Below are 56,514 nucleotides of genomic sequence, written 5' to 3' on the forward strand. Positions count from 1 at the left end.
CGGCAAAAACACGCACCCATCCCACCCGGCTGCATACAACGCCACAGGCCGCTTTTATTAGCATTGCGCTCCTGCTCTCAATAGGCTGACCTCGATTCGAGTGCAAGTGACGCTTAAGTCTGTTGCCCACAGGATCGGCCCGGACAAAGCTCCCAGCCGATACACCCCCTTCAATTGGATATCTTATCCACTGCCTGTCGCGCCCACAGACCGACGCATCGATTGCACGACATCAAGTTGAAAACTTAGTATTTGGGGAACAAGCAAGGCGCAAAGGAGCGTCCAGTGTGGCCTCGATAATTCGTTAACTTAGTTTATGCACAGGGCAGCCTTCAAGTTTGCGCAGGACTTATCTTATCCACAGCGCCTAAACACTCCCTCGACGTCCATGGCTGATGGCTTGCTCGAGCAACATCCGGCCGAGCATTGAGTGACTGTAATGACCTCACCCACGCACCCAACCCTCGCAACCACTAGACAATAAAAAAGCCGGCAATGCCGGCTTTTTCAATGAAGCAGTGCTGATGCAGTATCAGAACTTGTAAGCGACACGTGCCACAGCGAAGTTCACGCCGCCGTTGGGCTGCTTGATGCCACCGTTGGAGAAGTGCTGCAGGCGGATGCCCAGGTCCAGGCCATTGCTGAACACATAGCCGGCACCGACGTGGTCGCCGAACTGGAAAGCGGTGGACAGGACCTTGTCGTTATTGCGATACAGCTTGGAGAACAGGTGCACGCCGATACCTGCTTCGCCGTAGAAACCCTTGCCATCATCACGCTGGAAGCGCAGCACCGGGGTCAGGCCCAGGTCGACCAGATTGCCGCTGTCGTTGGTGTTGTTGTAGTGGTTCATGCGCCAGTTGGCCAGCGACAGATCCCAGTAGCCACCGATATGGGTGCCGTTCGATTGCCAGAAATTCCAGTTCGGGCCCCAGTTGAACTGTGCGCCCAGGCGCACCAGTTGCGTGTTGTTGCCGGTACCGTATTCAACCGACACGCCGTCGATGGCGTAGCTCGGGGACTGGATGGCGAAAGCGGCGACGCCGGCAAATGCGATCTTGGCAACCAGGCTCTTCAGTTTAGTCATGGATATTCTTTCAGCGCGTAAATAGTTTTGAAGGTTCTTTGCGAGGATTCAGCGCAGACCGTGCAGTCCGCGATAACGCGCTATTCTCTCATAATCATCACAAAAGCATACTCGTGTGTCTGTTTTTGGCGCCTCTACGCCACATCCGCGCGCGGCCTCAGGGGCGATAGCTGTATTCCAGCCGTCCCGGCACGGCAACCCGGATCGCCAGCACGTGGCCGGAGAACGGGTACTGCGCCAGCTCTGCCTCGCTACGCCCATTGCGCCCGGTGGTAATGAACAGCGTGCGCAGATCAGGGCCGCCCAGGGCCACCATGGTCGGGCAACGTGCGGGCAGGCGAATTTCCTGCAATATCTCGCCCTGCGGCGACAGCCTCAATACCCGTCCGCCCTCGAACATCGCGCACCAGTACGCTCCTTCGCTATCCACTGCAGCGCCGTCCGGACGGCCGCCGTAATCGGGCACGGTCTTGTCGCTGTCGAACTGGCGAAGCAGGCGGCAGTTGCTGGTCTGCCCGGTGGCCAGGTCGTAGTCGTAGACATTGATCCGATGCGCCGGCGTGTTGGAGTGATACATCAGGCGTTGGTCCGGACTGAAAGCCACGCCATTGGACGTCGTCACGGCATGATGGGCATCGCGCAGGGCGTTGCGTTCGAAACAGTAGAGCGTGCCGGCCTCCCGATCGCGGGGCTCGTAAATCGTCCCGCACCAGAAACGACCAGCTGCGTCACAGCGACCATCGTTGAAGCGAATCCGACCGGTGTCATACGGAGCAGCCAGCATGGCCAACAAGGCGCCATTGCCGGTATTGAGATGAAACATGCCAGTACGCAGAGCCACCACCAGGCCGCCCTGAGCGTGTTTGACGATGCTGCCGGGTTCTTCCGGCATGTCCCAGCGCTGGTGTTGCTGGGTATCGAGCACCAGTCGGTGAACCGACTTGCCAGGGATATCGATCCAGTACAGCGCACCTTCCTCCGCATGCCATAAGGGCGATTCTCCCAGCAACATGGGCTCGGGTGAAATCGCGGTAATGCTGTCGGCAGAGAAATTGAAGGGCACTGGAGGCATGGGCGTACTAGTTCACAGGAATAAGGGAGGCCTCATTATGCCCCTGTGCTGCGGTTTGATAAACCTGATCAGCAAACCTCCTCTGTCACTCGCCCTGGAAAGCAGAACGGCATGCTTTACGCATGCCGCTATCCATTCGCCGTCCGTTGCCCGCCAATGGCACCGGGGGTCTGAAGAAAAAGTACTTCAGGCCCCCGGCCTCATTTATCGCGAGTGAATCAGTTGGACCAGCCACCATCTATCATGTGGATCGAGCCGGTCGTGAAATTGGACTCATCCGAGGCCAGGTACAAGGCCAGCGCCGCCACTTCCTCCGCCTTGCCGATACGTCCCATGGGCTGACGTGCCACGAAGGCTGCGCGTACCTCGTCCTCGCTCTTGCCGGTCTCCTTGGCCTGCGTGCTGATACGCTGGTTCAGGGAGGGCGATTCGATGGTGCCTGGGCAGATCGCGTTGCAGCGCACGCCCTGTGCGACGAAGTCCGCCGCGACCGATTTCGTCAGACCGACGACGGCTGCCTTGGATGCGCCATAGGCGAAGCGGTTGGCAACACCCTTCACGCTCGATGCCGCCGAGGCGATGTTGACGATCGAGCCTGCCTTCTTGGCCAGCATTCCCGGCAGCACCGCGCGGATGGTGTGGAACATGGCCTTGGCATTGAGGTTGAAGGAAAAATCCCAGGCCTTGTCGTCGCATTCCAGGATATTGCCCGCTGCCACATAGCCGGCGCAGTTGAACAGTACGTCGATGGTGCCGACTTCGGCCACCAGTGCCTTGATGGCGGCATCATCGGTCACGTCCAGAATGCGCGTCTCCACGCCGGCGATACCGTTGAGTGCATCGAGGTGCTGCTTGCTGATGTCGGTGGCGATCACGCGTGCTCCCTCGCGGGCGAACAGCTCGGTGGAAGCGCGGCCGATGCCTTGCGCAGCGGCGGTGATGAGGACGGTCTTGCCGGCGAGGCGGCCAGTGGATGCGGACATGCTTGTTCCTTTGCGTTTAAATGAGTTTGCGATTGGCCAGGTTCTTGAACAACGCCGTCAGGCCGAAGGTCCACGGTGCGGTCTGGTCGCTGAAGTTGACCGTGTTCACCAGCGCGCCCAACGTGGGGGTCGAGATCGTCACGATGTCGGCGACCTGGTGGGTAAAGCCCTGACCGGGACCGAAGCGATCCTGGGTCGGCGCGAACATGGTCCCCAGGAACAGCACCAGGCCATCCGGATACTGGTGATTGGGGCCGATCGCATGTTCCACCAGCTGCAGCGGATCACGGCTGATCATGGACATCGAACTGCTGCCCTTGAGCGTAAAGCCTTCGGTACCATCGACACGCATTGTAAGTTCGGCGCGACGCACATCGTCAATTGAAAAGTTTGCGTCGAACAGACGAATGAAAGGCCCCACCGCGCAGGACGCATTGTTGTCCTTGGCCTTGCCCAGCAGCAGGGCGCTGCGGCCCTCGAAATCGCGCAGGTTGACGTCGTTGCCCAGGGTCGCACCCACCACCTTGCCACGGCTGTTGATGGCCAGCACGATTTCCGGTTCCGGATTGTTCCAGGCCGATTTCGGGTGGATACCGACTTCGTCGCCCAGCCCCACCGAGGACATCGGCTGGGCCTTGGTGAAGATCTCCGCATCCGGACCGATGCCCACTTCCAGGTATTGTGACCACACGCCTTGCTCCAGCAGCACTTCCTTCAGGCGTGCCGCTTCGGGCGAGCCCGGTACGACGCTGGAGAGGTTGTCTCCGATCACCGCCGTGATGGCCTTGCGCACCGACTCTGCCTTGCCGGCGTCGCCGCGTGCCTGTTCTTCGATCACCCGCTCCAGCATGCTGGCCACGAAGGTCACGCCGCTGGCCTTGACGGCCTGCAGATCGATGGGTGCCAGCAACCACGGGCGAGATGTATCGCGGCGACCTGCATCGGCATTGTCCAGCAGTTCCTGCAAGCTGGCGATGCGGGTCATGTTGCTGGCGGCGCGCACGGCCGCAGCAGGATCGTCCAGCTCCAGCAGTTCGCTGGAGGTGGCCGCAATCAGGGTCAGGTCATAGGCGCCTTCGGCGTCGATCTTCACCAGCACCGGGCCGACGCCCGGTTGCCAGACGCGGCCGATCAGCGTGGCCTGGGCGTGGTCTTCAGGCAGGTGTGCCTGGAGCGAAAAGGTATGTGCCATGTTCTTGTTTCCTTATGTTGGAGGCTGGCCCGGACTACACGGGAAGCGGGTCTGCCGGGATGTCATGTACTGCAAGGGGGAGTAGACCAACCGCGCTCACTGCGCTCACTGCGTTTACCGCGGGCGAAGCATCCTCGCCATGAATTTCCCCGGGGGGAAAGGATGCTTGGCCTGCAGTCCGCCTCACCCTGTCCTGCCCGGGTGAGGCGGATAAGCCTAATCCGGCCGGGGCCGGACCAGGATGATCTGCATCAGGTATAGACGCCGATGTGCCAGGGCACGAACTCGTCCTGACCATAGCCATGCAGCTCGCTCTTGGTCTTCTTGCCGGACGCGGTATCGAGGATCATCTGGAAGAAGCGTTCCCCGATCTCCTGTGGCGTCACGTTGCCGTCGGCGATCTCGCCGCAGTTGATGTCCATGTCTTCTTCCTGGCGTTGCCACAGCGCCGTGTTGGTCGCCAGCTTCAGCGACGGCGATGGTGCGCAGCCATAGGCCGAACCACGGCCGGTAGTGAAGCAGATCATGTTGGCGCCGCCGGCGACCTGGCCGGTGGCCGAGATCGGGTCGTAGCCCGGGGTATCCATGAAGACGAAGCCCTTGGCGGTCACGGTCTCGGCGTACTTGTAGACATCCACCAGATTGGTGGTGCCACCCTTGGCCACCGCACCCAGCGATTTCTCCAGAATGGTGGTCAAGCCGCCCGCCTTGTTGCCGGCCGAGGGATTATTGTTCATCTCGGCATCGTTCTTGGCGCAATATTCTTCCCACCAGGCGATGCGCGCCAGCAGCTTCTCGCCCACCTCGGAAGACACCGCGCGACGCGTGAGCAGGTGTTCGGCGCCATAGATTTCAGGTGTCTCGGACAGAATCGCCGTGCCGCCGTGTTTCACCAGCAGGTCAACCGCCGCGCCCAGCGCCGGGTTGGCGGTGATGCCCGAGTAGCCATCCGAACCACCGCACTGCAGGCCCAGCGTCAGGTGCTTGGCTGGCACCGGCTCGCGCTTGATGTCATTGGCCTTGGGCAGCATCTTCTTGATCTTCTCGATCCCCAGCGCCACCGTCTTGGCGGTGCCGCCAGTGCTCTGGATGGTGAAGGTATGGAAGTATTCCCCTTCCTTCAGGTTGTGGCTGTCCATCAGGCCGGAAATCTGGTTGGTCTCGCACCCCAGCCCGACCACCAGCACGGCGGCGAAGTTGGGATGGGTGGCGTAGCCCGCCAGGGTACGGCGCAGGATCTGCAACGGTTCGCCTTGCGAATCCACCGCGCAGCCCAGACCGTGTGTCAGGGCGACCACGCCGTCGATATTGGGATAGTCGGCCAGCACTTCCGGGTGGATGTCGCGACGGAAGTAGTCGGCAATGGCGCGCGCGGCCGTGGCCGAGCAGTTCACTGAAGTCAGCACACCGATGTAGTTGCGCGTGGCCACGCGGCCGTCCGGGCGCACGATGCCCATGAAGGTGGCCGGCTGTGCCACGAAATCGACCGGCTTCACGTCCGCGCCAAAATGGTGTTCACGCGAAAACTCGGCCATGGCCAGGTTATGCGTATGCACGTGCTGACCCGGCGCGATGGCCTGGCTGGCCGTGCCAATGATCTGACCGTAGCGCTTGACCGGCTCGCCCACGGCAATGGCGCGGGTGGCCATCTTGTGACCGGCGGGAATCAGACCCTGGACCTTGAGGCCGCCTTCTTCCTGCAACACAGTGCCGGAGATGAGCTGCTGGCGGGCAATGACGACATCATCGACAGGATTGAGTCGGATGACGGGAGAGGTAGCTTTCATGTTGATCTCGGTGAGAACGTGGATGCTGCGGGCTGGCCGCGGAAGCGGCGGGCGCATGCGCTGCTCCTGGGAGCAGGGCATGCCGGAAATGCGGACTTACTTGGGCGCGAACTGTGCCAGGTCAGGCATGGGGCTGCCGACCCATTGCTGATAGATGGCGGGCAGCTTGCCATTCTTCAGATTGGCGGTGATCCATTCGTTGAGCCACTTTTCCAGTGCCGGTTCACCCTTGCGCAGGCCGATGGCATAGGGGATGTCCTTGATGGCGAACTTGGTTTCCAGGTTCTTGGACGGGTTCTGCTTGGCGATGGCCGAGGCCAGCGAGTTCGGCGTGCACAGGGCATCGACCTGACCGGAGATGATGGCCGCGGTCACGGTGGCATCGTCGTCAAAGCGCACGATGTTGGTTCCCTTGGGGGCGAGCGGGGTCAGCAGCGAATCCTGCATGTTGCCGCGGACCACGGCCACGCGCTTGCCGACCAGGTCGTTGAGGCTCTTGATGTTCTCACCCTTGGGCGCGGCCACCACGAACTGCGAGGCGCCATACGGCTGGGTGAAGGCCACCACCTTCTGGCGTTCCGGTGTGATCGAGAAGGACGAGATCACCATGTCGGCCTTGCCGGTCATCAGGAAGGGGATGCGGTTGGGGCCGGTGACCTGCACGATCTCCAGCTCCACGCCCATGTCCTTGGCCAGCAGGCGCGCGGTTTCCACGTCCGAGCCCTGCGGCTCCAGCTTGGCATTGGTCATCCCGAACGGCGGCGCACCCAGGTCGATCGCGATCAGCACCTTCTTGCGTGCCTTGATATCGGCCAGCGCGTCGGCGTGGGCGGCCTGCGCGAAGCAAGCCAGGCCCAGCACGACGGCGGCAGCCTTCTTGGTGAAATTGAGCAGATTCTTCATTGCGGTCTCCTGAGTGGTTTATTTGATACTGCCTGAGAAAAACAAATTCTGTGCGACAAAGTCTGTGCGCTCCGAAAACTCAGAGATCGCTGGACACGAACTTCTGCAACTCGGCCGTCTTCGGATTGCTGAACAGCTCATCCGGCGGGCCGACCTCCCACACCTGGCCCTGGTGCATGAAGACCAGCACGTCGGCCAGCTTGCGGGCAAAGGCCATCTCGTGCGTGACCAACACCATGGTCATGCCGCCACGGGCCAGGTCTTCCATCACCTTCAGCACTTCGGCCGTCAGTTCCGGGTCCAGCGCCGAGGTCACTTCATCGAAGAGCATCAGTTCCGGCGCCATCGCCAGCGAGCGTGCGATGGCCACGCGCTGCGCCTGGCCGCCGGAGAGCTGTTCGGGATAGGCTTCCTTCTTGTTTTCCAGTCCCACCAGCTGCAGCACCTTGTGGGCGATCTTCCTGGCTTCCTCGGTCGACATCTTCTTGATGGTGGTCAGCGCCAGCGTGATGTTGCGCTCCACCGTCAGATGCGGGAACAGGTTGTAGCTCTGGAAGACGATACCGACCTGCTTGCGCAGTTCGCGCAGGTTGAGGCGGTCGGGATGATGGATGTCATGGCCACAGACATTGATGTCGCCGGCATCCACCTTTTCCAGTCCGTTCAGGCAGCGCAGCAGGGTGCTCTTGCCCGATCCGCTCTTGCCGATGATGGCCACCATCTGTCCCTTTTGCACATCCAGCGAAACGCCGTTCAACACCTTGTTGGTACCGAAGCTCTTGTGCAGATCCTTGATCTTAACGATTGCTGACATTCAATTTCCTTTCAAAGTGCTTGGACAGCGCCGACAGCGGGAAGCACAGGCAAAAATAGATGAGCGCGACGCAGCCGAAGACGGTGAACGGCTGGAAGGTCGAGTTGTTGATGATCTGGCCGGCACGGGACAGATCGACGAAGCCGATCACCGAGGCCAGCGAGGTGTTCTTCACGATCTGCACCATGAATCCCACCGTGGGCGGCGTGGCGATCTTGATGGCCTGCGGCAGGATCACCTTGGTCAATTGCTCGTAGCGGTTGAAGCCCAGGCATTCCGAGGCCTCCCATTGGGTCTTGGGTACCGCCTGGATGCAGCCGCGCCAGATTTCGCCCAGGAAGGCCGCGCAGTAGATCGCAAAAGAGATGCCGGCTGCTACCAACGGCGTCAGCTTGAAGCCGGCGATGGCCAGTCCGAAATAGGCCACGAACAGGATCACCAGCAGCGGAATGCCTTGCACCACCTGGATATAGCCGCTGGCGATGTTGCGCAGCAGGCGGTTGGGGGAGACCCGCCACAGCGCGATCACGAACCCGGCCACACCGCCGAAGGCAAACGCCACCAGCGACAGCACCACGGTCCAGACGGCCGCCTGCAGCAGGTATTCGACGTGCAGGAAACTAAAGGAATTCATCGCCGCTCCTCACAGGTTGGTGCCAAGCTTGCGCTTGCGCACGAAGGCCAGCTGGCTGATCAGCCAGAACGCGCCACGGAACAGGAAGGACAGCGCCAGGTAGGCCACTGCGATGACCGCATAGACCTCGAAGCTGCGGAAGGTCTCCGACTGCACCAGGTTGGCGGTCGCCGTCAGCTCTTCCGCCGAAATCTGCGAGGTGATGCTGGAGGCCAGCATCAGCAGGATGAACTGGCTGGTCAGTGATGGATAGACGCGCTCCACCGCCGGCAGCAACACCACATGCCAGTACACATGCAGACGCGACATGCCCAGGCATTCGGCCGCCTCGATCTGGCCGGGGTGGATGGAGTTGATGCCGGCGCGCATGATCTCGGTGGTGTAGGCACCGACGTTGACGGTGAGGGCGATCACGGCAGCGGTCTCGGCCGAGAGCTTCCAGCCGATGCTGGCCAGACCGAAGAACACCAGGAATACCTGCACCAGCAGCGGGGTGTTGCGGATGATCTCGACATAGGCACGGATCAGGCCGCGCACCAGCGCCAGACGGCTCTTGCCAGCGATCGCGCACAGCGTGCCGACCACGAATCCCAGCGCGATGGACAGCGCCGAGAGCTGTATCGTCAACCAGGCGCCCATGAGCAGGCGGTCCCAGTTGGCGAAGACGCTCATGAAATCGAAGGTGTAGTTCATTGACGCTCCGATGTTCCTGGGCGGGGGATGGGCATGGGCATGAGGGTGGTCTCCTTTGCAGTTTTCCTGGGGGCGGCCTCTTGTTGTGCGACTGTTGCCGCGGGCCTTGGCATGATTGCCGGGGTTGTCTGCGCCTTGCGGCGCGCCTGGGTAACGCGATCTGGACATGGCCGCTAGAGCGGCTTGACGCCTCCCGCGCGAAATGTGGATGTCACGTGTGCAATACCGTTGACTAGCGGTGCGCCGAAGTCGGGAATGCTGATCTCGATGCTGTCGCCATCTTCGGTGCGCAGGCTGTAGGCGAAGGACAGGTTGGCCGCGCCCATGAAGTGCACGTGCACGTCACCCGCGTGCAGCAGGTGCGAATACTTGAAGTAGTGGTATTCCAGGTTCTCGATGCTGTGGCACATGTTGTCCTGGCCGGTCAGGAACTCCTGTTCCCAGATCACGCGGCCCTTGCGACGGATGCGGGTCATCCCCACCAGATGGGCCGGCGGCAGCCCCACCAGCAGCTCCGGTCCGAAGCTGCAGTGACGCAGCTTGGAATGCCCCTGGTAGAGGTAATTGCGACGCTCCATGACATGGTCCGAAAACTCGTTGCCGATGGCAAAGCCCAGCCGGCGCGGGCAGCCCTGGTCATCGATCAGGTACAGGCCGACGATCTCCGGTTCCTCGCCGCCGTCGAGCGCGAAATCCGGGCGCGGCAGCGGCTGACCGGGGGCGACGACGCTGCTGCCGTCGCCCTTGTAGAACCACTCCGGCTGCACGCCCACTTCGCCCGGGGCGGGGCGGCCACCGGCGATGCCCCATTCGATCATCAGCTGGGTATCGGTCTTGTCGAGTTCATCACCTTCCAGGCGGCGATGCATCTTGTCGCGGGTGGTGGCGCTGCCCAGATGGGTGGTGCCGGCGCCGGAAACGCGGCAATGCGCCGGATCGGGATGGCCCAGCGGTGCCAGGATGCGGGCCTCGGCCAGGATGGCGGCGTAGTCTTCGGACTGGTCGGTGTTGAGCAACTGGGCCTGACGCTCCAGCCCGGTGCTGCGCTGCAGCGCCAGCAGGGCCAGTTCGCGCATGGTCGCCACCTGGTCCAGCGCCTGGATGTGGCTGCCGTTGACGATGCCTACACGGCGCTCGCCCTTGCGGTCGCGGTATTGAATCAGCCTCACCGGGTCTCCTTGTCTGTCCGCAATGTCGGTTCTGGTCAGCCAGGCGACGAAACGGCGAGGACGATCAGGCATTCGCAGGCGGCAGGAATGTCGCGCCTACGATGGATCGGTCCTGCCAACGTCTCCTGAGCTTTTTTCACGCATCGCCTTGGCAGGCCGATAGATGCGCTAGCATTGTGGTTTTTTCCGGACCGACTATAAGAGGCGAGTACAACGATGTCCAATGAGCTTAATTCATCGGGTGATAACCAACTCGGAGATGGCGCCGGCGCGCTGCCTTCGGTGGGGTCCATCGTCAGCCGCCTGCGCTTTCGCCAGGTCGCGCTGCTGACGGCACTCGACGAGCAGGGCTCGCTGCACAAGGCGGCCGAGGTGATGCACATGACCCAGCCGGCGGCCACCAAGGCCCTGCATGAAATGGAGGATGCCCTGGGCGTAACCCTGTTCGACCGCTCGCCACGCGGCATCGAGGCCACCGAGCTGGGCCGTTGCGTGATCCGCTATGCGCGCCTGATCCAGAGCGACGTGGCCAATCTGCGCGAGGAATTGCAGAACATGATCAGCGGTCGCGGCGGCCGCCTGTCCATCGGCACCATCATGGGGGCCGCACCCTTCGTCACGCGTGCGCTCTCGCGCCTGCGCGAAATCCAGCCGGAAGTCTCCATCGAGATCAGCGAAGACACCAGCGCGCGCCAGTTGCTGCTGCTGGACCAGGGGCGCATTGATCTGATGATCGGCCGCTCCTCGGTCAGTTCGCAACCCAATCTGTACAACTATGAAATGCTGCGCGGCGAGCCCATGTGCATCGTCTGCGGTATCGACCATCCCCTGGCCACCGCCCAGAAGGTGCGCCTGCAGGAGCTGGCCGGGGCCTCCTGGATCCTGTATTCCAGCAACATGCCCATGCGCATCTGGATCGAGCACGAGTTCAAGCTGGAGGGGCTGAAGGTGCCGGGCAACGTGATCGAGACCGCCTCGCCCTTCGTGACCATCACGCTGCTGGCGCAATCGAACATGGTGGCAGTGATGCCATTGGATATCGCCCACTTCTTCGCGGCGCGGCAGATGCTGGGCATCCTGCCGGTGAACCTGAAGACGCGCATCGAGCACTACGGCATCGTCACCCGCAAGAACACCACCCTGTCGTCGCTGGCCAAGATGTTCATCCAGATCCTGCGCCAGCAAAATTGAGTGAAAGATGGCGAGCCCAGCTGGCAGGACGGATGGGATGCTCCGCCACTCGCCATTGAGGTTTTTTTACGCGCTAGGGTTTTTCCGGATGTCGTGCAGCCGCGTTTTCCTGTTAGCCTTCGTCTGCGGTCGGGGTGACCGCATTCCCTTCTTCTCCGGTCGGCCTTCATGAATTTGCGTCTCACGCGTGCGCGCACGCGACTTGCTGCACAGCTTCCCGTTTCCTTCCAGGCTACTGCCGCGCGCAGCGTGCTGGCGTCACTCTGCCTTGGCGCCGCCTGGCTGCTGGCCGGATGTGCCGGCCAGCAGCCAGCCGCCCCTGATGCCGCCGCCAAGCAGGCCAGGCTGGACCAGGCACTGGCGCTGTTCTCCGCCAATCCGCCCAAGGGCCTTCCTGCTGGCTGGGAACCGCTGGTCTTCACCCGCAAGAAGATTCCTACCGAATACCGTCTGGTCGATGACAATGGGCGCAGCGTGCTGCATGCCTTTGCCGACCGTGCTTCGTCCGGTCTGCGTCATCCGGTCGACATCGACATCAACAAGAAGCCCTGGCTGTCCTGGAGCTGGAAGGCCAGTGGCCTGATCCCGACGGCCGATCTCACTCACCGCGAGACCGATGATTCGCCGGTGCGCATCGTGCTGGCCTTCGATGGTGACCATGACAAGCTTTCGCTGATGGACACCATCCTCTTCGATACCGCCAAATTGCTGACCGGGCATGAGCTGCCTTATGCCACGCTGATGTATGTCTGGGATAGCAAGGCGCAGGTGGGGCAGGTGATCGCCAATGGTCGTACCGGCCGCATCCAGATGCTGGTCGCCGAGAGCGGCCCGGAGCACGTGGGCCAGTGGCGCAAGTACCAGCGCAATGTCGCCGAGGATTATGAACGTATCTTCGGCGAGAAGCCGGGACGCCTGATCGGCGTGGGGGTGTTGACCGATACCGACAATACCGGCCAGAAGATGGAAGCGTGGTACGGCGATATCCGCCTCATGCGCGAGGCGGAAACGCTGCCCTGAAAGGGGGATGGCCTGAAATCAGGCAGGGCGGCCTAGACGCCGCGCCACCAGGCCGCGACGTGTCCCCAGAATCCCTTGGGGCCGTCTTCGAAGAGCCAGGGCTTCTCGCGTTTCAATTTGTCCATCATGTCCTGCTCGGCCTTTTCGGAGACATTGCCGAAGGCCCGTCCCAGCTTCAGCAGAGTGCGCATGGCCCCCAGCTTTTCGCGCGCCACCATGCCGGAGGCGTGTTCGATGGCGATGTGGGTCTCGCGCAATTCCTGCACCATGGCCGCCGCCAGCAGTGCGGCCGGGGTGCGGAGGCGCTCCTGCACCACCGAGATGCTGGTGGCCGAGGCCTTGATCTGCGCGGCCAGCACATCGATCTGGGTTTCATCGCCCTTGGCCTGCTTGATGATGGCACTGGCCCAGGCGCGCGAGGCATTGACCAGGTCATCGGTGGTCCAGTCGTGGCGCACCGCGATCCAGAAGCCGTAATTCGCAGCCTGTTCGATCAGGATCTGCACCACATCCGGAAATTCCTTGTCCATCGCCCGTCTCGCCCAGGCGTACTGGCCCGACAGCATCAGGTGCTGTACCGCTTCTTCGGTGAGGAAATTGGTGTTCTCCGAAACCTTGGCCAACAGATAACTATCGAAGGACGGCTTGACGAAGCCCGAATCGATCTTGGTCGAGAGCCGCACGAAGTTGTGATAATCCCGCTCCAGCGAGTCGTAGATCTCGTCCTTGAGGATGAGTTTGATCTGTTTCATGCTGCTTCCCCTCGGACCGGGTCCGATGTTGTTATTCCGGCAAAATGAGCGCGATCGCTGCCGGAGTGAGAGTGATGGCAAGTGCCAACAATGATGCTGCCAGGAAAACTGTTATCGGCTCATCTACGCCGAAACTTTACCGTCGTGCCTGCTTTAGGGGTACTTCCGCCGCACCTAGTAACTGCGCAGGCCGTAGCGCTGCCGGGTTTCCGCATCCGGCAGCAATTGCTCGCGATAGAGCTCCCACGCCGGGTCTGCTTGGATCGCCGCGCCGGTCTTGCAAGCCTGGCATAGCCGGGCCTGCAGGCTGGTGGCAATGCTCTCCAGCCCGTTCGGATCGATCACATAGAAATACGATTGCTGCTGGCCCTGGCTGAACGTGGTGCCGGCGTAGAGGCTGCGGGTTTTCCTGCCGATGGCAGCGGCGATGTCATCCGACAGGGATTCCAGCCGGTCCTGGTCGGCCACGGCCGGCAGGCCGTCGCCCGTGGCCGGGGCATAGTTCACGCGGGTCACCAGCACATAGGGAAAACCGGAGAGCGGAAACGCCCGGCGCAGGCCCATGTCCAGCTTGACCGTGTAGGCCAGCCCGGCGCGCTGGGTCTGGTAGGTCCACCATTCGGCGTCCTGCTCCTGCGCCGTGGCTTGCCCTGCAAGCAGCGCGAGCAGACCCGGGACCAGCAAGGCGAAGACGCGTCGCAGCGGCAACATCAGCTCGCCAGCAGGGCCAGCAACGCCAGCAAGGCGGGCAGGCCCTGGATATAGAGGATAGAGCGCTTGGCGGTCAGGCCGCCGTAGATGCCGGCCACCAGCACGCAGATCACGAAGAAGAACTGTACTGGCCGCTCGCCGGTCGCCAGGCTCCAGAACAGCCCGGCCGCGAGGAAGCCGTTATACAAGCCCTGGTTGGCCGCCAGCACGCGGGTCGCCTCGGCGGCCTGCTTCGATTGGCGGAAGGTCTTCAGTCCCAGCGGCTTGGTCCACAGGAACATCTCCAGGATCAGGATCCAGACATGCTCGATGGCGACCAGCAGCAGGAGGGCAGTGGCGAGGGTGTGCAAGGTTTCTCCCTTGTTATCGTTATCACAAATCAGGATTCAGATGCGTGCCGAGGATCATGCCTCAAACCGTGCCGCCCGCCAATGCCGTCCGGCCTGCCGTCTTACTTCGCCTGCAGGAATTTCTCGGCCAGCCTCACCCAGTAGGTGGCGCCGATGGGCAGCAGGTCATCGTTGAAGTCATAGCTGGGGTTGTGCAGGTTGCACGGGCCCAGGCCATGACCATGATCGCGGTGACCGCCGTCGCCATTGCCCAAAAACACATAGCAGCCCGGCTTGTGCTGCAGCATGAAGGCGAAATCCTCGGCCCCCATGGTCGGTTCGGTATGGGCATCGACATGATCGGCGCCGAACTGTTCGGTCAGCACCTCGACGGCGAATGCGGTCTCGGCGACGTGGTTGATCAGCGGCGGATAGTTGCGGTTGAAGCGGAAATCGACGGTGGCATCGAAGGCCGCGGCGGTGTGCTCGGCGATCTCCTGCATGCGGCGTTCGATCAGGTCCAGCACGGGCAGGCTGAAGGTGCGCACGGTGCCGACCATCATCGCCTCGTCGGGGATGACGTTGGTGGCGCTGCCGGTGTGGATCTGGGTGATCGAGACCACCGCCGGATCATTGGGGTTGATGTTGCGCGCCACGATGGTCTGCCAGGCCTGGGCGATCTGCACCGCCGTCATCACCGGATCGACCGCCTTGTGCGGTTGCGCCGCATGCGAGCCCTTGCCCTTGACGGTGACGTGGAACTCGTTGCTGGAGGCCATCTGTGCACCCGGCGTCACACCGAAATGACCGGCCGGGATGCCCGGCCAGTTGTGCATGCCGAAGACGGCGTCCATCGGGTATTTCTCGAACAGGCCATCCTGGATCATGCGCTCGGCGCCGCGTCCGCCTTCTTCGGCGGGCTGGAAGATGACATACACCGTGCCATCGAAATTGCGATGTTGCGAGAGGTAGTAGGCCGCGCCCAGCAGCATGGCGGTATGGCCGTCGTGGCCGCAGGCGTGCATCTTGCCCTCGTGGCGGGAGGCGTGGGCGAAGGTATTGATCTCGGGCATGGGCAGGGCGTCCATGTCGGCGCGCAAACCGATGGCGCGCGGGCTGTCGCCGTTCTTGATGATGCCGACCACGCCGGTCACGCCCAGGCCTCGTACTACCGGGATGCCCCATTCGGTGAGCTTCTGCGCGACCACATCGGCGGTGCGGACCTCTTCATAGGCGAGTTCGGGGTGGGCGTGGATGTCGCGGCGGATCTTCTGCAGTTCGGCCTGGAACTGGACGATGGGGTCGATGAGTTTCATGGTCTGGCTTGGTCTGGGACAGTGTGTGGAGGTGGTACTGAAGCCGCCTATCTTACCGTGCCTTGCGCCGGGCCACCGTTCGCGCAATTTTGTTCAATACAGGGATCGTCGTCCTGCCTAGCATGCGCCTCTTTCGATATAGCCCGACGAGGCGAGGAGGCATGCTCATGTTCTGGTCTGAATTCCTGTTGCTGGCCGGCGCACATCTGCTGGCGCTGGCCAGTCCCGGTCCGGATTTCCTGTTGCTGGCGCGTAGCAGTCTGCGTCACGGTCGGACGTATGGGTTGGCCGTGAGCCTGGGCATCGCGCTGGCCAATGGGCTCTATATCGCGCTGGCCATCGGCGGCTGGAGCGTGCTGCAGGACAGTCCGGCGCTGCTGGTCGCCTTGCAGTGGCTGGCCAGCGGCTACCTGGCCTGGCTGGGATGGATGTTCATACGCGCCAGCCGGGCGTCCGCCGACTGGCCGGACATGGTGGCGATTGCGCATGCGCAGCGCGTATCACCCCTGCTCGGCATGAGCGCGGGCTTCCTGTCGGCACTATTGAATCCCAAGAATGGCCTGTTCTACTTCGGCCTCTTCACCGTGATCGTGGAGGCGCACACCGGGCTGGGCCGCAAGCTGTTCTATGGGGTGTGGCTGGCGTGTGCGGTGCTGGCCTGGGATGCTGCGCTGGTCTGCCTGATCGCGCGGGAAAAGGTAGTGGTCGCGCTGGGCCGGGCGATGCCGTTGATCGAGCGCTGCGCCGGCCTGCTGTTGCTGGTGGCCGCCGTGGCCCTGGCGGCTGGGCGCCTGCGCTGATTTCCTCAGGGCCTTGCGTATTGCAGGGGCGTGACGGCCACACGGGATTTGAAGACGCGATGGAAATGGCTCTGGTCGGCAAAGCCGGTGTCGTAGGCGGCATCGGCCGCACTCGCCCCCTGACGCAGCAGCACGCGTGCCTGGCGGATCTTCATGTCCAGTTGCAGTGCATGGGGCGTCATGCCGAAGCGGCGATTGAACTGGCGGATCAATTGATATCGGCTGGTGCCGGCGATGGCGGCCAGGGTGTCGAGCGTGATGCGTTCACGGCAATGGGCCTGCAGGAAATCATGCGCGGCCTGCAGGCCGTCGCTGCCTTGCGTGGCCATCGTGAGGGCGCCGGCGCAGGTTTCTGCGCATAGCTGCATGAGTTCGTGCAGGCAGGTGATGATGTCGGCCTGCAGGTCGGCGTGCAGGTCGACCTGGTGGGCGTCCAGGGCCGCTGTCATGCGGTTGAGCAATTGGACCGCCGAGGCAGAGCGCAGCACCTGAGAATCCATCCTCTGGAGCAGCCCGCGGGTGCTCGGGGTTTCATCGAGCAGCGTGGCCAGCCAGTGCACATCGAGGTGGAACATGCGATAGCTCCAGCGCTGCAGTTCGGCCGGATTGCAGCTATGCACATCACCGGCTCTGACCAGTACGACATCACCGGGGACGATGGCCATGCTCCGGCCCGCCACGGAAAAGACGCTCTGGCCGCCATCGACGATGCCGATGGAAAAGCTGTCATGCGTATGCGGGGCATAGCAGGACAGGCTACCGGTGGCGCGCCGGCCTTCGAGGAAGGGCAGTTCGGGCGTGTGCCAGAAGTGTTGGAGAGGCATCATGACAGGGTTGGCGAGAGTCGCGGTGGGCCATTTTAAGATAAAGTATCCGCTTCGCCGTCCTGCCCGTTTTCCCGCGCCTTTGCTGCTGTCCTGCCGGTGTGCGGCGCATGGTACGTCTTCCATCCCGTTTTTCCGGTTTTCATCCCTGTTTCCTTGCTCCGCTTGCCATGACCACCTCGATCGTCCGCGCCGCCTGTCCTCATGATTGCCCCGATACCTGTGCCTTGCTGGTGACCGTCAAGGACGGCGTCGCCACCGAGGTGCGTGGCGACCCGGATCACCCGCCCACCTCCGGCGTGCTCTGCACCAAGGTTTCACGCTACACCGAGCGCACCTATCACCCCGATCGCCTGCTTTATCCCATGCGCCGGGTGGGCAAGAAGGGCGAGGGCCGGTTCGAGCGCATCAGCTGGGACGAGGCGATTGCGACCATCGCCCAACGCCTGGGGCAGATTGCCTTGCGCGATCCCCAGGCCATCCTGCCCTACAGCTATGCCGGCACCATGGGGCAGGTGCAGGGTGAATCAATGGCCGGGCGTTTCTTCAATCGCCTGGGGGCGTCGCAACTGGAGCGCACCATTTGCGCCTCGGCCGGCGGCGCCGGTTATCGCTACACCATCGGCGCGCGTATCGGTACCGATCTGGAACAGGTCGACAATGCCAGGCTGATCCTGATCTGGGGTGGCAATCCGATCGCCTCCAACCTGCACTTCTGGACCCGGGTGCAGGCCGCCAAGCGGAATGGTGCACGCCTGATCGCCATCGATCCTTATCGCTCGCTCACAGCCGAAAAGTGCCACCAGCATATTGCCCTGTTGCCGGGTACTGATGCGGCCCTGGCGCTGGGCATGATGCATGTGCTGATTGCCGAGGACCTGCTCGACCACGACTACATCGCCCGTCACACGCTGGGCTTCGATCAGTTGAAAGAGCGCGTGGCGGAATGGACGCCGGCCCGCACCGCCGAGGTCTGCGGCATCGAGGCCGAAGAAGTGCTGGCGCTGGGGCGTGAGTACGGCCGCGTGGCGCTGGCCGGCGAAGGCGTTTTCATCCGCGCCAACTACGGCTTGCAGCGCGTGCGCGGCGGCGGCATGGCGGCGCGCAACGTGGTCTGCCTGCCAGCCCTGGTGGGGGCCTGGCGTCACGCCGCCGGCGGCATCCAGCTGTCGGTGTCGGACAGCTTCCCCAAGGATGCGGCGGCGCTGAGTCGGCCCGACCTGGCCGCGCGTCATGGCGCCCCGGCCCGCGTCATCAACATGAGTACCATCGGCGACGATCTCCTGAAGCCGGCGTCGCCCGAGTTCGGGCCCCAGGTGGAGGCGGTGATCGTCTACAACTCCAACCCGGTGGCGGTGGCACCGGAGTCGGCCAAGGTAGCGCAGGGCTTCGCCCGCGAGGACCTGTTCACCGTGGTGCTGGAGCACTTCCAGACCGATACCGCCGACTACGCCGATATCCTCTTGCCGGCCACCACCCAGCTGGAACACATCGACGTCCATGCCTCCTACGGTCACGTCTACATGCTGGCCAACAATGCGGCCATTGCGCCCATGGGCGAGGCCAAGCCCAATACCGAGATCTTCCGCCTGCTCGCTGCGGCCATGGGGTTCACCGAGGACTGCTTCCGTGACAGCGATGACCAGTTGGCGGCGGTGGCCTTCCGGCGCGATGACCCGCGCAGTGGCGGCTACGACTGGCAAGTGCTCAAGGAAAAGGGCTGGCAGCGTCTGGCCATGCCGGTCGCGCCGTTTGCCGAAGGCGGGTTTGCCACGCCCTCGGGCAAGTGCGAATTCTATTCGGCGCAGATGAAGGCGGCCGGTCTCGATCCGTTGCCGGCCTATATCGCGCCCTACGAGTCGGTGGCCAGCAACCCGGAACTGGCTGCCCGCTATCCGCTGGCGATGATTTCCCCGCCGGCGCGCAATTTCCTCAACTCGTCCTTCGTCAACGTGCAGAGCCTGCGCGATACCGAGGGCGAGCCGCATCTGGACATGCACCCGCAGGACGCCGCTGCCCGCGGCATCGCACAAGGCGATACGGTGCGCGTGTTCAATGATCGCGGCAGCATGCAGGCGCGCGTGCGTGTGACGGAAAAGGCACGCCCGGGTCTGGTGGTGGGGCTGTCGATCTGGTGGAAGAAGTTTGCCGCCGATGGCAAGAACGCTAACGAGGTGACCAGCCAGCGCTTGACCGACATGGGTAACGCGCCCACCTTCTACGACGTGCTGGTGCAGGTGGAAAAACTGCAGCAGCCGGTTGTGGCGCACTGAGTCCCTGCATCATGCTGCGCAGGGGCATGCTGGTGCTGGCGCTGGGCGGATTGCTGGGTTTGGGCGCGTGTTCATCGGTGTCCTATTACGCCCAGGCCGCGCATGGCCAGTTCTCCCTGCTGGCGCAGGCCCGGCCGCTGGATGACTGGCTCGCCGATCCCGCCACCCAGCCGGCGCTCAAGACCAAGCTGCAGACGGTGCAAGAGATTCGCCGCTTTGCGGTGGTCGAACTGGGCTTGCCCGATAACGGCAGTTACCGCACCTATGCCCAGCTGGACCGGCCTTTCGTGTTGTGGAACGTGGTGGCCGCACCGGAACTCTCGCTCAAGGCCAGGCAGTGGTGTTTTCCCATTGCCGGTTGCGTGGACTATCGCGGCTATTACAGCCAGCAAGCGGCCCAGGACTACGCCGCCGCGCTGCAGCGGGACGGCTATGATGTCCAGGTGGCAGGAGTACCGGCCTATTCCACGCTGGGCTGGTTCGATGATCCGGTCATCTCCACCTTCATCCAGTATCCCGACGGTGAACTGGCGCGCCTGATCTTCCATGAACTGGCGCACCAGACTGTCTACGCTCGGGACGATACGCCCTTCAATGAAGGTTTCGCGGTAGCGGTCGAGGAACTGGGGCTGGAGCGCTGGCTGGCGGCGCGCCACGATTCCGCTATGACCGAGGCGTATCAGCGCTATGCGCAGCGCAAGCGGGAATTCCTGGCGCTGCTGGACAAGTACCGCGCCCAGCTGAAGGACAACTACGACAGCGATGCCAGCGATGCCGTGAAGCGCGATCGCAAGGCCGCCATCTTCGCCGCCCTGCGTGCCGAATACGCGACGATCAAGAGCACACGCTGGAACGGCTATGCCGGCTACGACCGCTGGTTCGCCATGCCGTTGTCGAACGCGCATCTGGCCCTGGTCGGTGCTTATCACGACATGGTGCCGGCTTTTCGGCGGCTGTTCGAAAACAGTCGAGGTTTTCCTGATTTCTATGACAAGGTCCGGCGACTGGCGCGCATGGACAAGCCCGCCCGGCACGCCGCGCTGGGCGATGCGCCCTTGACCACGGGCAAGGCGGCGCCAGAAACATTTCCCACCGACACCATTGGGCAGCCCAAACGGGATGCAGGCGGGTATCATCCCGGGTGATTTGGCCGGTCTGTCCAGGCGCGGCCTTCATCATTACCCGGCGCGAAGTACCCCCGAACGGAGGGCATTTCACAAAAATTCACTTAATTCGGGCGCAAAGTGCTTGCCCCGCGGTCGAATGCTGGATAGCATCTGCGTTAAATAAAAAAACACTCGTGCTTTTTTGCTGTGCGCGCCAAGCGGTCTCAACATGACACCGCCCAGCCCCAGCGCACGTTATGACCGGAGACAGAGGACACACTATGGAAAGATTCTGGCTTGCATCCTATCCTGCAGGCGTTCCCGCGGACATCGACCCCGGCCGTTACGGCTCGTTGGTACAGATGATCGATGAAGCCTTCACCAGGCACGCCGACCGCAATGCCTACGTCTGCATGGGCAAGTACCTGCGTTACAGCGAACTGGATACCATGTCGCGCGCACTGGGCGGCTGGCTGCAGGGACTGGGGCTGCAGAAGGGCGCCCGGGTGGCGATCATGATGCCCAATGTGCTGCAGTATCCGATCGCCATCGCGGCGATCCTGCGGGCCGGTTATACCGTGGTCAATGTCAATCCGCTCTATACCGCGCGCGAGCTGGAACATCAGTTGAAGGATTCGGGCGCCGAAGCCATCTTCGTGCTGGAAAACTTTGCCTGCACGCTGCAGAAGGTGGTCGCCAATACCAGCATCAAGCATATCGTGGTGGCCAGCATGGGCGAGCTGCTGGGCACGCTCAAGGGTGCCATCGTCAACCTGGTGGTGCGCCACGTGAAGAAGCTGGTGCCGGCCTGGTCGCTGCCCAACGCCATCAGCTTCAGCCGTGCCTTGTCGCAAGCGCAGGGCAAGCAGTTGCGGCCGGTCAGCCTGACGCCTGACGACGTCGCCTTCCTGCAATACACCGGTGGCACCACCGGCGTGGCCAAGGGCGCCGTACTGACCCACCGCAATCTGGTGGCCAATGTGCTGCAGGCCGAGGAATGGCTGACCCCGGCGCTCAAGGCCGGCAAGCCCATCGACCAGCTGGTGTTCGTCTGTGCCTTGCCGCTGTATCACATCTTTGCGCTGACTGTCTGCAACATGCTTGGCACACGCGAAGGCGCGCTCAACCTGCTGATTCCCAACCCGCGTGATATTCCCGGCTTCGTCAAGGAGCTGGCCAAGTACAAGGTCAATACCTTCCCGGCCGTCAATACGCTCTACAACGCACTGCTCAACAATGCCGATTTCGCCAAGCTGGATTTTTCCGGCTACCGCTGCTGCGTGGGCGGTGGCATGGCCGTGCAGCAAAGCGTGGCCGACAAGTGGAAGAAGCTGACCGGCTGCCCCATCATCGAAGGCTATGGCCTGTCGGAGACCTCGCCGATCGCCAGCGCCAACCCCTGCACCATCGAAGAATACACCGGCACCATCGGCCTGCCGTTGCCCTCGACCGAGATCGCCATCCTCGACGACGATGGGAATCCGGTGCCGCTCGGCCAGCCGGGCGAGATCGCCATCCGCGGTCCGCAGGTGATGCCGGGTTACTGGCAGCGCCCCGACGAGACGGCCAAGGTCATGACGCCGGACGGTTTCTTCAAGACCGGCGATATCGGCATCATGGATGCCCTGGGCTATACCCGTATCGTCGACCGCAAGAAGGACATGATCCTGGTCTCCGGTTTCAACGTCTATCCCAACGAGATCGAAGGCGTGGTGGCGCAGCATCCGGGCGTACTGGAATGCGCCTGCGTGGGCGTGCCGGACGAACATACCGGCGAGGCGGTCAAGCTCTTCGTGGTGCGCAAGGATAAGTCGCTCACCAGCGAGCAATTGATGGCCTACTGCAAGGAGCAGTTCACCGGCTACAAGAAGCCCAAGTACATCGAGTTCCGTGATGAGCTGCCCAAGACCAACGTCGGCAAGATCCTGCGTCGCGAGTTGCGCGACGAGCCGGCCAAGGCCCAGCAGAAACGGGCTGCCTGACCGGATATACATCGTAGCGCTCCAATGAAAAATCGCTGCCGGATCACTCCGGCAGCGATTTTTTTTCGGGGCGGGAAAGATCAGTCCGGCACGGGCGTGATCACCGGCTTGCCACTGAAATGCGCCTGCAGGTTGTTGAAGGCCAGATCGGCCATGGCGGTGCGTGTGACCAGTGTGCCGCTGGCCATGTGCGGTGTCAGCACCACATTCTCCTGGGCAGCCAGTTCGGCGGGGATATTGGGCTCGTTCTCGAACACATCCAGACCGGCGCCGGCGATGGTGCCGGCCTTGAGCGCGGCGATCAGAGCGGTTTCATCCACCACCGAGCCGCGTGCCACGTTGATCAGGAAACCCTTGGGACCGAGCGCATCCAGCACGTCTGCATTGACCAGTGCACGGGTACCGGCGCCGCCGGGGGTGATCATCACCAGGAAATCGACCGCCGCCGCCAGCGACTTGATGTCGCCGAAGTAGGTGTAGGGGACGTCCTTGCGCGAGCGATTGTGATACGCGATCTCCATGTCGAAGCCGGCGGCGCGGCGGGCGATGGCTTCGCCGATGCGACCCAGTCCGACGATGCCCAGCCGGGCGCCGCTGACCTTGGTGGTGAAGGGGAAGGGGCCGTTCTTCCACTCGCCACTGCGGGCGAAACGGTCGGCGCGCACCACGTTGCGTGCCACGGCCAGCATCAGTGCGATGGCCATGTCGGCCACGTCATCGGTCAGCACGTCGGGGGTGTGGGTGACATGGATGCCGCGCTCGCGGGCGGCCGGCACATCCACGCCGTCGTAGCCGACGCCGAACACCGAGACGATTTCCAGCGCCGGAAAGCGCGCCATGAATTCCCGCCCGACCTTCGCCTCGCCATTGGCGGCGATGCCACGCACCTGCGGGGCGATGGCGGCGAGCTGATCGTCGCTGAGCTGGTCCAGCACGAGGTTGTGGCAAGTGAAATTCTGTTGCAGCAGATCCAGCAGATGCTGTGGCAGACGGGCGACGATCAGGATGGTAGGGCGTTCGTTGGAAGTCATGGTCACTGGGGAGGAAGCGGTGATGGAGTCGTTACGATACGGACTATTGATACGCCACGGGCTGAAATCTTTTCAAGCCCGCAGCGGAATCTGTGGCTACAGCGCCGGGCTGAGGCTGCCCTGGCCGGCCGGGTCCAGCGGCGGCAAGGGACGTGGCTTGCGGCTTTCGTCGGTGGCCACATAGGTCAGCGTGGCCTCAGTGACCTTGACGATCTCGGTCTGCAGCCGGTTGCGCTCGGCATAGACTTCGACATTGACCGTGATGGAGGTATTGCCGACCTTGACGATGTCGGCATAGAAGGACAGCAGGTCACCTACGAAGACCGGATTCTTGAACAGGAAGGAATTGACCGCGATGGTCGCCACCCGGCCATTGGCACGGCGCGTAGCCGGCAGCGATCCGGCGATGTCCACCTGGGCCATGATCCAGCCACCGAAGACGTCGCCATAGACGTTGGCGTCGGACGGCATGGGCATGACCCGCAGTTGCGGCGCCTTGCCGGGCGGGAGTTGGGGGACGGTATGGGACATGCATGACTCCTTGGAGAGGGGAAGCCCCGGCGCGCTCGCGGGATGGCTCTTATAATCGGGGTTTGCGGTGTTGCGGGTTTGTGCCGAAAGCGACAAGGCTCCTAGTGTATCGGATGTCGCTCTTTTGTTGCGCCGTCTGCCACCGCCTCCCTATTTCCAGGTCCGTCCCCATGCGTCGTTATCCCAATTCTTCCACCTCACCTCAAGCACCGATCAAGCGCCAGCGTGGCGACTGGGACGTGGTCAAGACCCTGTTGCCCTACCTGTGGACCTACAAGTGGCGGGTGATGCTGGCGCTGGCCTTCCTGGTCGGCGCCAAGCTGGCCAACGTCGGCGTGCCGCTGGTGCTCAAGAAGCTGGTCGATGCCATGACCATCACCGCCTCCCATCCGCAGGCGCTGCTGGTGTTGCCGCTGGGCCTGCTGGTGGCCTATGGCGCGCTGCGACTGGCGACGGCGCTCTTTACCGAACTGCGGGAGCTGATGTTCGCCCGCGTCACCCAAAGGGCGGTGCGCACCATTGCATTGCAGGTCTTCCGTCACCTGCATGCCCTGTCGCTGCGCTTCCACCTCAATCGCCAGACTGGCGGCATGACGCGTGACATCGAACGCGGTACCCGTGGCGTCTCCACGCTGGTGTCGTACACGCTCTTTTCCATCCTGCCCACCATCATCGAGATCGTGCTGGTGCTGGCCTACCTGGTTACCCATTACGACATCTGGTTCTCGCTCATCACGGCCGGTGCGCTGGTGCTCTACATCCTGTTCACCATCACTGTGACCGAGTGGCGCACGCACTTCCGCCGCACCATGAACGAACTCGATTCGAACGCCAATACGCGTGCCATCGATTCGCTGCTCAATTACGAGACGGTCAAGTATTTCGGCAACGAGGAATTCGAGGCGCGCCGCTACGATGAAGGCCTGCAGCGCTACGAGCGGGCCGCCGTGAAATCGCAGAGTTCGCTTTCGCTGCTCAATACCGGACAGTCGGCCATCATCGCCATCGCGGTCACGCTGATCCTGTGGCGCGCCACCGCCGGTGTGATCGATGGCAGCATGACCCTGGGCGACATGGTGCTGGTCAATGCCTTCATGATCCAGCTCTACATCCCGCTGAACTTCCTGGGTGTGCTCTATCGCGAGATCAAGCAGAGCATGGCCGACATGGAGCGCCTGTTCTCGCTGCTGGAAGAAAACCGCGAAGTGGCTGACCGCCCCGGTGCACAGCCCCTGCGTACGCAGGGCGCGGAGCTGCATTTCGAACACGTCGATTTCAGCTACGAGCGCAATCGCCAGATTCTTTTTGATGTCGATTTCAAGGTCCAGGCCGGCACCACCACCGCCGTGGTCGGCCACAGCGGCTCGGGCAAGTCGACCTTGTCGCGGCTGCTGTATCGCTTCTATGACGTCGACCATGGCGCCATCCGCATCGATGGGCAAGACCTGCGCAATGTCACGCAAGCCTCTCTGCGACAGGCCATCGGCATCGTGCCGCAGGATACGGTGCTGTTCAACGACACCATCGAATACAACATCGCCTATGGCAAGCCCGGCGCCACGCGCGAGCAGATCGTGGCGGCGGCCAAGGCGGCCTATATCCATGACTTCATCGAGTCGCTGCCCGACGGTTATGCCAGCATGGTGGGCGAGCGTGGCCTGAAGCTGTCCGGCGGTGAGAAGCAGCGCGTGGCCATCGCCCGCACCCTTCTGAAAGATCCGGCCATCCTGATCTTCGATGAAGCGACGTCGGCCCTGGATTCGCGTGCCGAACAGGCGATCCAGCAACAGCTCGAAGAGATCGCGCGCGAACGCACGACGCTGGTCATCGCACACCGGCTTTCCACCATCGTCAATGCGCAGCAGATCCTGGTGATGGACCATGGCCGCATCGTCGAGCGCGGTACCCATGCGGGCTTGCTGATGGCCGATGGTCTGTACGCGCAGATGTGGCTGCGCCAGCAGGCGGGAGGTGACGAGGATAGTGCCTCCGCCGCACCGCTCAAGGAAGGCGAAGCGGTGCTGCTCGCGCCCGATGCCGAACCCAGTGTATTGAGGCCGGCCGAACAGCGCTAGCAGGGCCACGTGCCGACGCTGCTTGCGCCGGCACGGGCGCAGCGGCACAATTCGCCATTCGACCTAGAACGGGAAGTGGGCGGGCAATGGAAAGCAAATGGCTTGAGGATTTCGTCTCCCTGGCGGAAACGCGCAGTTTCAGTCGCTCGGCCGAGTTGCGGCACGTGACGCAACCGGCTTTTTCGCGACGTATCCAGTCGCTGGAGGCCTGGCTGGGTACCGACCTGATCGACCGTACTTCCTATCCCACCCGCCTCACGCCGGCCGGTGAAGTGTTCTACGAGCAGGCTGTGGCCATGCTGGGCCAGATCAACAATACCCGGGCGCTGCTGCACGGCAAGCGACCTACCGCCCAGACCACCATCGACTTCGCAGTCCCGCATACGCTCTCGCTGACCTACATGCCGAAGTGGCTCAGTTCGCTGGAGTCCGGCTTCGGCTCCATCAATACCCGCCTGATCGCCCTGAATGTGCACGATGCCGTGATGACCATCGTCGAAGGCGGCTGCGACCTGCTGTTGTGCTATCACCATCCACGCCAGCCGGTGCAACTCGATGCCAGCCGCTACGACATGCTGACCATGGGAACCGAGACGATGCGTCCCTACTCGCGTTGTGATCGGCAGGGCCGGCCCGACTACCTCTTCCCCGGCAGCGCCAAGGCGCCGCTGCCGTTTCTTTCCTACACCAGCAATGCCTATCTGGGGCGCATGGTGGAATTGATGATGGCCGATACCAAGCGGCCGCTGCACCTGGCCAAGCACTACGAGACCGACATGTCGGAAAGCCTGAAGATGATGGCGCTGGAGGGCCATGGGGTGGCCTTCCTGCCGGAGTCCTCGGTGGTCCGGGAAGTGCGAAATCGGCAGCTGGCACGCACGGATGGCCCGACCGGCGAGTGGGAGGTGGAGATGGAGATCCGCCTCTACCGCGAACGTCCCACCCCGCAACGCACCGGCAAGGCACTGGTGGCGCGCCTGTGGGAGTACCTGGTCGACCTGGATACGCAGCGGCAGGGAAAGCTGGAGCGTGATGAGCGCCAGAAGGTGGCGGCAGGCAAATCCGCCCGTGCGGCGGAAAAACGCGAATCCTGAGCCGGAAAAGGGTGGGGTGATCGCCGCAATCGCCCTTTCATCAAGGGTTACAGAAGGTTATGCATGGATTGCATAATTGCATGCTCACAAAGCATTAGCCTTGTTTTGGCCGGCTGGCTACGATGGCGGCGCTGAATCGGACCGGCACGAATTTCCAGTAGACGCAGGAGGCGTCGTGCTGGCAGGACGTGCTCCGTCCCGGCCCGTGCAGACGCCTGTGGCGCTGCTTGCAGGCTGGCGCCGACGGAGTAACATGCCCTGGCGAACTTCGGAATTCGGAAGCCTTTTGTCCTGACCTGCACGGAACTCAAAGGAGCGATTGCATCATGTCGAACGTACCTAATCACGAAGTGCCTTCCTATCTCGTCCCGCACGGCATCGGTCCGTGGGGCGTCTACCTCGAGCAGATCGATCGTGTCACGCCCTACCTGGGTTCGCTGGCGCGCTGGGTGGAAACCCTGAAGCGCCCCAAGCGCATCCTGGTGGTGGACGTACCCATCGAGCGTGACGACGGCACCATCGCTCACTTCGAAGGTTATCGCGTGCAGCACAACACCTCGCGCGGCCCCGGCAAGGGCGGCGTGCGTTTCCACCAGGACGTGACGCTCTCCGAAGTGATGGCGCTGTCGGCCTGGATGACGGTCAAGAATGCCGCCGTGAACGTGCCTTATGGTGGCGCCAAGGGCGGTATCCGCGTCGATCCCAAGACCCTTTCCCGTGGTGAACTGCAGCGCGTCACGCGTCGCTACACCAGCGAGATCGGCATCATCATCGGCCCCAACAAGGACATCCCGGCGCCCGACGTCAACACCGATTCGCAGATCATGGCCTGGATGATGGATACCTATTCCATGAACCAGGGCAGCACCTCCTCGGGTGTGGTCACCGGCAAGCCGATCTCGCTGGGCGGCAGCCTGGGTCGCCATGAAGCGACCGGTCGCGGTGTGTTCGTGGTGGGTTGCGAAGCGGCTGCCAAGCGCGGCATGGACATCAAGGATGCCAAGGTCGCGGTGCAAGGTTTCGGTAACGTCGGCGGCATCGCTGCACGTCTGTTTGCCGAGGCCGGATCCAAGGTGGTGGCAGTGCAGGATCACGTGACCACGGTGTTCAATGCCGGTGGCCTGGACGTGCCGGCGCTGCAGGCGTATGTCGCCAAGAACGGCAGCGTGAAGGGCTTCGAAGGTGCAGACGAGATTGCCGATCGCGCCCAATTCTGGTCGGTCGACTGCGACATTCTGGTGCCTGCTGCACTGGAACAGCAAATCACCGAGGCCAATGCCAATCACATCAAGGCCAAGATCATCCTGGAAGGCGCCAATGGCCCGACCACCCCGGCCGCAGATGACATCCTGCGCGACAAGGGTGTGCTGATCGTGCCGGACGTGATTGCCAACGCCGGTGGTGTGACCGTGAGTTACTTCGAGTGGGTGCAGGACTTCTCCAGCTTCTTCTGGACCGAAGACGAGATCAACCTGCGCCTGACCCGCATCATGCGCGAAGCCTTTGCCGCGGTCTGGCAACTGGCCGAAGAAAAGAATGTGTCGCTGCGTACCGCGGCCTTCATCGTGGCATGTACTCGCGTTCTGCAGGCCCGTGAAATGCGTGGTCTGTACCCGTAATGCGATAAAAGAACAGTCCGGGCAACCGGACCTGGGCGGCCCAAGACGACGCATGAGAGATCGTCGGCCGCATGAGCTCAGCTCTAGGAGGAGACGTGGTGGCTGTGCGTACGCGCACCGCAGGCCAGCCAGCCTTGCGGCGCAGGATCATCATCGACCAACCCGGCATTTCCATGCCGGGCGCTGCTGCATGTGCGCTCCCGGTTTGCGCCTGCGATGCCAACCTGATTGCGGTTGCGTCGCATCGTTCGCATTGCTCTCCCGCCTCTGCCTTCCTCCCGCTTTTCCCCTCTCTCCCCGAACTACTTCATCGCCCTGCAAGGCGCTCCCGTACTGGTGTTGCGCCGGTCATGGGCAAACCGCGCCTGCGCGCTTCAGGTCTCCATGGCTGCGTCCCCGCGCACCGTGCAGAGGCATTCACGGATCTTATTTCTGGCATGGATATTGCTGACAGGAACACTGTCGCTGCCGTGACGCCACGCGCGCCACATCGCAGTTTTCGGCCTGCTCCAGTGGGTGCCAGCGCGGCTGCTGGCCGAGAACTGCATCATCAGGGAAGTTGCGTATTGCCTGACCCGGTGGCATATGTCGTACAATGCGCCCGCCGCCTGTTGCGCATGGGTAATTTGTCTGCAGCGGGTCCACCGTGGGGGTGGTCTTCGAAAGAAGGCGCCAGGTGTGGATCAAACAATGCTGGCAAAGATCCTTGTTAGCACACAGAATAGGCAGCACGGCAGAGAACAATAACAGGCTCGTCAATACGGCCGGCCAGCCCGGTTCCGGGCGCCGCGCAAGCGGTTTCGGAATGGGGCTTTTGATACACTACGTAAAAAATTTTTCCAGGAGGTCACACAATGAAGTTATTGAAGCTAGCAGGGGTTTTGGTTGGGGCAAGCGTGCTGATGAGCTCGGTGCATGCCGAGGAATTCACTGGCCGTCTGAAGAAGATCAAGGACTCCGGCACTCTGACGCTGGGCGTGCGCGATTCGTCGATTCCTTTCTCGTATCTGGATGACAAGCAGTCCTATCAAGGCTACTCGATCGACCTGTGCCTGAAGGCAGCAACTGCGATCCAGAAGAAGCTGGGTCTGACTTCGCTGAACATCAAGATGGTTCCGGTGACTTCGGCCACCCGTATCCCCCTGATCGCCAACGGCACCACCGACATCTCCTGCGACTCCGCGACCAACAACCAGGAACGCTGGAACCAGGTGGCCTTCTCGATGACCGAGTTCGTGACCGCCAACAAGTTCCTGTCCAAGAAGTCGGCCAATCTGAAGACTCTGGATGACCTGAAGGGCAAGACCGTGGTCTCGACCTCCGGCACCTCCAACCTGAAGCAGATCACCGCGCTGAACGCCGAACGCAACCTGGGCATGAACATCCTGGCTGCCAAGGACCACGCTGAAGCCTTCCTGATGGTGGAAACCGGCCGTGCCGCCGCCTTCGTAATGGATGACATCCTGCTGTCCTCGCTGGCGGCCAACTCCAAGGCACCTGCCGACTACCAGGTCTCTTCGGAAGCCCTGTCGGTCGAGCCGTACGGCCTGATCCTGCCGAAGGGTGACAACGACTTCAAGAAGGTCGTCGACGACGCCCTGACCGTGGTCTACAAGGGTGACGACATCAAGAAGATCTACGCGAAGTGGTTCCAGTCGCCGATCCCGCCCAAGGGTGTCAACCTGAACGTGCCGATGAGCCCGCAACTGCAGGCAGTGATGGCCAAGCCGACCGATTCCTACGATCCGGCCGCCTACGCTGTGGTGCCGGAAGCCCAGAAGAACATGGGCAAGAAGAAGTAATCGGCGCATTTCCTGGTGCAATCTGACGAAACGGGGGCCTGTCCCCCGTTTTGTTTAGCCGGTGTCAAAGCGTTTGCCATGGGGCAAGGCGTTTTTCCACGTCACCGGACCTGACCCTACAAGAAGCGGCGCGGCATTTGCCTGGTGACCGCGCCCGACAGATAAAACGACTCGACACAGACTCGAACCACAGACGAGGCCATTTATGCACTACAACTGGAACTGGGGAATCTTCTGGGAGATGTCTCCCGATGGCATCCCCTATATCGATACGCTGCTGGCAGGCCTGAAATGGACACTGGCCACCGCCGCATGCGCCTGGATCATGGCACTGATCCTGGGCACCATCTTCGGTACCTTGCGTACCACCACCAAACCATGGGTCGTGCGCATCGCCAACGGCTATGTGGAACTGTTCCGCAACATTCCGCTGCTGGTACAGATGTTCCTGTGGTACTTCGTGATGCCGGAACTGCTGCCCGGCGCCCTCGGCGACTGGATCAAGAGCCTGCCGGACGCGTCCTTCGTGACCGCGACCCTGGCCTTGGGCTTCTTCACTTCCTCACGTGTGGCCGTGCAGGTCACTACCGGTATCCAGGCATTGCCGCGCGGCCAGCGCATGGCAGGTGCGGCACTGGGCCTGACCCCGGTGCAGACCTATCGCTACGTGCTGCTGCCGATGGCCTTCCGCATCATCATCCCGGCGCTGACCAACGAGTTTGCCGCGATCATCAAGAACAGCTCGGTGGCGCTGACCATCGGCCTGGTCGAACTGACTGCCGCGACCTACTCGATGCGTGAGTTCACCTTCCAGACCTTCGAGGCCCTGACCGGTGCCACCATCATCTACCTGATCATTTCCGTCATCGCCCTGTTCATGGCGCGCCTGCTGGAAAAGGTCACCGCCGTCCCGGGTTACATCACCGGCGGCAGCACCAGCGCAGGAGGGCATTGATCCATGTTCAGCAATTTCGATTTCGACGTCATCCAGCGCTCCTGGGTCTATCTCTTTACGACCGGCCTGAAGTTCACCCTGATCCTGACCTTCTCGGCCATGCTGGGCGGCATCATCCTGGGTACGCTGCTGGCGATGATGCGTCTGTCGTCCAACAAGCCGCTGTCGTTCATCGCGACCACCTACGTCAACCTGATCCGCTCCATTCCGCTGGTGCTGGTGATCTTCTGGTTCTACTTCCTGGTGCCCTTCATCGGTGCCTGGATCATCGGTGCCTCCGAGCCTATCCAGGTCGGGGCGTTCCAGTCGGCCCTGATCACCTTCATCCTGTTCGAAGCGGCCTACTACTGCGAGATCATGCGTTCGGGCATCCAGTCCATTCCGCGTGGCCAGGTGTTCGCCGGTTACGCCATCGGCATGAACTACTGGCAGATGATGGGCAACGTGGTGTTGCCGCAGGCCTTCCGCAACATGACCCCGATCCTGCTGACCCAGACCATCGTGCTGTTCCAGGACGTGTCGCTGGTGTACGTGCTGGGTTCGGTGCCGGACTTCGTCACCAGCGCTTCCAAGATCGCCCAGCGTGACGGTCGTCTGGTGGAAATGTACCTGTTCGTAGCCGTGGTCTACTTCGTGCTCAGCTTCGGTCTGTCGACCCTGGTCAAGCGCTTCCAGAAGAAGATCGCCATCATCCGCTAAAGCCTATGACGGCCGCCGCCCAGGGAGGCTGGCGGCCCAGTGAATTCAGAAATCCAGGAGAATCAAATGATCGAACTCAACAATGTCAGCAAGTGGTACGGCAGCTTCCAGGTCCTGACCGACTGCTCGACCTCCGTCAAGAAGGGCGACGTGGTGGTGGTGTGCGGCCCGTCCGGTTCCGGCAAGTCCACGCTGATCAAGACCGTCAACGGCCTGGAGCCGTTCCAGAAAGGCACCATCACCGTCGATGGCGTCTCGGTGGGTGACCCCAAGACCAACCTGTCCAAGCTGCGTGCGCGCATCGGCATGGTGTTCCAGAACTTCGAACTGTTCCCGCATCTCTCGATCCGTGAGAACCTGACCATCGGCCAGATCAAGGTGCTGGGTCGTTCCAAGGAAGAGGCGACCGAGAAGGGCCTGAAGTACCTGGACCGCGTGGGCCTGCTGGCGCACAAGGACAAGTTCCCCGGCCAGCTTTCCGGTGGCCAGCAGCAGCGTGTGGCGATTGCCCGCGCCCTGTCGATGGATCCGATCGCCATGCTGTTCGACGAACCGACCTCGGCGCTGGACCCGGAAATGATCAATGAAGTGCTGGACGTCATGGTCGGCCTGGCCCAGGAAGGCATGACCATGATGGTCGTGACCCACGAAATGGGCTTCGCCCGCAAGGTCGCCAACCGTGTGGTCTTCATGGACAAGGGTCTGGTCGTGGAAGATTGCGCCAAGGACGAGTTCTTCGCGCAGCCGCGTTCCGAGCGCGCGCGTGACTTCTTGGCCAAGATCATCACGCACTGATCTTCAGCCTGTCAGCATCAGGTCAAGGGCCGCTCCGGCAACGGGGCGGCCCTTGTCGTTTGGGCTACATCAAAAGCGGGTGGCGGCAGGGCGCCCGGAGCGCTTGACGGCTACGGTAGAATGTCGCCCTTGAAGACATCGCGGCTGGCTCTCCACAGCCCGCATGGCCGGGATGCCTCGCCTTACTCCCACTCCAGACCGAAAGATCATTGCAATGAGCAACGTACTGACCATCACCCGCCCGGACGACTGGCACTTGCACCTGCGCGACGGCGCCACCATGCGCGACGTGCTGCCGCACACCGCGCGCCAGTTCGCGCGCGCCATCGTCATGCCCAACCTGAAGCCGCCGGTGACCACCACCGCCCAGGCTGGCGCTTATCGCGACCGTATCCTGGCGGCCCTGCCGCAAGGCATGGCCTTCGAGCCGTTGATGGTCCTGTACCTGACCGACAATACCCCGCCGGAGGAAATCCGCCGCGCCAAGGAGAGTGGCTTCGTCAAGGCCGTCAAGCTCTATCCGGCCGGTGCCACCACCAATTCGGATGCCGGCGTGACCGATCTCTCCAAGTGCTACAAGACCCTGGAAGTGCTGCAGGAAGTGGGCATGCCCTTCCTGGTCCACGGTGAGGTGACCAATCCCGAGATCGACCTGTTCGACCGCGAAGCAGTGTTCATCGACCGCATCATGAAGCCGCTGCGCCAGGCCATGCCGGAGCTGAAGGTGGTCTTCGAGCACATCACCACCAAGGACGCGGCGGACTACGTGCTGGCCGGCGAAGGGCCGACCGCCGCCACCATCACCGCGCACCACCTGCTGTTCAACCGCAACGAGATGTTCAAGGGCGGCATTCGTCCGCATTACTACTGCCTGCCGGTGCTGAAGCGCGAGACCCATCGCCAGGCCCTGGTGGCCGCCGCCACCTCCGGCAATGACAAGTTCTTCCTCGGTACCGACTCGGCCCCGCATGCCAAGGGCGCCAAGGAACATGCCTGCGGCTGTGCCGGCTGCTACACCGCGCTGCACGCGCTGGAGCTCTATGCGCAAGCCTTCGACGCCGCCGGCGCGCTGGACAAGTTCGAGGCCTTCGCCAGCTTCAACGGCCCGGACTTCTACAATCTGCCGCGCAATACCGGCACCGTCACGCTCAAGCGCGAAAGCTGGGCCATCCCGGCCGAGCTGCCGATGGGCGATGCCACGGTGGTACCGCTGTCGGCCGGCGAACAGATCAACTGGAAGATGGTCTGACCCCCACAGGGAGGCAGCCCTGTTCCTTCGTCCCCGGCCATGGTCGCGTCAGATGATGGAGGCCATCGCCGGGATGTCCTCAACAACGAGAGAAAGGCGAGCTGTATGCAATTCGTCGATGAACTGATTACCGATTTCGACAAGGCGCTGCGCGTGATCAATGGCGTGGTGTTCGAGAGCCGTCCCAACCCGGGGCGCGGCCTGCCGGACGGGGTCATGAACGAGGCCGAGAAGCGTCACGCGGCCGGCCTGATGCGGGTCAACAATGTGGGTGAGGTGTGCGCCCAGGCGCTGTACGACGCCCAGGGCCGCTTTGCGCAGACGCCAGAGATCAAGAATGCCTTCGTCCGTGCAGGCATCGAGGAAGAGGATCACCTGGCCTGGACCGCCGAGCGTCTGCGCGAACTGGGTTCGCACACCAGCCTGCTCAATCCCTTGTGGTACGGCGGCGCCTATGTGCTGGGCAGCATCGCCGCCCGGCTGGGGGACGCTCGCAACCTGGGCTTCGTTTCCGAGACCGAGCGCCAGGTGGAGCACCACCTGATGGGCCACCTGGAAAAACTGCCGGTGCAGGACAACCGTTCCCGCGCCATCGTCGACCAGATGCGCATCGATGAGATCGAACACGGTCAGGCGGCGCGTGACCTGGGGGCGGCCGAAATGCCGGCGCCGGTCAGGGGCTTGATGAAGGCCATGGCCAAGGTGATGACCACGGTGGCCTACCGGATTTGATCGTTACCGAATGAGCAGGAAAGAAAAAAGCGGCCTTGGCCGCTTTTTTCGTTGGTGCTGCCCGGCTTACTGCTGCTGGGCGGCCGCCGAGGAGATATCGGTCAGGTCGTCGATGATCTCGAAGGAGTGCGTCATCTCTGCGGTCTTTTCCAGCATGATTGAGGCGGAGCAATACTTGTCGTGGGATAGCTTGATGGCTCGTTCGACAACATTTGTCTTCAGATTGCGGCCGCGCACGGTGAAGTGGAAATGGATCTTGGTGAAGACCTTGGGATCGCTGTCAGCGCGCTCGGACTTCAAGGTCACGTCGCAGCCGCGCACATCCTGGCCGCTCTTGCGCAGGATCACCACCACATCATAGGCGGTGCAGCCACCGGTGCCGGCCAGCACCACTTCCATCGGCCGCGGTGCCAGGTTGCGGCCGCCGCCGTCGGGTGCGCCGTCCATCGTCAACAGGTGGCCCGAGCCCGTCTCGGCCGTAAAGGTCATGCCGGACAAGCCGGTCCAGCGCACTATGCATTCCATCTGTATCGTCCAAATCGGTTGTGTGAGGCTGGCTATTGTAGCTTTTGCTGGCCCCGGCCGCAGCCAGGGCGGGTGGAGTAGAGCTTGCTGTGGTGAAGGTTTGTGATTATTGCGACGCAGAAAAATTGTTGAAATATTATTCAGTTATCATCCGGCGGGTGCTTGTAGATGATCATTGGAGTCAGCAGTGATGCCGCTTTCAGACGGTTACAAATAAATTTCGCAGTCGTTATTGCAATGCACAAACCGCTTTGCTATATTGAATTCAACGGAAGTCTTGCAGCACGTAACGATGTCTCCTCCACCCTCCTCATTGGTGTGGATTAAACCCGGAACCACAGTGTCCGGGTTTTTTTTGTCCATTTTTCCTGCGGGCCCCGGCCGAAGTTGTCCGCCGGGCAATGAAATCCTGCTGGATCGCGCCGCCGCCTGATCTTCGCGCCACAAATCCCCGAAACCTTTTGACGCTAAGTCCTTGAAAAGGCTATACTTGCCGGCTTTCCCATGCGCTCGGGAAGATAAAAGGATGAGTCCGCGAAGCGAAACACCAAGGACAGCCGGCAACATGGGCTGACCCGCATGACCGGAACCGCCACTTTGAGCGTTTATACATTGATAGAGAAAGTCAAACATGAAGACCTTTTCCGCTAAAGCCCATGAGGTTCAGCGCGAGTGGTTCGTGATTGACGCGACGGACTTGGTCCTCGGACGTGTTGCCAGCGAAGTGGCACTCCGACTGCGCGGCAAGCACAAACCCGAATTCACTCCGCACGTCGATACCGGTGACTTCATCGTCGTCGTCAACGCAGGCAAGCTGCGCGTGACCGGCACCAAGGCCACTGAAAAGACCTATTTCCGCCACAGCGGTTATCCGGGCGGCATCTACGAAACCAACTTCCTGAAGATGCAACAGCGTTTCCCCGGCCGTGCGCTGGAGAAGGCCGTCAAGGGCATGCTGCCCAAGGGGCCGCTGGGCTACGCCATGATCAAGAAGCTGAAGGTTTATGCAGATGGCAACCATCCGCACTCCGCGCAGCAACCGAAACCCCTCGCCCTCTAAGGAACAGACATGATCGGTAACTACAATTACGGAACCGGCCGTCGCAAGAGTGCAGTGGCGCGTGTTTTCATCAAGGCAGGTTCGGGCAACATCATCGTCAATGGCAAGCCCGCAGCCGAGTACTTCTCCCGTGAAACCGGCCTGATGGTGATCCGTCAGCCGCTGGAACTGACCGGCAACGTCGAACGTTTCGACATCAAGGTGAACGTCCACGGTGGCGGCGAATCCGGCCAGGCCGGCGCTGTTCGCCACGGCATCACCCGCGCTCTGATCGACTACGACGCCGGCCTGAAGTCGGCTCTGTCGAACGCAGGCTTCGTCACCCGTGACGCGCGTGAAGTCGAACGTAAGAAGGTTGGTCTGCGCAAGGCACGTCGCGCAAAGCAATTCTCGAAGCGTTAATCGTTTCTTGCATCACAGAAAGCCGTCGGCATGCGTGCCGACGGCTTTTTGCTTTTTGTTCGTCGGCCATTGCAGAGCTTTTGAGTGGAAGTGCGTGGCCCATCGTTGGCGATTCGAGCTACCTGGCCGACAGGAAAAGTCCTTGTTTCACGAAATAACTTCCTGACGGGAAATCAGCGGGAAATATTCTCCTGATAAAATGAAAAGCTTTCCAGCGCGTGTTGCACGTGCGTCCGGCGCTCGCTCGCCACGGCGATGTTTCTTCGCCTTTTTTCGCAAGGACCAGACATGATCAAGGTAGGTATCGTTGGCGGAACCGGTTATACCGGCGTCGAATTGCTGCGTATTTTCGCCACTCACCCGCAGGCAAAGGTGCAGGCAGTGACGTCGCGCAAGGAAGACGGGATGCCCGTGGCCGAGATGTATCCGTCCCTGCGTGGCCGTGTGGATGTGGCGTTTTCTTCACCTGACAAGGCCAAGCTGACCGACTGCGACGTCGTCTTCTTCGCCACCCCGCACGGCGTGGCCATGGCCCAGGCACCTGAACTGGTGGCTGCTGGTGTCAAGGTGATCGACCTGGCCGCTGATTTCCGCATGCAGGACGTGGCTGCCTTCGAGAAATGGTACAAGCTGCCGCACAGCTGCACCGACCTGCTGAAGGAAGCCGCCTACGGCCTGCCTGAACTGAACCGCGAAGCCATTCGCAAGGCCCGCGTGGTGGGTAATCCGGGTTGCTATCCGACCACCATGCAACTGGGCTTCGCACCGTTGTTGAAGGCCGGTGTGATCGATGCCTCGCACCTGATCGCCGACTGCAAGTCCGGCGTCTCCGGCGCCGGTCGCAAGGCCGAGCTGAGCCTGCTGTTCTCGGAAGCCTCCGACAACTTCAAGGCCTACGGCGTGTCCGGTCACCGTCACTCCCCCGAAACCATCGAGCGCCTGTCGCACCTGACCAGCGACAAGGTCGGCCTGCTGTTCACGCCGCATCTGGTACCGATGATCCGCGGCATGCATTCCACGCTGTATGCGCGCCTGACCAAGGAAATCGACAACGCCGCCCTGCAGGCGCTGTTCGAGGCTGCCTACAAGGATGAGCCTTTCGTCGACGTGCTGCCCTTCGGTTCGCATCCCGAAACCCGCACCACGCGCGCTTCCAACATGCTGCGCCTGGCCGTGCACCGTCCGGACGGTGGTGACACCGTGGTGGTGCTGGTGGTCCAGGACAACCTGGTCAAGGGCGCTTCGGGCCAGGCGGTCCAGTGCATGAACCTGATGTTCGGTCTGGACGAAGCCACTGGCCTGCAGCAGGTCCCGGTCCTGCCGTGAAGTACCGCCTATGGCGTCAGCGCATGACGATTTCTGCGCCGAAGATGACCATCAAGCGGCACCTGCCATGGCCTCTGATGGTCCTGCTGTGGGCAGCGGTGCTGGCCGTGGGTTCGTTGGCGGCGGTTTGGACCTACCAGCTCGGCCGTAACAACCTGCCAGGCTTGCATGGTGATGCCGGCGAGCAGATCGAGCAGCTTAGCGAGCAGGTCAGGAAACTGACTGCGGAGAACGAGCGCTTGCAATCTGCCTCCAATGCGTCGCAGAATGAACTGAAGATTGCGCAGACCGCGCAGGCCACGCTGGCGACCCAGGTGAAGAACCTGGAAGCGGAAAACAACCGCCAGAAGGAAGACCTGGCCTTCTTCGACAGTCTGTTGCCGACCAATCTGGGCGCACCTGGCATCACGATCCAGCGCTTCAAGGCCGAGCAGGCGGCGCCGACCCAGCTGCGCTACCGCGTACTGGTGATGCAAGGTGGTGGGGGAACGCAACAGTTTGCAGGAAACCTACAGCTTAGTGTCAATATTGTGCAGGGCGGCAAAAATGCTACACTCAATTTTCCTGAAGGCAATGCCGCCGACCAGGCGCGCTACCGACTCGCATTCAAGTATTACCAGCGGGTCGAAGGCTTGCTGACTATCCCCGAGGGGGCCACCGTCAAATCGGTTGCCGTTCGTGTTCTCGACCGCGGCCAGGTTCGTGCCCAGCAGTCGGTAGATCTGTGAGGTGATTCCATGTTTACACGCAAAACCAAAAGCACGATCGACAGCCTGATCGGCATGTCCACCACCATCAAGGGCGATGTGGGTTTCAGGGGCGGCCTGCGCATCGATGGCAATATCAACGGCAACATCAATGCCGAGAGCGGCGAGCCCAGCGTGCTGGTGATCTCCGAGCATGCCAAGGTGGTCGGCGAGGTACGCGCGGCGCATCTGATCGTCAATGGCGAGATCGTGGGCGACGTGCATTCCTCCGAACTGCTGGAGCTGCAACCCAAGGCTCGCATTACCGGCAATGTCTTCTACAAGGCGCTGGAGATGCATGGCGGCGCGCTGGTTTCCGGCAAGCTCAGCCATGACCAGGCAGTGGATACTCCGGTGCTCAAGCTGGCTGCATCGTCGGAAGCATGAAAATCCGCAAGCGCTTATAATGGCTTTATCGATCTAGTGTATTGATCCGCCTCAAGCCCAGCAGGAGCCCGAAATGAATGCCGTAGCCGAACTGCAACACACCGATATCCCCGCCCCGATCAACTTCAGCGACAGCGCCGCCGCCAAGGTGGCCCAGCTGATCGAAGAAGAAGGCAATCCCGACCTGAAGCTGCGCGTTTTCGTGCAGGGTGGCGGTTGCTCGGGTTTCCAGTACGGTTTCACCTTCGATGAAATCGTCAACGAAGACGACACCACGATGAGCAAGAACGGCGTCCAGCTGTTGATCGATTCGATGAGCTACCAGTATCTGGTCGGCGCTGAGATCGACTACAAGGACGACCTGGAAGGCGCGCAATTTGTCATCAAGAACCCGAATGCCACGACCACGTGCGGTTGCGGCTCGTCGTTCTCGGTCTAAGCGCCGCAAGTTCCCCCGACCGCAGGTCGAGGGGCTCAAAAAAAGGACGCCGCGGCGTCCTTTTTTTCATTGCCTCTTTCGCCAATCGCGCGACGGGCGATCCGTCTGTCATTGCGCCAGCATCCCGGCTCAACCCAGCTCTGCAAACGCCTTGGCGGCCGCAGCGATGGTTTCCTCGATAATGGCATCGCTGTGTTGTGCCGAGACGAAGCCGGCTTCGAATGCCGAGGGCGCGAAGTAGATGCCGGCGTCCAGCATCTTGTGGAAGAAGCGGTTGAAGCGCTCCTTGTCACCCTGCATCACCTCGGCATAGCTGGCCGGCACCTTCGCATCGAAGTACAGGCCGAACATGCCGCCCACCGCGTCCGCCGAGAACGTCACGCCGGCCGCGCCGGCTGCTGCCACCAGGCCGTCAGCGAGCTTGCGGGTCTGGATGGTCAGGTATTTGTAGAAGTCCGGCTGCTGGATGATCTTCAGCGTCGCCATCCCTGCAGCCACGGTCACCGGATTACCTGACAATGTGCCGGCCTGGTAGACGCCGCCCAGCGGCGCCAGGTGTTTCATCACCTCAGCGCGACCGCCGAAGGCCGCAACCGGCAAACCACCGCCAATGACCTTGCCCAGCGCGGTCAGGTCGGGAACGATACCGTTCAACTCCTGGGCGCCACCGCGCGCCACGCGGAAGCCCGACATCACCTCGTCGAAGATCAGGATGGCACCGTACTGCGTGCACAGGCGGCGCATGGTCTGGAGGAATTCATCGCTGGCACGCACCAGATTCATGTTGCCGGCCACCGGCTCCACGATCACGCAGGCGATGTCGTTGCCGGACGCCTTGAAGGCCTCTTCCAACTGGGCCGCGTTGTTGTAGTCCAGCACCAGCGTGTGCTTGGCGAAATCTTCCGGCACCCCGGCCGAGGTCGGATTGCCAAAGGTCAGCAGGCCGCTGCCAGCCTTTACCAGCAGCGAATCCGCATGGCCGTGGTAGCAGCCTTCGAACTTGATGATCTTGTCGCGCCCGGTCGCACCGCGGGCCAGGCGCAGCGCGCTCATGGTCGCCTCGGTGCCGGAGGACACCAGGCGGATCTGTTCGATGGATGGGACCAGCTTGATGATTTCCTCGGCCATCTCGATTTCGGCCTCGGTGGGTGCACCGAAGGACAGTCCGCGCGCGGCCGCCTGCTGCACTGCCTTGACCACTTCCGGATGGGCGTGGCCGACGATGGCCGGTCCCCAGGAGCCGATGTAGTCGATGTAGCGCTTGCATTCGGCGTCCCAGAACCACGGCCCTTCGGCCCGTTCGATGAAGCGCGGAGTGCCGCCTACCGAGCGGAAGGCGCGTACCGGGGAATTGACGCCGCCCGGCGTGCTTTGTTGGGCGCGGGCGAAGAGCGAGGCATTGGTCTTGGTCATGAGCGTGCGAAGGATGAAATCCAGGGATCAGTTCAGTTGATGGAGGGAGGCGCGTCCGGATCTTCAGATTCGCGCGCCCAGAAATAACGGTCCGGCATCAGTTTGCCCATGCCGATGCGCTGGGCATTGGCCAGTGCGGCCAGCGTGAATTCCTGCGCCTCGGAGGCCGCCAGTGGCACCTCCAGGCCATTGGCCAGCATCGCCGTCAGTGCCGCCGACAGGGTCGTGCCGGCGCCGACGAACGACCCCGGCAGGCGCGGCCAGGCGTCCTGGCGCACCAGACCGGATTCATCGAAGAGGGAGTTGGCCACCTCTTGCAGATCGGTCTGGGTATTGGTCACCAGCAGGTACTCGCAACCCATCTCGATGATGCGCATGGCGTCCAGCATCAGGGCATCGCCGGTCACCGGCTCGCGCCAGGTCTCGGCCAGCCGGGTCAGTTCGCCGGCCGATGCGACCATCACGGTAGCTTGCGGGATCAGCAGTTCGCGGATGGCAATGAGGCGGTCGTCCTCGTCTTCCTGGTTGGCCAGGGCGCTGATGAACGGGTCCAGGATCAGCGGCACGTCGGGATAATCGGAGACGATTTCGGCGATCACCGAGATATTCTCGATGCTGCCCAGCGCGCCGACCTTGAAGGCCGCCACGGCCATGTCTTCCAGGATCACGCGAGCCTGGTCGGCGACCCAGTCGACATCGACCACCTGCACATCTTCGACACGGGCGGTGTCGCCGATCAGCAAGGCCGTCACGACGGACAAACCGTGGCAACCCATGGCGGCGTAGGTGGCGAGATCCGCCTGGACGCCGGTGGCGCCGACCGGATCGGCGGCGCCGAAGCTCAGGATGAGGGGGGGAGTTTGGTTTTGCACGTCGAGTAGATTAAGATAGCTGACTTAGCATTTTACTTGATTGATTTTAGGGATAGTCAGCCGTGACGAATAGCAGCCAAACCGAATTCAAAACCTGGATGTGCCTGATCTGTGGTTGGATCTACGACGAAGAAGCAGGCCTGCCGGAAGAAGGCATCGCCCCCGGCACCCGCTGGGACGATGTGCCCATCAACTGGACCTGCCCGGAATGCGGCGCCCGCAAGGAAGATTTCGAGATGGTCGCAATCTGATTGAAGCACGTGGCCGCACCTGGCGGCGCCGAGCTGCACCCATCCGCCTTTGATGCCCCGGATAGCCGGATAGTATGTCCTCCAGAGCGTCCCCGCCTATTGCGGGGACGCCTCCTCCCCACTTTTTCTTGCCATGCGGGATTTGATATAGGTCAAATTCCCTATCCGTGGCTTTTTTCCATCACTTTGTTGTGCTGTCTGGTCGAATAAGTTTGCTGCATGGAAATTCTTCGGGATTTTCTAGGTAAAATCGAGCCCTGTACCAGCACTGTCCCGCTTACCGGATGATGGGCGCCCAGACGCCCGCGCCGTTTGCACCAGGCACTCCCCAGAAAGGCTTGCACCTTGGGCCAGCCGCCAACGGCGGTCGGCTCAGGCCATCCGGTGGCATCGGCACGCATCCGATGCACGGTGCATTTCTCTTATCGCTCCGAGAGGCTGGTATGCCACACACCAAGGATTTCGTCATCGACGCCCAACACGCGTGTCCGCCGCAGGATCGGTGGGGTCGCGAGGGACTGGAGCAGTTCCAGGCCTCGCTGCTGTCCCGCATGGCCGCCTCCAACCACGAAAGTCTGCATACGCGGCGACTGGCGGTGGCCATGGAGGGCCAGCGCTGCCTGGTGCCGCTGACCCAGGCCGGTGAAATCGTCCCCCTGGTCGGGCATGCCATCACCCCGGTGCCGGCGACACGGCCCTGGTTTCGCGGTCTGCTCAACATTCGCGGCAACCTGATCGGTCTGGCCGACCTGATGGGGTTGGCAGGAGCGCCGTTACAGCTGGTCGGCACAGCCAGTCATGCCTTGTTACTGGCTCCGGGGGTGGCGCCACAGTGCGGCTTGCTGGTATCGGCCGTCCTGGGGCTGAGAGACATATCAGAAATGGTGAGAATCTCGAAAAATGACGATGAAGGAATTCGTATTCTTGGTGCAAACCAACGTTATAAAGACAGCAGCGGCCAACAATGGGACGAGCTGGACCTGGTGCAAATGAGTCAGGACAGCAGTTTCCTGGAGGTAGGGCGGTAGACCGCCCTCCTGAGAAGACCGTGGGCCGGCCACGCCGGCCTTCAATTACCACCGCATCATCACAAGACCCACACAATAGGGGTAGGAACACCGGTCATGGAACCGACCTTGCCGTATCTGTCGAATAAAGCCGCGCCGGTTGCGATCGCGTCCGAAACCGCAAGCCGGGCCGATCCGGGCATCCCCGTCGGCACAGCAGCTGTCGGCCTTCGCCTGCCTTATCTGCACCGCTATACCCTGCGCACGCAGACGCGCATGTTGCTGGGCGTGCTGGCCTTGTCGCTGACAGCCTTATTTCTGTTCATGTGGCTGGGCGCGCGACTGTACGTGCTGGCTACCCTGCAGACCAACCTGGCCTCCGACCTGGTGATGCATTCCCAGCGCATCGGCAAGGCCGTCCCCAACGCCATCCAGGGCAATCCGCAGGCCTTCATCCAGTTGGCCCAGAGCCGCGCCGAATTCAATCGTGATCTGCTGCTGCTGAGCAGCGGCGGCAGCTTCCAGGGCCAGACCATCGGCCTGCCCGAGGCCCGCATGAAGCCTGCACTGGAAAACGTGGCGCGCATGTGGCGACGTACCGATCAGGCCGCCGATACCATCCTGGGTATGGAAAAGGAGCTCACCGGATTCGGTACCACCCTCAAGCACCTCAATCAGCTGCTTCCGGTGATGCTGGACCTGAGCGAGCAGATCGCCATGCTGCAATCGGAAGGACGGCCTACCACCCGCGAGATGAATGCCGCCAGCCAGTTGGTCATGCTGACGCTGCGCCTGGGTCGCAGTTCCAATGAATTCCTCACCTCCGACGGCGTCAATCCTGAAACCGCCTTCATGCTGGGCAAGGACATCACGGCCTTTGGCGATCTTTTGAAGAGTCTGCTGGAAGGCAGCGAAATGCTGCGCCTGCGGCCGGCCACCGACCCCGACCTGCGCGAGAAGCTGCAGGAACTGGCCAGGGTATTTGCCGACTACCAGCCGGAGATCGCCGGCATCCTCGGCAACCTGCAGAATTTCATCGCTGCCAAGCGTTCCGAGCAACTGGTCTTCGTCGAGAACGAGACCCTCAAGCGCCACCTCACCGAGCTGCAGGATGCCTACCGCAACGCCTTGAAGGCGAGGTCCTGGACCTTCTGGGCGATCCTGGCGGCGATGATCGCTGCCTTGCTCAGCGCCGTGGGCATCGCCCTGGTACAGCTGCAGAGCAGCCGCAACAATGCCGCCGCCGCCGAGGCCCGGCGCCAGGAAGCCGAGTTGCAGCGCCAGCTGGCCCAGCAGGAGGAAGAAAAGGCGATGCGCGCCAACCACCTGACCCAGGCCGCCATCCTGCGCCTGATGACCGAACTGCAAAAGGTCGCCGACGGCGACCTGACGGTACACACCACCGTCTCCGACGACGTCACCGGCGCCATCGCCGACTCCGTCAACTACACCGTGGAAGCCCTGCGTGGCCTGGTGGAACAGGTCACCCAGATGGCGGCCAAGGTGGCGCTCAGTTCCGAGCAGGTGCGTGGCACCACGACCGAACTGGGCGAGGCCGCCCGCGCCCAGGCGCGTCGTATCCAGCGCATTGCCCATGCCATGCTGGAGATGTCCAGGCAGATTGCCGGCATCTCGCTGTCGGCCGATGAATCGGCCGATGTGGCCCGGCATGCGGTGGTGGTGGCCGAGCGCGGTGCGCGCGCGGTGGAAGACGCGGTCAAGGCCATGGATGGCATCCGCGAGCAGATCAGCGAGACCTCCGACCGCATCGCCCGTCTGGGTGCCTCTTCCCAGATGATCGGTGAAATCACCGATTTGATTTCCGACATCACCGAGCGCACCAATGTGTTGGCGCTGAATGCTGCCATCCAGGCGGCTTCGGCCGGCGAAGCCGGGCGCGGCTTCTCGGTGGTGGCCGAAGAGGTGCAACATCTGGCCGAACGTTCCAGCGCCGCCACGCGCGAGATCGGCTCGCTGGTGCGCATGATCCAGGCCGATACCCGCGACGTGGTGGTGGCCATGGAAAAATCCACCACCGGCGTCACCGAAGGTGCGGTGCTGTCCGACGCTGCCGGCAGCGCCCTGGCCGACATCCGCAGCGTTTCCAAGAAGCTGGCGGACCTGATCCAGGGCATGGCCGCGGCCACCCGGGAGCAGGCGGTCTCGGCCAATGGCGTGGCCCAGCAGATCCAGGGCATCCTGACCGAGAACGACGTCATCGAACAAAGCCGCGAACAGGTTTCCACCCTGTACGAAGAATTGTGGGACGCCGCCCGCAAGCTGGAAAACTCGGTCTCGCGCTTCCGCGTGACCGTCTCCTGAGCGGGCAGGGCGCTCATGCATCTCGATTCCGCATCCGCTGCCGCGCGCTCTGCGACTGAAGATTCCCTGGACCCCGTAGCTGGCCGCATCAATGCCTCGCTGCGCCAGACCCTGCTGCCGCTGCTGACGATCGTTCGACAGCAGGATGGCGTCTGGCGCAGCTGTCTCGGCAAAGGACATGCCGGTGCCGTACCGCCCTTGTATCGCCGCACCCTGCTGACCTTGCGCGACTGCGCACGCAGCGTCGGCGCTGTGCCTCTGGCCGATATCGCCAGTCAGCTCATCATGCTGCTGGAACAGCACACACCCGATTCGCCATTGGCGCCGCCCAGATTGCTTCAGATCGAACAAGGTCTGGACCAGCTGGCGCGCCTGCTGGAAAGCCCAGGTTCGCCAGCAGTGCTTACTCTTCCGGGCAGCGAAGCGCCCCGACCGATCATGGGCAACGTCATGACGCCGCACGACGTGATCGATCCCGGTCTGCTGCCTGTCTTTCTGGAGGAGGCGCAGGAACTCATGGCCAGCATCGGTGAGACCATGCTGGCGCTACCCCCTGGCCACAGGCATACCCCTGCCGACACGGACCTGCTGGCCGAACTGGCGCGTCCGCTGCATACCCTTAAAGGCAGCGCCCGCATGGTCGGCGCGATGCGGTTGAGCCAGTGCGTGCACGAGATGGAGAGCGCGCTGCAGCGCCTGCAGACCGGCGAGGTAGCCCAGAATGCCGACGTATTGACCGCGCTGCTGGCGCTCTACGACCAGACCATGGAGCACTTCAGCAACCTGGAGCAGGCCGCCGCCTCGGTCCCGGCCGCAAGCCGATCTGGTGGCCTGCAGTCCCCCCTGCAGCCCCCCTCGCAGCCGCATTTCCGGGCAGCACCCGTGCTGCGCATCCGTACCACTGTGCTGGACCGCTTGCTCAATCAGGTCGGCGAAGTCTCGATCATGCGCGCCCGGCTGGACAATGAAGTGGCAGCCCTGCAGGACGATGTGCGCATACTGGGTGATCACTTGCGCACCCTGGCCGATCAGGTCGGACAATTGCAGCGGGACACCGGCGCCGCTCCGGTCGCAGCGCACGAGCTGCAGGCTGTGACCTATGCCATGGATACCGTACTGGCGCAGGCATGGCGGCAGCAAAAGCATCTGCACGATGGCGTCGGCCGGGCCTGCGAAGGTCTGCGCCAGCAGGGACGCTATGCCCGCGAACTGCAGCAGGACCTGATGCACGCGCGCATGATCAAATTCAACAGCATGGAGTCCCGTCTGCAGCATCTGGCACGCCAGCTGGCCGCCGAGACCGGCAAGCCGCTGGTGCTGGACCTGTCTGACTGCCGGTTGCAGATCGACCGCGCCATCCTGGAGCGCCTGATGGGTCCGCTGGAGCACCTGCTGCGCAATTGCGCCGTCCACGGCATCGAGGACACCGCTGCCCGCCGCGCGGCCGGCAAGCCGCCTTCCGGTCAACTGCGCGTGCAGGCCGGTCATGAAGGCAACGAAGCCGTCATCCGCGTGAGCGACGACGGGCGTGGCCTGGACCTGGTCGCCATTCGTGGCAAGGCCCGCCAGCGCGGTCTACCGGCAGCCCAGGACGCCAGTGATGCCGGGCTGGCCGAGCTGATCTTCGCGCCGGGTTTCAGTACCTCGGCGCAAGTGTCGGCGCTGGCCGGGCGCGGCATCGGCATGGATGTGGCGCGGGCTGAAGTAGCGGCCCTGGGCGGACGCATGACCGTGCATTCGCGACCCGGGCAGGGCGTGCTGTTTACCCTCTATTTGCCGCTGTCGCTGGCGGTGCAGCAGGTCTGCCTGCTGCAGCAGGGCCGGCAGCAGTACGCCATTCCCTCCACCCTGATCGACAGCGTATTGCAACTGCGCAGCGAACAGGCGCGCCAGGCCCTGGAGCAGCGTGTGCTGGAGGTCAATGGACGGCGCCTGGCCTTGTACCCCCTGCATCACCTGCTGCGGGAACAACTGGAGCCGGAGCAAGATGCCGACCTTGAAGTCGAGGCCAAGGCCGCCGATCAGGCCGACACCGATTCCGCCTTCGCCCTGCTGATCAAGAGCGGCGATGAACTGATGGTGATCATGGCCGATCACGTCAACGGCAATCGTGAGGTGGTGGTCAAGCCGGTCGGCCCGCAACTGGCGACCCTGGCCGGCCTGGTGGGCGCCACCGTGCTGGGGGATGGGCAGATCGTCCTGATCCTCAACCCGTTGCTGCTGGCCGGCTCGCGCCATGCCGATAGCAGCGTGGTCACGCCGGGCGTACAATAACGGGCTTTGGGCGGCCTGCCGGCGCGCCCTTGCACTTCGCCCGAGGCCCGTCATCGACCCCACACTCGTTTCCATTCTCCTGGCCACCACCCTGGCCGGCGTGGTCAGCATCACCGCTGCCGCGGTGTTCTCGTTTGCCTTGCTGTCGAAGATGGTGGAGCGCCTGGTCAGCCTGTCGGTGGGCATCATGCTCTCGACCTCGCTGTTGCATGCGTTGCCCGAAGCCTTTGAATCCCAGGCCGAACCCCATACCCTCTTCGCGGTGCTGCTGGGTGGCCTGCTGGCCTTCTTCCTGCTGGAAAAGACCGCTATCCTGCGCCACTCGCACCATCACGAGGATGACGGACACGGCCACCACCACGGCCACGACAAGAAGGAAGCCGGCAAGGCCGGCTGGATGATCCTGGTGGGCGACGGCCTGCACAATTTCACCGACGGCATCCTCATTGCCGCCGCTTTCCTGGCCGATCCGCACCTGGGCCTGGTGACCGGGCTGGCCATCATCGCTCATGAGATTCCGCAAGAGATCGGCGACTTCATCGTGCTGCTCAATGCCGGTTTCTCGCGTACCCGCGCCTATGTGTACAACCTCATCTGCAGCCTCATGGCAGTGGCCGGCGGCACGCTGGGCTATTTCATGCTGGAGCGGGGGATGGAGTGGATTCCCTTCGTGCTGGTGTTCGCTTCGTCGGGCTTCATCTACATCGCCGTTTCCGACCTGATGCCGCAGATGCAGCGCCGCGCCACGTTGCGCGAGACCATTCCGCAGGTGATCCTGATTGCCGCCGGGGTACTGATCGTGCTGGCACTGACGCGCCACGCGCACGGTCACTGAGCACATCCGGTGCCTGGCCGTGGTGGAGATGATCCTCGCCATGATCGCCCCGGCTGTGTAGCATCCAGCGCAGGCCGATGCTGCAGACCAGTCCCAGCAGGCCGACGAACAACAGCAGGTCTTGGAGCATGATCCATCCTTTCATGGCAGTGGTGCGCCCGGCTGGCGGCACCTGACTGGGGACGCCTTGCCGGAAGCAGAGGATGGCTTCAATGTAGGTGGACGACGCGCACAGCGCCAATATCAAATCAGCCGGCGTGCCATCTCAATTTGATATGGCCGACCGTAGAGGGAGGAGAGGGCAGATGATTTCCATCCGGCAGTTGCGCTACTTCGTCGAGATCGTCGAGGCGCGAGGCTATACCCGGGCTTCCGAGCGCCTGTTCATCGCGCAATCGGCCCTGAGCCGGCAGATCAAGGAACTGGAAGCCGACCTCGACGTGGTCCTGCTCAAGCGCGATGCCAAGGCCTTCGAACTGACCCAGGCCGGCCAGGACTTCTATGCACGTAGTCGCAGGATACTGCTTGATCTGGATCGCGCCGTGGCCCAGGCCCGCACCATCGGCAAGGGCGAGCATGGCGCACTGCGCCTGCTGCATTCCAGTTCGGTACCCTTGACCGCGCCCCTGGGGCCCACGCTCAATGATGTGCTGAAGGATTTCCCCGGGATTTCGCTGGAAATTTCCCAGACCCCGTCCGAATACCAGGCCCGCGAGATCGTCGAAGGCAGTGCCGATATCGGACTGGCACGGTTGCCCATCTTGCGTGCCAATCCCGATCTGGAGAGTACCGTGCTGTACCGCGAGCGCCTGGTGGCAGCGGTGCCGGCCGGACATCGGCTGGCGCAGCGCGCCGAAGTAGAGATTGCAGAATTGCGGGATGAATTCTTCGTCACCGTCCCGCATCGGGACCGTGGGGGACTGAGCTACCTGGTGGCTGAGCGCTGCATCGCGCATGGCTTCTATCCCCGCGTGGCACGGGCAACCTCGCGCAAGAATTCCCTGCTCAGTCTGGTCAATGCCGGCTTCGGCATCGCTGTGGTACCACAGAGTATGGCCAGTATTTCCTTGTCGGCCGGGGTCAGTTTCCCGGCCCTCAAGGATGCCGATTTTCACTCGGAAGTCGCCTTGCTGCGCCGACGCGATGCGCCGGTGATGGTGCAGCAATTCGTGGAGACCTTCATGTCCCGTCTGCAGCAGACGGGACTGGGGGGCTAGTGGGCCTGGCCGGACTGGCCGGACTGGCAGCCCCGGACCCGGCCTGAGCGGCCGGGTGGGAATCAGTTGCCGGTCGCGACCGGTCGCTGCGGATCGGAGCTCCATTCGCTCCACGAGCCGGGATAGAGGCTCGCTCCCGACAGGCCTGCTACCTCCAGCGCCAGCAGGTTGTGGCAGGCGGTGACGCCCGAGCCGCACTGCATGACCGCGGCCTGCGGATCGCCGATCACCGCCAGCCACTCTTCGCGCAATTGCGTCGCGCTCTTGAAGTGGCCATCGGCTTGCAGGTTGTCCTTGAAGAAGCGGTTCTTCGCGCCCGGGATGTGTCCGCCGACGGCGTCCAGCGTTTCGTTCTCGCCACGGAAGCGGTCCGGCGCGCGCGCGTCCACCACCTGCAATGACGGATTGCGCAGGTTCTCCAGCAGCGCCTGGGCATCCACCGTCGGCACCAGCGACGACAGATCCTGGATATTGCCCGCCGCAGCCGGTGGCGGCACTTCGGTGCTGAGGTTCTCACCCAGCGCCTGCCACGCGGCCATGCCGCCATCGAGTACCGCTACGTCGCCGTGACCGATCCAGCGCAGCAGCCACCAGAGGCGTGCGGCGAACATGCCGCCGTGTGCGTCATAGGCCACCACTTGCGTATCGTTGTTGATGCCCAGATCACGCATGGCCTGCACGAACTGCTGGCGATCCGGCAGCGGATGGCGACCATGGAAGCGGCCTGTCGCATCGGTCTTGGGACCGGACAGCAGCTCATCCAGATGCGCGAAGCGGGCCTCCGGGAGGTGACCGGCGGCGTAGGCCTGGCGGCCGAAATCCGGATTGGCGAGGTCATGGCGGCAATCGACGAGCACCAGGTTCAGGTATTGCGCACGCGCCTTCAGGTCGCTGGCGCTGATGAGGGTTTGGTAGGTCATGGCTTTCTCCTTTAATCGTAGGCGGTGGATGTGGCGATGCTTACACCTCGGTCGCGATCGGGTCCACCTTGGGCACGTTCTTGGCGGCGGTCTGGTTCTTGCGCTGGTTGCGATAGGTCGCCAGCATGCCGCTGGCCAGAATGATGACCATGCCGACCCAGCCCATCCAGCCCGGCGAATCGTTCCAGATCAGTACGCCGAACAGGCTGGAAAACACGATGCCCGTGTACTGCAGGTTGGCGGTCACCAGCGTATTGCCGAGGCGGTAGGCACGTGTCATGGCGATCTGCGCCAGCGTGGCCGTCAAGCCTATCATGACCACCAGCAGTACGCCGGTACCGGAATGGCTGTGCCATAGCGGCACGCGACCGGTCACCACGCTGCCGACCAGTCCCGCCAGCACGCCCGTGGCAGAGAAGTAGAACACCACGCGGTACTCCGGTTCCCCCAGCAGCCCCAGCTTGCGCACCTGCAGGTAGACCAGCGCCGAGAGCACCCCCGAGACCAGCGAGATGACGCCGCCCAGCAACTGGTCGGCATTGAGGGAAGGGCGCATCAGCAGCGCCACACCGACGAAGCTCAGCGCGACCGTGCCAGCCAGACCCCATTCGAACTTCTTGTTCCCCTGCCACCAGCCGGCCACGAACAGCATCACGGCGATCCAGATGGAGGACATGTAGTTCAGCGTGGTGGCTGTGGCGATCGGCAGCAGGCTGAAGGAATAGAACCACATCCAAAGCGAGATCACGCCGATGCCGCCACGGATCAGGTGGTCACGCGGGAAGGGCGTGCGCAGGGTGCCGCCGCGCAGGCGGATCAGGCCGAAGATGAAGATCACCCCGATCAGCCCGCGACAGAGCACGATCTCGGAGGTCGAGTAGTAGTTGCTGGCGAGCTTGACGCACACGCCCATGATGGCAAAGAGGAATGAAGCGACGAGCATCCAGAGCGATTGCATGGCGGTGACGGATCAGTAGGAGAAGTGGAGGGGAGTGACTGAAACAAGAACAGGCGCACAACGACGGCCAGCAATAAAAACGGCAGCCCCGGAATGAACCGGGGCTGCCGTTGTGCTGGTGCCGATGACCGTCGTCATACGGGAGAGGGGGATACTGCTGCAGATGCTGGTGCCTGAGAGCTGGCGACAATGACGGCGCAGACTGCGTCCATCGTGTGCTTGCCGCTTCCCTTGCATCTGCTTTCCCCCTGCGCGGCCTGTGGCCGATGTTATGGTGTGCTGGTACCTTGCGGGACGTCCAGTTGCTGGCGATACCACTCATGGAAGTGCTGCATGCCATCTTCCATGGGCGACTGGTACGGACCGACTTCGCTGGTGCCGCGATCCATGAGTATACGACGACCGGCGTCCATGCGCTGGGCGATCTCGTCATCCTCGACGCAGGTCTCCATGTAGGCGGCCCGTTCGGCTTCCACCAGCTCGCGCTCGAACAGCGCGATTTCTTCCGGATAGTAGAACTCCACCACATTGGTGGTCTTCTGCGGGCCGGTCGGCCAGAGCGTGGACACCACCAGCACGTGCGGATACCACTCCACCATGATGTTGGGGTAGAGCGTGAGCCAGATAGCGCCGAACTTGGGCGGCTTGCCGTTGGAGAATTGCAGCAGCTTTTCCTGCCACTTGGCGTAGGTCGGCGAGCCGGACTTGATCAGGCCGTGGTTCACACCCACGGTCTGGACGCTGTAGTCACGGCCGAATTCCCACTTCAGGTCCGAGCAGCTCACGAAGTTGCCCAGGCCCGGATGGAAGGGCTCGACGTGGTAATCCTCCAGATAGACCTCGATGAAGGTCTTCCAGTTGTAGTCGCACTCGTGGACTTCGGTGTGGTCGTACAGGTAACCGGAGAAATCCAGGTCGCGGGTCACGCCCAGGTTTTTCAGCTTGTCGGCGATGTCGACGCCGTTGGCCTCGAACAGCAGGCCGTTCCAGCTCTGCAGCGGCGTCTTGGACAGGTTCATGCACGGCGTCTCGCCGAAATGCGGCGCGCCGATCAGTTCACCTTTCAGATCATAGGTCCAGCGATGCAGGGGGCAGACGATGTTGTTGGCATGGCCACGGCCATCGAGCATCTTGGCCTGGCGATGGCGGCAGACATTGGATACCAGTTCGATGCCTTGCGCATTGCGCACCAGCATGCGGCCTTCGTTTTCCCAGGGCAGCGTGGAATAGTCACCGGCATTGGGCACCATCAGCTCATGGCCGACGTAACGGGGTCCCTGCTGGAAGAGTTGTTTCAGTTCCCGCTGATAGAGCGGTTCGTCGAAGTAGACGTGGACTGGAAGTTGCGCGTTTGAACGCGCCAATTTGGCAAAAGTAGCAAGATCGGACATTTCCGCCCCCAAATTAATTTGCACCAACCTAAGGAAGAAAATCCGCAAAAACCTATGTTCAAATAATATGAAGAGGAAATTTTGGACAGAACCGAGGATTATGCCACAAAACCCCCATAAGGGGCCGGGTTTTGTGTCCAAAATGCCAGCATTTTGAACGAACTTACGCGACGGCCTCCAAAACCTTCGACAAATCCACGACCTTGATTGACTTGGTCATCGCCGGTTTGTTCTAAAATACCGGGTTAGTTTTCTGAATGGGTCGATATGCCTAGAACCTCTGCCGCCGGCGCTGCCGCGACCGCCGCCTTGCCGGCCTCCTTCGAACAAGCCATGGAAGAGCTGGAGCAGCTGGTGGCGCGGATGGAAGCCGGCGAACTGCCGTTGGAAGCCTCGGTGGCCGCCTACAAGCGCGGCTCGGAACTGGTCAAGTTCTGCGCGGCCCAACTGGAGAAGGTGGACAGCCAGGTCAAGCTGCTCGAAGGCGACATGCTCAAGCCCTTCCAGGCGACCGACGCGGGCAACGAGGACGATTGATGAATGCACCTATCACCGCCGCTGGCGCGCAGATGTCGCTGGCCTCGATGGCATTCGCGGACTGGATGAACCAGGTCCAGGCCGGCATGGAACACGTGCTGGACCGTTTCCTGGCGCCGACCACGGTGGTGCCGGCGCGCCTGCACGAGGCCATGCGCTACACCGCCATGGATGGCGGCAAGCGCGTGCGGCCACTGCTGGTCTATGCCGCCGGTGATGTGTTCGATACGCCGCCAGCCCTGCTGGACCGGGCTGCGGCAGCAGTAGAGATGATTCACGTCTATTCGCTGGTGCATGACGACATGCCCTGCATGGATGACGACGCGCTGCGCCGTGGCAAACCTACCGTGCATGTGAAATACGACGAAGCCACCGCGCTGCTGGTCGGCGACGCGTTGCAGGCGCAGGCCTTCGAAACCTTGTCGGCACCGCTGGAAGCTGAGTTGAAGACCGACGCCGACCTGCCGGCACGCCAGTTGCGCATGCTCAACCTGCTGGCCCAGGCTTCGGGCTCGGTGGGCATGTGTGGCGGCCAGGCCATCGACCTGGCCAGCGTGGGCATGACCCTGTCGCTGGCCGAGCTGGAACAGATGCACCGCCTCAAGACCGGTGCCCTCTTGCGTGCGGCGGTGATGCTGGGTGCGCTGGGTGGCAAGGCGCTGACCCGGGACGAAAGCGCTTCGCTGGATGACTATGCGCGCGCCATCGGCCTGGCCTTCCAGGTGGTGGACGACATCCTCGACGCCACCGCCGATTCGGCCACGCTGGGCAAGACCGCGGGCAAGGACGCCGCCGACAACAAGCCGACCTATGTGTCCATCCTGGGCCTGGCCGAGTCGCAGGCGCTGGCCGAGCGACTGCGCGGCGATGCCCACCAGGCGCTCGCCCCGTTCGGCGACAAGGCACGGCGCCTGCGCGAGCTGGCGGACCTGATCGTACACAGAAAGACCTGAGAGACGTAATCCAAGGCATGAAGACGGACCACGCGGCAACCTGCCAGGCGTGGCCTTCAGACCCCAACACGGTAACAACAGATGCTCCTGAACACCATCAACGACCCGGCTGACCTGCGCCGCCTGTCCCGTCACCAATTGAAGCCGCTGGCTGAAGAGTTGCGCGGCTTCCTGCTGGATTCGGTGTCCAAGACCGGCGGCCACCTGTCGTCCAACCTGGGTACGGTCGAGCTGACCATCGCGCTGCATTACGTCTTCAACACCCCGCAGGACCGCATCGTCTGGGACGTCGGCCACCAGACCTATCCGCACAAGATCCTCACCGGTCGTCGCGAACGCATGGGCAGCCTGCGCCAGCAGGAAGGTATTTCCGGCTTCCCGCGCCGCATCGAGAGCGAATACGACACCTTCGGCACCGCGCACTCCTCGACCTCCATTTCGGCCGCACTGGGCATGGCCCTGGCGGCCAAGACCCAGGGCTCGGACCGGCACGCCATTGCCGTCATCGGCGACGGCGCCATGACTGCCGGCATGGCCTTCGAAGCGCTCAACAATGCTGGCGTGCATGAAGACATCAACCTGCTGGTGATCCTCAACGACAACGACATGTCGATCTCGCCCCCGGTGGGCGCGCTGAACCGCTACCTGGCGCGCCTGATGTCCGGCAAGTTCTACGCCAAGGCCCGCGACGTGGGCAAGTCGGTGCTGCCCGGCCCGGTGCTGGAACTGGCCAAGCGCCTGGAAGAGCATGCCAAGGGCATGGTGGTGCCGGCGACCATGTTCGAGGAATTCGGCTTCAACTACATTGGCCCCATCGATGGTCACGACCTCGATTCGCTGGTCCCCACCCTGCAGAACCTGAAGCACCTCAAGGGGCCCCAGTTCCTGCATGTGGTCACCAGGAAGGGTCAGGGCTACAAGCTGGCCGAGGCCGACCCGGTGCTCTACCACGGCCCTGGCAAGTTCAACCCCAGCGAAGGCATCAAGCCCAGCGCCGGCGGCAAGCTGACCTATACCCAGGTGTTCGGCGAATGGCTGTGCGACATGGGTGCGGCCGACGACAAGCTGGTCGGCATCACCCCGGCCATGCGTGAAGGCTCGGGCATGGTCGCCTTCGAAAAGAAATTCCCGGAACGCTACTACGACGTCGGCATCGCCGAGCAGCACGCCGTCACCTTCGCCGCCGGCATGGCTTGCGAGGGGATGAAGCCGGTGGTGGCGATCTACTCGACCTTCCTGCAGCGCGCCTACGACCAGTTGATCCACGACGTCGCCCTGCAGAACCTGGACGTCACCTTCGCCCTGGACCGTGCCGGCCTGGTCGGTGCCGACGGCGCCACGCATGCAGGCAACTACGACCTGGCCTTCCTGCGCTGTATTCCGAACATGGTGGTCATGGCCGCGGCTGACGAAGACGAATGCCGCAAGATGCTCTCCACCGCCTACCAGTACCCCGGCC

General features: G+C 62.5%; 54 protein-coding genes (1 of these 54 only partly in view). 30 read left to right on the forward strand and 24 right to left on the reverse strand.

The annotated features are described in order from the left end of the window. Positions 1-532: 532 nt before the first annotated feature. The 10 genes from HFRIS_RS03895 to araD1 form a co-directional block, all read right to left on the reverse strand. On the reverse strand, positions 533-1,087 hold the full coding sequence (locus tag HFRIS_RS03895) for an acyloxyacyl hydrolase (protein ID WP_006461930.1): 555 nt from the start codon (positions 1,085-1,087) through the stop codon (positions 533-535). A gap of 157 nt (positions 1,088-1,244) precedes the next feature. Beyond that, entirely contained in the window at positions 1,245-2,159 is a 915-nt protein-coding gene (locus tag HFRIS_RS03900; RefSeq protein ID WP_006461931.1) for an SMP-30/gluconolactonase/LRE family protein, read from the reverse strand. 218 nt (positions 2,160-2,377) lie between these two features. Continuing rightward, complete coding sequence (locus tag HFRIS_RS03905) at positions 2,378-3,142, reverse strand: SDR family oxidoreductase (RefSeq protein ID WP_006461932.1); 765 nt, start codon at positions 3,140-3,142, stop codon at positions 2,378-2,380. A gap of 16 nt (positions 3,143-3,158) precedes the next feature. Beyond that, complete coding sequence (locus tag HFRIS_RS03910) at positions 3,159-4,334, reverse strand: fumarylacetoacetate hydrolase family protein (RefSeq protein WP_006461933.1); 1,176 nt, start codon at positions 4,332-4,334, stop codon at positions 3,159-3,161. Between the two features lie 251 nt (positions 4,335-4,585). Continuing rightward, positions 4,586-6,121, reverse strand: a complete 1,536-nt coding sequence (locus HFRIS_RS03915; RefSeq protein WP_039874401.1) for a UxaA family hydrolase — start codon at positions 6,119-6,121, stop codon at positions 4,586-4,588. A gap of 96 nt (positions 6,122-6,217) precedes the next feature. Beyond that, positions 6,218-7,024 (reverse strand): transporter substrate-binding domain-containing protein, encoded by an 807-nt coding sequence (locus HFRIS_RS03920; RefSeq protein ID WP_006461935.1) that lies wholly within the window; start codon positions 7,022-7,024, stop codon positions 6,218-6,220. Positions 7,025-7,103: 79 nt separating this feature from the next. After that, a complete protein-coding gene (locus HFRIS_RS03925) occupies positions 7,104-7,838 on the reverse strand; it encodes an amino acid ABC transporter ATP-binding protein (protein ID WP_006461936.1) in 735 nt (244 codons plus the stop codon). Further along, positions 7,822-8,472: an amino acid ABC transporter permease gene (locus HFRIS_RS03930; protein WP_006461937.1), complete on the reverse strand. Its 651-nt coding sequence runs from the start codon at positions 8,470-8,472 to the stop codon at positions 7,822-7,824. Before HFRIS_RS03930 ends, HFRIS_RS03925 begins: the two co-directional genes overlap by 17 nt. A gap of 9 nt (positions 8,473-8,481) precedes the next feature. After that, positions 8,482-9,165 (reverse strand): amino acid ABC transporter permease, encoded by a 684-nt coding sequence (locus HFRIS_RS03935; RefSeq protein ID WP_006461938.1) that lies wholly within the window; start codon positions 9,163-9,165, stop codon positions 8,482-8,484. A gap of 173 nt (positions 9,166-9,338) precedes the next feature. Further along, positions 9,339-10,334: an AraD1 family protein gene (araD1, locus tag HFRIS_RS03940; RefSeq protein ID WP_006461939.1), complete on the reverse strand. Its 996-nt coding sequence runs from the start codon at positions 10,332-10,334 to the stop codon at positions 9,339-9,341. 216 nt (positions 10,335-10,550) lie between these two features. Between araD1 and HFRIS_RS03945 the strand changes: the two genes are divergently transcribed. Further along, positions 10,551-11,525 (forward strand): LysR family transcriptional regulator, encoded by a 975-nt coding sequence (locus tag HFRIS_RS03945; protein WP_006461940.1) that lies wholly within the window; start codon positions 10,551-10,553, stop codon positions 11,523-11,525. A 249-nt stretch (positions 11,526-11,774) separates the two neighbouring features. Beyond that, complete coding sequence (locus tag HFRIS_RS03950; protein ID WP_006461941.1) at positions 11,775-12,545, forward strand: DUF3047 domain-containing protein; 771 nt, start codon at positions 11,775-11,777, stop codon at positions 12,543-12,545. A gap of 32 nt (positions 12,546-12,577) precedes the next feature. On the opposite strand, the gene HFRIS_RS03955 is transcribed toward HFRIS_RS03950, so the two are convergent. From HFRIS_RS03955 to HFRIS_RS03970, 4 genes are all read right to left on the reverse strand, one after another. Next, a complete protein-coding gene (locus tag HFRIS_RS03955; RefSeq protein ID WP_006461942.1) occupies positions 12,578-13,297 on the reverse strand; it encodes a DUF4088 family protein in 720 nt (239 codons plus the stop codon). A 174-nt stretch (positions 13,298-13,471) separates the two neighbouring features. Then, positions 13,472-14,008 (reverse strand): DUF695 domain-containing protein, encoded by a 537-nt coding sequence (locus HFRIS_RS03960; protein ID WP_006461943.1) that lies wholly within the window; start codon positions 14,006-14,008, stop codon positions 13,472-13,474. After that, the gene (locus HFRIS_RS03965; protein ID WP_006461944.1) at positions 14,008-14,358 is read right to left on the reverse strand and encodes a DUF1304 domain-containing protein; all 351 of its coding nucleotides are present in this window, start codon (positions 14,356-14,358) and stop codon (positions 14,008-14,010) included. Before HFRIS_RS03965 ends, HFRIS_RS03960 begins: the two co-directional genes overlap by 1 nt. A 101-nt stretch (positions 14,359-14,459) precedes the next feature. Further along, positions 14,460-15,653 carry a M20 aminoacylase family protein gene (locus tag HFRIS_RS03970; protein WP_006461945.1) on the reverse strand — a complete coding sequence of 398 codons (1,194 nt, stop codon included), beginning with the start codon at positions 15,651-15,653 and terminating at the stop codon, positions 14,460-14,462. A gap of 167 nt (positions 15,654-15,820) precedes the next feature. Here HFRIS_RS03970 and HFRIS_RS03975 point away from each other — a divergent pair, with 167 nt between their 5' ends. Beyond that, positions 15,821-16,453, forward strand: coding sequence for a LysE family translocator (locus tag HFRIS_RS03975; protein WP_006461946.1), 633 nt, complete (start codon positions 15,821-15,823; stop codon positions 16,451-16,453). Between the two features lie 5 nt (positions 16,454-16,458). Here HFRIS_RS03975 and HFRIS_RS03980 read toward each other — a convergent pair whose 3' ends face one another. Further along, positions 16,459-17,280 (reverse strand): AraC family transcriptional regulator, encoded by an 822-nt coding sequence (locus HFRIS_RS03980; protein ID WP_006461947.1) that lies wholly within the window; start codon positions 17,278-17,280, stop codon positions 16,459-16,461. Between the two features lie 167 nt (positions 17,281-17,447). On the opposite strand from HFRIS_RS03980, the gene HFRIS_RS03985 reads away from it, so the two are divergent. The 3 genes from HFRIS_RS03985 to HFRIS_RS03995 all read left to right on the forward strand — a co-directional run bounded on the left by HFRIS_RS03985 (position 17,448) and on the right by HFRIS_RS03995 (position 22,638). Continuing rightward, positions 17,448-19,550 carry a molybdopterin-containing oxidoreductase family protein gene (locus tag HFRIS_RS03985; RefSeq protein WP_039874307.1) on the forward strand — a complete coding sequence of 701 codons (2,103 nt, stop codon included), beginning with the start codon at positions 17,448-17,450 and terminating at the stop codon, positions 19,548-19,550. Positions 19,551-19,561: 11 nt separating this feature from the next. Next, complete coding sequence (locus HFRIS_RS03990) at positions 19,562-20,695, forward strand: aminopeptidase (RefSeq protein ID WP_006461949.1); 1,134 nt, start codon at positions 19,562-19,564, stop codon at positions 20,693-20,695. 242 nt (positions 20,696-20,937) lie between these two features. Next, positions 20,938-22,638, forward strand: coding sequence for a long-chain-fatty-acid--CoA ligase (locus HFRIS_RS03995; protein ID WP_006461950.1), 1,701 nt, complete (start codon positions 20,938-20,940; stop codon positions 22,636-22,638). Between the two features lie 80 nt (positions 22,639-22,718). On the opposite strand, the gene HFRIS_RS04000 is transcribed toward HFRIS_RS03995, so the two are convergent. Together HFRIS_RS04000 and HFRIS_RS04005 are read right to left on the reverse strand one after the other, a co-directional pair. Beyond that, positions 22,719-23,669, reverse strand: a complete 951-nt coding sequence (locus HFRIS_RS04000) for a 2-hydroxyacid dehydrogenase (protein ID WP_006461954.1) — start codon at positions 23,667-23,669, stop codon at positions 22,719-22,721. A 96-nt stretch (positions 23,670-23,765) separates the two neighbouring features. After that, positions 23,766-24,200, reverse strand: coding sequence for an acyl-CoA thioesterase (locus HFRIS_RS04005; protein ID WP_006461956.1), 435 nt, complete (start codon positions 24,198-24,200; stop codon positions 23,766-23,768). 170 nt (positions 24,201-24,370) lie between these two features. Here HFRIS_RS04005 and HFRIS_RS04010 point away from each other — a divergent pair, with 170 nt between their 5' ends. From HFRIS_RS04010 to coq7, 9 genes are all read left to right on the forward strand, one after another. Further along, entirely contained in the window at positions 24,371-26,275 is a 1,905-nt protein-coding gene (locus HFRIS_RS04010) for an ABCB family ABC transporter ATP-binding protein/permease (protein ID WP_006461957.1), read from the forward strand. 86 nt (positions 26,276-26,361) lie between these two features. Continuing rightward, positions 26,362-27,369, forward strand: a complete 1,008-nt coding sequence (locus tag HFRIS_RS04015; protein WP_006461958.1) for a LysR family transcriptional regulator — start codon at positions 26,362-26,364, stop codon at positions 27,367-27,369. 326 nt (positions 27,370-27,695) lie between these two features. Further along, on the forward strand, positions 27,696-28,988 hold the full coding sequence (locus tag HFRIS_RS04020) for a Glu/Leu/Phe/Val family dehydrogenase (protein WP_006461959.1): 1,293 nt from the start codon (positions 27,696-27,698) through the stop codon (positions 28,986-28,988). 854 nt (positions 28,989-29,842) lie between these two features. Then, the gene (locus HFRIS_RS04025) at positions 29,843-30,790 is read left to right on the forward strand and encodes an amino acid ABC transporter substrate-binding protein (protein ID WP_039874310.1); all 948 of its coding nucleotides are present in this window, start codon (positions 29,843-29,845) and stop codon (positions 30,788-30,790) included. Between the two features lie 205 nt (positions 30,791-30,995). Continuing rightward, positions 30,996-31,745 (forward strand): amino acid ABC transporter permease, encoded by a 750-nt coding sequence (locus HFRIS_RS04030; RefSeq protein ID WP_006461961.1) that lies wholly within the window; start codon positions 30,996-30,998, stop codon positions 31,743-31,745. Between the two features lie 3 nt (positions 31,746-31,748). Further along, on the forward strand, positions 31,749-32,444 hold the full coding sequence (locus HFRIS_RS04035; protein WP_006461962.1) for an amino acid ABC transporter permease: 696 nt from the start codon (positions 31,749-31,751) through the stop codon (positions 32,442-32,444). Positions 32,445-32,510: 66 nt separating this feature from the next. Continuing rightward, positions 32,511-33,239 (forward strand): amino acid ABC transporter ATP-binding protein, encoded by a 729-nt coding sequence (locus HFRIS_RS04040; protein WP_006461963.1) that lies wholly within the window; start codon positions 32,511-32,513, stop codon positions 33,237-33,239. Between the two features lie 214 nt (positions 33,240-33,453). Continuing rightward, the gene (gene pyrC, locus HFRIS_RS04045) at positions 33,454-34,488 is read left to right on the forward strand and encodes a dihydroorotase (RefSeq protein WP_006461964.1); all 1,035 of its coding nucleotides are present in this window, start codon (positions 33,454-33,456) and stop codon (positions 34,486-34,488) included. Positions 34,489-34,593: 105 nt separating this feature from the next. Continuing rightward, positions 34,594-35,220 carry a 2-polyprenyl-3-methyl-6-methoxy-1,4-benzoquinone monooxygenase gene (coq7, locus tag HFRIS_RS04050; RefSeq protein WP_006461965.1) on the forward strand — a complete coding sequence of 209 codons (627 nt, stop codon included), beginning with the start codon at positions 34,594-34,596 and terminating at the stop codon, positions 35,218-35,220. Between the two features lie 66 nt (positions 35,221-35,286). Here coq7 and HFRIS_RS04055 read toward each other — a convergent pair whose 3' ends face one another. Together HFRIS_RS04055 and HFRIS_RS25150 are read right to left on the reverse strand one after the other, a co-directional pair. Next, a complete protein-coding gene (locus HFRIS_RS04055) occupies positions 35,287-35,745 on the reverse strand; it encodes an OsmC family protein (RefSeq protein ID WP_039874313.1) in 459 nt (152 codons plus the stop codon). A 207-nt stretch (positions 35,746-35,952) separates the two neighbouring features. After that, positions 35,953-36,378, reverse strand: coding sequence for a hypothetical protein (locus HFRIS_RS25150; RefSeq protein WP_152486624.1), 426 nt, complete (start codon positions 36,376-36,378; stop codon positions 35,953-35,955). Here HFRIS_RS25150 and rplM point away from each other — a divergent pair. The 6 genes from rplM (at position 36,377) to erpA (ending at position 40,105) form a co-directional block, all read left to right on the forward strand. Continuing rightward, a complete protein-coding gene (rplM, locus tag HFRIS_RS04060) occupies positions 36,377-36,805 on the forward strand; it encodes a 50S ribosomal protein L13 (RefSeq protein ID WP_006461967.1) in 429 nt (142 codons plus the stop codon). The genes HFRIS_RS25150 and rplM overlap by 2 nt on opposite strands. 9 nt (positions 36,806-36,814) lie before the next feature. Beyond that, positions 36,815-37,207 (forward strand): 30S ribosomal protein S9, encoded by a 393-nt coding sequence (gene rpsI / locus HFRIS_RS04065; RefSeq protein WP_006461968.1) that lies wholly within the window; start codon positions 36,815-36,817, stop codon positions 37,205-37,207. Positions 37,208-37,495: 288 nt separating this feature from the next. Then, positions 37,496-38,533, forward strand: coding sequence for an N-acetyl-gamma-glutamyl-phosphate reductase (gene argC / locus HFRIS_RS04070; protein WP_006461969.1), 1,038 nt, complete (start codon positions 37,496-37,498; stop codon positions 38,531-38,533). 23 nt (positions 38,534-38,556) lie between these two features. Continuing rightward, entirely contained in the window at positions 38,557-39,261 is a 705-nt protein-coding gene (locus HFRIS_RS04075) for a DUF6776 family protein (RefSeq protein ID WP_006461970.1), read from the forward strand. Between the two features lie 9 nt (positions 39,262-39,270). Beyond that, positions 39,271-39,666 (forward strand): bactofilin family protein, encoded by a 396-nt coding sequence (locus HFRIS_RS04080; RefSeq protein WP_006461971.1) that lies wholly within the window; start codon positions 39,271-39,273, stop codon positions 39,664-39,666. A 73-nt stretch (positions 39,667-39,739) separates the two neighbouring features. Further along, on the forward strand, positions 39,740-40,105 hold the full coding sequence (erpA, locus tag HFRIS_RS04085) for an iron-sulfur cluster insertion protein ErpA (RefSeq protein WP_006461972.1): 366 nt from the start codon (positions 39,740-39,742) through the stop codon (positions 40,103-40,105). A gap of 129 nt (positions 40,106-40,234) precedes the next feature. On the opposite strand, the gene hemL is transcribed toward erpA, so the two are convergent. Continuing rightward, a complete protein-coding gene (gene hemL, locus HFRIS_RS04090) occupies positions 40,235-41,518 on the reverse strand; it encodes a glutamate-1-semialdehyde 2,1-aminomutase (protein ID WP_006461973.1) in 1,284 nt (427 codons plus the stop codon). A 32-nt stretch (positions 41,519-41,550) separates the two neighbouring features. Then, the gene (gene thiD / locus HFRIS_RS04095; RefSeq protein ID WP_006461974.1) at positions 41,551-42,390 is read right to left on the reverse strand and encodes a bifunctional hydroxymethylpyrimidine kinase/phosphomethylpyrimidine kinase; all 840 of its coding nucleotides are present in this window, start codon (positions 42,388-42,390) and stop codon (positions 41,551-41,553) included. A gap of 98 nt (positions 42,391-42,488) precedes the next feature. Between thiD and HFRIS_RS04100 the strand changes: the two genes are divergently transcribed. The 6 genes from HFRIS_RS04100 (at position 42,489) to HFRIS_RS04125 (ending at position 50,296) form a co-directional block, all read left to right on the forward strand. Continuing rightward, a complete protein-coding gene (locus tag HFRIS_RS04100; protein ID WP_006461975.1) occupies positions 42,489-42,641 on the forward strand; it encodes a rubredoxin in 153 nt (50 codons plus the stop codon). Between the two features lie 443 nt (positions 42,642-43,084). Further along, complete coding sequence (locus HFRIS_RS04105; protein WP_006461976.1) at positions 43,085-43,669, forward strand: chemotaxis protein CheW; 585 nt, start codon at positions 43,085-43,087, stop codon at positions 43,667-43,669. Between the two features lie 96 nt (positions 43,670-43,765). Then, positions 43,766-45,970, forward strand: a complete 2,205-nt coding sequence (locus HFRIS_RS04110; protein ID WP_006461977.1) for a methyl-accepting chemotaxis protein — start codon at positions 43,766-43,768, stop codon at positions 45,968-45,970. A 15-nt stretch (positions 45,971-45,985) separates the two neighbouring features. Continuing rightward, positions 45,986-48,244 (forward strand): chemotaxis protein CheA, encoded by a 2,259-nt coding sequence (locus HFRIS_RS04115; RefSeq protein WP_006461978.1) that lies wholly within the window; start codon positions 45,986-45,988, stop codon positions 48,242-48,244. Then, the gene (locus tag HFRIS_RS04120; protein WP_420865054.1) at positions 48,207-49,079 is read left to right on the forward strand and encodes a ZIP family metal transporter; all 873 of its coding nucleotides are present in this window, start codon (positions 48,207-48,209) and stop codon (positions 49,077-49,079) included. Before HFRIS_RS04115 ends, HFRIS_RS04120 begins: the two co-directional genes overlap by 38 nt. A 305-nt stretch (positions 49,080-49,384) precedes the next feature. Next, positions 49,385-50,296 (forward strand): LysR family transcriptional regulator, encoded by a 912-nt coding sequence (locus tag HFRIS_RS04125; RefSeq protein ID WP_006461980.1) that lies wholly within the window; start codon positions 49,385-49,387, stop codon positions 50,294-50,296. Between the two features lie 62 nt (positions 50,297-50,358). On the opposite strand, the gene HFRIS_RS04130 is transcribed toward HFRIS_RS04125, so the two are convergent. The 3 genes from HFRIS_RS04130 to HFRIS_RS04140 all read right to left on the reverse strand — a co-directional run bounded on the left by HFRIS_RS04130 (position 50,359) and on the right by HFRIS_RS04140 (position 53,565). Beyond that, positions 50,359-51,216: a sulfurtransferase gene (locus tag HFRIS_RS04130; protein ID WP_006461981.1), complete on the reverse strand. Its 858-nt coding sequence runs from the start codon at positions 51,214-51,216 to the stop codon at positions 50,359-50,361. 40 nt (positions 51,217-51,256) lie between these two features. Continuing rightward, complete coding sequence (locus HFRIS_RS04135) at positions 51,257-52,174, reverse strand: DMT family transporter (protein ID WP_039874321.1); 918 nt, start codon at positions 52,172-52,174, stop codon at positions 51,257-51,259. Between the two features lie 269 nt (positions 52,175-52,443). Continuing rightward, positions 52,444-53,565 (reverse strand): aromatic ring-hydroxylating oxygenase subunit alpha, encoded by a 1,122-nt coding sequence (locus tag HFRIS_RS04140; RefSeq protein WP_039874324.1) that lies wholly within the window; start codon positions 53,563-53,565, stop codon positions 52,444-52,446. Positions 53,566-53,832: 267 nt separating this feature from the next. Between HFRIS_RS04140 and HFRIS_RS04145 the strand changes: the two genes are divergently transcribed. From HFRIS_RS04145 to dxs, 3 genes are all read left to right on the forward strand, one after another. Next, entirely contained in the window at positions 53,833-54,102 is a 270-nt protein-coding gene (locus HFRIS_RS04145; RefSeq protein WP_006461984.1) for an exodeoxyribonuclease VII small subunit, read from the forward strand. Next, positions 54,102-55,055, forward strand: a complete 954-nt coding sequence (locus HFRIS_RS04150; protein WP_039874327.1) for a polyprenyl synthetase family protein — start codon at positions 54,102-54,104, stop codon at positions 55,053-55,055. Before HFRIS_RS04145 ends, HFRIS_RS04150 begins: the two co-directional genes overlap by 1 nt. 81 nt (positions 55,056-55,136) lie before the next feature. Then, positions 55,137-56,514, forward strand: partial view of a 1-deoxy-D-xylulose-5-phosphate synthase gene (gene dxs, locus HFRIS_RS04155; RefSeq protein WP_006461986.1) — the 5' portion only. 488 nt of this gene lie beyond the right edge of the window; only the first 1,378 of its 1,866 coding nucleotides appear in the window; its start codon is at positions 55,137-55,139; its stop codon lies off the right edge, out of view.

This window comes from Herbaspirillum frisingense GSF30 (assembly GCF_000300975.2).
Classification (GTDB): domain Bacteria; phylum Pseudomonadota; class Gammaproteobacteria; order Burkholderiales; family Burkholderiaceae_D; genus Herbaspirillum; species Herbaspirillum frisingense.

Bases quoted from the DNA above. Each gene is read 5' to 3' on its own strand.
- HFRIS_RS03895 (WP_006461930.1), bottom strand. From the start codon at position 1,087: ATGACTAAACTGAAGAGCCTGGTTGCCAAGATCGCATTTGCCGGCGTC.
- HFRIS_RS03900 (WP_006461931.1), bottom strand. From the start codon at position 2,159: ATGCCTCCAGTGCCCTTCAATTTCTCTGCCGACAGCATTACCGCGATT.
- HFRIS_RS03905 (WP_006461932.1), bottom strand. From the start codon at position 3,142: ATGTCCGCATCCACTGGCCGCCTCGCCGGCAAGACCGTCCTCATCACC.
- HFRIS_RS03910 (WP_006461933.1), bottom strand. From the start codon at position 4,334: ATGGCACATACCTTTTCGCTCCAGGCACACCTGCCTGAAGACCACGCC.
- HFRIS_RS03915 (WP_039874401.1), bottom strand. From the start codon at position 6,121: ATGAAAGCTACCTCTCCCGTCATCCGACTCAATCCTGTCGATGATGTC.
- HFRIS_RS03920 (WP_006461935.1), bottom strand. From the start codon at position 7,024: ATGAAGAATCTGCTCAATTTCACCAAGAAGGCTGCCGCCGTCGTGCTG.
- HFRIS_RS03925 (WP_006461936.1), bottom strand. From the start codon at position 7,838: ATGTCAGCAATCGTTAAGATCAAGGATCTGCACAAGAGCTTCGGTACC.
- HFRIS_RS03930 (WP_006461937.1), bottom strand. From the start codon at position 8,472: ATGAATTCCTTTAGTTTCCTGCACGTCGAATACCTGCTGCAGGCGGCC.
- HFRIS_RS03935 (WP_006461938.1), bottom strand. From the start codon at position 9,165: ATGAACTACACCTTCGATTTCATGAGCGTCTTCGCCAACTGGGACCGC.
- HFRIS_RS03945 (WP_006461940.1), top strand. From the start codon at position 10,551: ATGTCCAATGAGCTTAATTCATCGGGTGATAACCAACTCGGAGATGGC.
- HFRIS_RS03955 (WP_006461942.1), bottom strand. From the start codon at position 13,297: ATGAAACAGATCAAACTCATCCTCAAGGACGAGATCTACGACTCGCTG.
- HFRIS_RS03960 (WP_006461943.1), bottom strand. From the start codon at position 14,008: ATGTTGCCGCTGCGACGCGTCTTCGCCTTGCTGGTCCCGGGTCTGCTC.
- HFRIS_RS03970 (WP_006461945.1), bottom strand. From the start codon at position 15,653: ATGAAACTCATCGACCCCATCGTCCAGTTCCAGGCCGAACTGCAGAAG.
- HFRIS_RS03975 (WP_006461946.1), top strand. From the start codon at position 15,821: ATGTTCTGGTCTGAATTCCTGTTGCTGGCCGGCGCACATCTGCTGGCG.
- HFRIS_RS03980 (WP_006461947.1), bottom strand. From the start codon at position 17,280: ATGATGCCTCTCCAACACTTCTGGCACACGCCCGAACTGCCCTTCCTC.
- HFRIS_RS03985 (WP_039874307.1), top strand. From the start codon at position 17,448: ATGACCACCTCGATCGTCCGCGCCGCCTGTCCTCATGATTGCCCCGAT.
- HFRIS_RS03990 (WP_006461949.1), top strand. From the start codon at position 19,562: ATGCTGCGCAGGGGCATGCTGGTGCTGGCGCTGGGCGGATTGCTGGGT.
- HFRIS_RS03995 (WP_006461950.1), top strand. From the start codon at position 20,938: ATGGAAAGATTCTGGCTTGCATCCTATCCTGCAGGCGTTCCCGCGGAC.
- HFRIS_RS04000 (WP_006461954.1), bottom strand. From the start codon at position 23,669: ATGACTTCCAACGAACGCCCTACCATCCTGATCGTCGCCCGTCTGCCA.
- HFRIS_RS04005 (WP_006461956.1), bottom strand. From the start codon at position 24,200: ATGTCCCATACCGTCCCCCAACTCCCGCCCGGCAAGGCGCCGCAACTG.
- HFRIS_RS04010 (WP_006461957.1), top strand. From the start codon at position 24,371: ATGCGTCGTTATCCCAATTCTTCCACCTCACCTCAAGCACCGATCAAG.
- HFRIS_RS04015 (WP_006461958.1), top strand. From the start codon at position 26,362: ATGGAAAGCAAATGGCTTGAGGATTTCGTCTCCCTGGCGGAAACGCGC.
- HFRIS_RS04020 (WP_006461959.1), top strand. From the start codon at position 27,696: ATGTCGAACGTACCTAATCACGAAGTGCCTTCCTATCTCGTCCCGCAC.
- HFRIS_RS04025 (WP_039874310.1), top strand. From the start codon at position 29,843: ATGAAGTTATTGAAGCTAGCAGGGGTTTTGGTTGGGGCAAGCGTGCTG.
- HFRIS_RS04030 (WP_006461961.1), top strand. From the start codon at position 30,996: ATGCACTACAACTGGAACTGGGGAATCTTCTGGGAGATGTCTCCCGAT.
- HFRIS_RS04035 (WP_006461962.1), top strand. From the start codon at position 31,749: ATGTTCAGCAATTTCGATTTCGACGTCATCCAGCGCTCCTGGGTCTAT.
- HFRIS_RS04040 (WP_006461963.1), top strand. From the start codon at position 32,511: ATGATCGAACTCAACAATGTCAGCAAGTGGTACGGCAGCTTCCAGGTC.
- pyrC (WP_006461964.1), top strand. From the start codon at position 33,454: ATGAGCAACGTACTGACCATCACCCGCCCGGACGACTGGCACTTGCAC.
- coq7 (WP_006461965.1), top strand. From the start codon at position 34,594: ATGCAATTCGTCGATGAACTGATTACCGATTTCGACAAGGCGCTGCGC.
- HFRIS_RS04055 (WP_039874313.1), bottom strand. From the start codon at position 35,745: ATGGAATGCATAGTGCGCTGGACCGGCTTGTCCGGCATGACCTTTACG.
- rplM (WP_006461967.1), top strand. From the start codon at position 36,377: ATGAAGACCTTTTCCGCTAAAGCCCATGAGGTTCAGCGCGAGTGGTTC.
- HFRIS_RS25150 (WP_152486624.1), bottom strand. From the start codon at position 36,378: ATGTTTGACTTTCTCTATCAATGTATAAACGCTCAAAGTGGCGGTTCC.
- rpsI (WP_006461968.1), top strand. From the start codon at position 36,815: ATGATCGGTAACTACAATTACGGAACCGGCCGTCGCAAGAGTGCAGTG.
- argC (WP_006461969.1), top strand. From the start codon at position 37,496: ATGATCAAGGTAGGTATCGTTGGCGGAACCGGTTATACCGGCGTCGAA.
- HFRIS_RS04075 (WP_006461970.1), top strand. From the start codon at position 38,557: ATGACGATTTCTGCGCCGAAGATGACCATCAAGCGGCACCTGCCATGG.
- HFRIS_RS04080 (WP_006461971.1), top strand. From the start codon at position 39,271: ATGTTTACACGCAAAACCAAAAGCACGATCGACAGCCTGATCGGCATG.
- erpA (WP_006461972.1), top strand. From the start codon at position 39,740: ATGAATGCCGTAGCCGAACTGCAACACACCGATATCCCCGCCCCGATC.
- hemL (WP_006461973.1), bottom strand. From the start codon at position 41,518: ATGACCAAGACCAATGCCTCGCTCTTCGCCCGCGCCCAACAAAGCACG.
- HFRIS_RS04100 (WP_006461975.1), top strand. From the start codon at position 42,489: ATGTGCCTGATCTGTGGTTGGATCTACGACGAAGAAGCAGGCCTGCCG.
- HFRIS_RS04105 (WP_006461976.1), top strand. From the start codon at position 43,085: ATGCCACACACCAAGGATTTCGTCATCGACGCCCAACACGCGTGTCCG.
- HFRIS_RS04110 (WP_006461977.1), top strand. From the start codon at position 43,766: ATGGAACCGACCTTGCCGTATCTGTCGAATAAAGCCGCGCCGGTTGCG.
- HFRIS_RS04115 (WP_006461978.1), top strand. From the start codon at position 45,986: ATGCATCTCGATTCCGCATCCGCTGCCGCGCGCTCTGCGACTGAAGAT.
- HFRIS_RS04120 (WP_420865054.1), top strand. From the start codon at position 48,207: ATGCCGATAGCAGCGTGGTCACGCCGGGCGTACAATAACGGGCTTTGG.
- HFRIS_RS04125 (WP_006461980.1), top strand. From the start codon at position 49,385: ATGATTTCCATCCGGCAGTTGCGCTACTTCGTCGAGATCGTCGAGGCG.
- HFRIS_RS04130 (WP_006461981.1), bottom strand. From the start codon at position 51,216: ATGACCTACCAAACCCTCATCAGCGCCAGCGACCTGAAGGCGCGTGCG.
- HFRIS_RS04135 (WP_039874321.1), bottom strand. From the start codon at position 52,174: ATGCAATCGCTCTGGATGCTCGTCGCTTCATTCCTCTTTGCCATCATG.
- HFRIS_RS04140 (WP_039874324.1), bottom strand. From the start codon at position 53,565: ATGTCCGATCTTGCTACTTTTGCCAAATTGGCGCGTTCAAACGCGCAA.
- HFRIS_RS04145 (WP_006461984.1), top strand. From the start codon at position 53,833: ATGCCTAGAACCTCTGCCGCCGGCGCTGCCGCGACCGCCGCCTTGCCG.
- HFRIS_RS04150 (WP_039874327.1), top strand. From the start codon at position 54,102: ATGAATGCACCTATCACCGCCGCTGGCGCGCAGATGTCGCTGGCCTCG.